This is a genomic window from Marinobacter daepoensis DSM 16072 (genome assembly GCF_000421165.1).
Lineage (GTDB): Bacteria > Pseudomonadota > Gammaproteobacteria > Pseudomonadales > Oleiphilaceae > Marinobacter > Marinobacter daepoensis.
The window spans coordinates 747727-804396 of sequence record NZ_ATWI01000008.1; the positions used below are offsets into that span (position 1 = coordinate 747727).

At 57.1% G+C, this 56670-nt stretch carries 54 protein-coding genes and 2 tRNA genes (2 of these 56 cut by a window edge); 33 read left to right on the plus strand and 23 right to left on the minus strand.

Translation table 11 applies throughout. The features are described 5' to 3' along the window. Positions 1 to 158: the start of a dihydroxy-acid dehydratase gene (ilvD, locus tag K325_RS0104055; RefSeq protein ID WP_029652982.1), read on the minus strand. Its footprint begins 1678 nt before the window's first position; only the first 158 of its 1836 coding nucleotides appear in the window; it begins with the start codon at positions 156 to 158; its stop codon lies beyond the left edge, outside the window. 154 nt (positions 159 to 312) lie between these two features. Here ilvD and K325_RS0104060 point away from each other — a divergent pair, with 154 nt between their 5' ends. Continuing rightward, positions 313 to 1566, plus strand: a complete 1254-nt coding sequence (locus K325_RS0104060; RefSeq protein ID WP_029652983.1) for an HDOD domain-containing protein — start codon at positions 313 to 315, stop codon at positions 1564 to 1566. 44 nt (positions 1567 to 1610) lie between these two features. Then, positions 1611 to 2192 carry an LON peptidase substrate-binding domain-containing protein gene (locus K325_RS0104065; protein ID WP_029652984.1) on the plus strand — a complete coding sequence of 194 codons (582 nt, stop codon included), beginning with the start codon at positions 1611 to 1613 and terminating at the stop codon, positions 2190 to 2192. Between the two features lie 2 nt (positions 2193 to 2194). On the opposite strand, the gene K325_RS0104070 is transcribed toward K325_RS0104065, so the two are convergent. From K325_RS0104070 to K325_RS0104080, 3 genes are read right to left on the minus strand one after another with little or no spacing between them, the layout of a single operon-like run. After that, on the minus strand, positions 2195 to 3646 hold the full coding sequence (locus tag K325_RS0104070; RefSeq protein WP_029652985.1) for a bifunctional DedA family/phosphatase PAP2 family protein: 1452 nt from the start codon (positions 3644 to 3646) through the stop codon (positions 2195 to 2197). Further along, positions 3643 to 4641, minus strand: a complete 999-nt coding sequence (locus tag K325_RS0104075; protein ID WP_029652986.1) for a GGDEF domain-containing protein — start codon at positions 4639 to 4641, stop codon at positions 3643 to 3645. Before K325_RS0104075 ends, K325_RS0104070 begins: the two co-directional genes overlap by 4 nt. Beyond that, complete coding sequence (locus K325_RS0104080) at positions 4638 to 5660, minus strand: GGDEF domain-containing protein (protein ID WP_036192920.1); 1023 nt, start codon at positions 5658 to 5660, stop codon at positions 4638 to 4640. Before K325_RS0104080 ends, K325_RS0104075 begins: the two co-directional genes overlap by 4 nt. A 136-nt stretch (positions 5661 to 5796) precedes the next feature. On the opposite strand from K325_RS0104080, the gene K325_RS0104085 reads away from it, so the two are divergent. The 11 genes from K325_RS0104085 to K325_RS0104135 all read left to right on the plus strand — a co-directional run bounded on the left by K325_RS0104085 (position 5797) and on the right by K325_RS0104135 (position 16560). Next, entirely contained in the window at positions 5797 to 7053 is a 1257-nt protein-coding gene (locus tag K325_RS0104085) for a glutamate-5-semialdehyde dehydrogenase (RefSeq protein ID WP_029652988.1), read from the plus strand. Between the two features lie 4 nt (positions 7054 to 7057). After that, on the plus strand, positions 7058 to 7705 hold the full coding sequence (gene nadD, locus K325_RS0104090) for a nicotinate-nucleotide adenylyltransferase (protein ID WP_029652989.1): 648 nt from the start codon (positions 7058 to 7060) through the stop codon (positions 7703 to 7705). Between the two features lie 96 nt (positions 7706 to 7801). After that, a complete protein-coding gene (rsfS, locus tag K325_RS0104095) occupies positions 7802 to 8152 on the plus strand; it encodes a ribosome silencing factor (protein ID WP_029652990.1) in 351 nt (116 codons plus the stop codon). 2 nt (positions 8153 to 8154) lie between these two features. Then, positions 8155 to 8625: a 23S rRNA (pseudouridine(1915)-N(3))-methyltransferase RlmH gene (gene rlmH, locus K325_RS0104100; RefSeq protein ID WP_029652991.1), complete on the plus strand. Its 471-nt coding sequence runs from the start codon at positions 8155 to 8157 to the stop codon at positions 8623 to 8625. Between the two features lie 8 nt (positions 8626 to 8633). Then, a complete protein-coding gene (mrdA, locus tag K325_RS0104105; protein WP_029652992.1) occupies positions 8634 to 10532 on the plus strand; it encodes a penicillin-binding protein 2 in 1899 nt (632 codons plus the stop codon). Further along, complete coding sequence (gene rodA, locus K325_RS0104110; protein WP_029652993.1) at positions 10532 to 11674, plus strand: rod shape-determining protein RodA; 1143 nt, start codon at positions 10532 to 10534, stop codon at positions 11672 to 11674. Before mrdA ends, rodA begins: the two co-directional genes overlap by 1 nt. A 113-nt stretch (positions 11675 to 11787) precedes the next feature. Next, complete coding sequence (locus tag K325_RS0104115) at positions 11788 to 12681, plus strand: septal ring lytic transglycosylase RlpA family protein (RefSeq protein ID WP_029652994.1); 894 nt, start codon at positions 11788 to 11790, stop codon at positions 12679 to 12681. A gap of 45 nt (positions 12682 to 12726) precedes the next feature. Beyond that, complete coding sequence (locus K325_RS0104120) at positions 12727 to 13902, plus strand: D-alanyl-D-alanine carboxypeptidase family protein (protein ID WP_029652995.1); 1176 nt, start codon at positions 12727 to 12729, stop codon at positions 13900 to 13902. 29 nt (positions 13903 to 13931) lie between these two features. Beyond that, entirely contained in the window at positions 13932 to 14210 is a 279-nt protein-coding gene (locus K325_RS0104125) for an HP0495 family protein (RefSeq protein WP_420835442.1), read from the plus strand. Positions 14211 to 14212: 2 nt separating this feature from the next. Further along, the gene (lipB, locus tag K325_RS0104130) at positions 14213 to 14851 is read left to right on the plus strand and encodes a lipoyl(octanoyl) transferase LipB (RefSeq protein WP_029652997.1); all 639 of its coding nucleotides are present in this window, start codon (positions 14213 to 14215) and stop codon (positions 14849 to 14851) included. A gap of 302 nt (positions 14852 to 15153) precedes the next feature. Beyond that, entirely contained in the window at positions 15154 to 16560 is a 1407-nt protein-coding gene (locus tag K325_RS0104135; RefSeq protein ID WP_029652998.1) for an ABC1 kinase family protein, read from the plus strand. On the opposite strand, the gene K325_RS0104140 is transcribed toward K325_RS0104135, so the two are convergent. Further along, on the minus strand, positions 16557 to 16982 hold the full coding sequence (locus K325_RS0104140; protein WP_029652999.1) for a YqaA family protein: 426 nt from the start codon (positions 16980 to 16982) through the stop codon (positions 16557 to 16559). The genes K325_RS0104135 and K325_RS0104140 overlap by 4 nt on opposite strands. A 58-nt stretch (positions 16983 to 17040) precedes the next feature. On the opposite strand from K325_RS0104140, the gene K325_RS0104145 reads away from it, so the two are divergent. Further along, positions 17041 to 19167: a methyl-accepting chemotaxis protein gene (locus tag K325_RS0104145; RefSeq protein WP_029653000.1), complete on the plus strand. Its 2127-nt coding sequence runs from the start codon at positions 17041 to 17043 to the stop codon at positions 19165 to 19167. 152 nt (positions 19168 to 19319) lie between these two features. Then, positions 19320 to 19574 carry a GrxA family glutaredoxin gene (locus K325_RS0104150; RefSeq protein WP_029653001.1) on the plus strand — a complete coding sequence of 85 codons (255 nt, stop codon included), beginning with the start codon at positions 19320 to 19322 and terminating at the stop codon, positions 19572 to 19574. Positions 19575 to 19647: 73 nt separating this feature from the next. Here the strand turns inward: K325_RS0104150 and K325_RS0104155 are convergent, their stop codons facing one another. Continuing rightward, entirely contained in the window at positions 19648 to 20910 is a 1263-nt protein-coding gene (locus K325_RS0104155; RefSeq protein ID WP_029653002.1) for a 6-phosphofructokinase, read from the minus strand. A gap of 144 nt (positions 20911 to 21054) precedes the next feature. On the opposite strand from K325_RS0104155, the gene mpl reads away from it, so the two are divergent. The 4 genes from mpl to K325_RS0104175 all read left to right on the plus strand — a co-directional run bounded on the left by mpl (position 21055) and on the right by K325_RS0104175 (position 26420). Continuing rightward, complete coding sequence (mpl, locus tag K325_RS0104160) at positions 21055 to 22449, plus strand: UDP-N-acetylmuramate:L-alanyl-gamma-D-glutamyl-meso-diaminopimelate ligase (protein WP_029653003.1); 1395 nt, start codon at positions 21055 to 21057, stop codon at positions 22447 to 22449. Beyond that, entirely contained in the window at positions 22442 to 23062 is a 621-nt protein-coding gene (locus K325_RS0104165; RefSeq protein ID WP_029653004.1) for a flavin prenyltransferase UbiX, read from the plus strand. The genes mpl and K325_RS0104165 overlap by 8 nt, the downstream gene beginning before the upstream one ends. A 138-nt stretch (positions 23063 to 23200) precedes the next feature. Further along, positions 23201 to 24340 (plus strand): acyl-CoA dehydrogenase family protein, encoded by a 1140-nt coding sequence (locus K325_RS0104170; protein WP_029653005.1) that lies wholly within the window; start codon positions 23201 to 23203, stop codon positions 24338 to 24340. A 145-nt stretch (positions 24341 to 24485) separates the two neighbouring features. Then, positions 24486 to 26420, plus strand: a complete 1935-nt coding sequence (locus K325_RS0104175; protein WP_029653006.1) for a hypothetical protein — start codon at positions 24486 to 24488, stop codon at positions 26418 to 26420. Between the two features lie 143 nt (positions 26421 to 26563). On the opposite strand, the gene K325_RS0104180 is transcribed toward K325_RS0104175, so the two are convergent. Then, a tRNA-Leu gene (locus K325_RS0104180) sits at positions 26564 to 26650 on the minus strand. Positions 26651 to 26915: 265 nt separating this feature from the next. Here K325_RS0104180 and rnr point away from each other — a divergent pair. The 8 genes from rnr (at position 26916) to alr (ending at position 35032) form a co-directional block, all read left to right on the plus strand. Beyond that, positions 26916 to 29363 (plus strand): ribonuclease R, encoded by a 2448-nt coding sequence (gene rnr / locus K325_RS0104185; protein WP_029653007.1) that lies wholly within the window; start codon positions 26916 to 26918, stop codon positions 29361 to 29363. Positions 29364 to 29388: 25 nt separating this feature from the next. Beyond that, on the plus strand, positions 29389 to 30126 hold the full coding sequence (gene rlmB, locus K325_RS0104190; protein ID WP_029653008.1) for a 23S rRNA (guanosine(2251)-2'-O)-methyltransferase RlmB: 738 nt from the start codon (positions 29389 to 29391) through the stop codon (positions 30124 to 30126). A 243-nt stretch (positions 30127 to 30369) separates the two neighbouring features. Beyond that, positions 30370 to 30783, plus strand: a complete 414-nt coding sequence (gene rpsF, locus K325_RS0104195) for a 30S ribosomal protein S6 (protein ID WP_029653009.1) — start codon at positions 30370 to 30372, stop codon at positions 30781 to 30783. 24 nt (positions 30784 to 30807) lie between these two features. Then, positions 30808 to 31038, plus strand: a complete 231-nt coding sequence (rpsR, locus tag K325_RS0104200; protein ID WP_011785848.1) for a 30S ribosomal protein S18 — start codon at positions 30808 to 30810, stop codon at positions 31036 to 31038. A gap of 25 nt (positions 31039 to 31063) precedes the next feature. Further along, positions 31064 to 31930 (plus strand): hypothetical protein, encoded by an 867-nt coding sequence (locus K325_RS0104205; RefSeq protein ID WP_029653010.1) that lies wholly within the window; start codon positions 31064 to 31066, stop codon positions 31928 to 31930. A gap of 20 nt (positions 31931 to 31950) precedes the next feature. Then, the gene (gene rplI, locus K325_RS0104210; protein ID WP_029653011.1) at positions 31951 to 32397 is read left to right on the plus strand and encodes a 50S ribosomal protein L9; all 447 of its coding nucleotides are present in this window, start codon (positions 31951 to 31953) and stop codon (positions 32395 to 32397) included. A 149-nt stretch (positions 32398 to 32546) separates the two neighbouring features. Next, positions 32547 to 33959 carry a replicative DNA helicase gene (gene dnaB / locus K325_RS0104215; RefSeq protein WP_029653012.1) on the plus strand — a complete coding sequence of 471 codons (1413 nt, stop codon included), beginning with the start codon at positions 32547 to 32549 and terminating at the stop codon, positions 33957 to 33959. Next, the gene (gene alr / locus K325_RS0104220) at positions 33959 to 35032 is read left to right on the plus strand and encodes an alanine racemase (protein ID WP_029653013.1); all 1074 of its coding nucleotides are present in this window, start codon (positions 33959 to 33961) and stop codon (positions 35030 to 35032) included. The genes dnaB and alr overlap by 1 nt, the downstream gene beginning before the upstream one ends. On the opposite strand, the gene K325_RS0104225 is transcribed toward alr, so the two are convergent. Further along, entirely contained in the window at positions 35001 to 35363 is a 363-nt protein-coding gene (locus K325_RS0104225) for a hypothetical protein (RefSeq protein WP_029653014.1), read from the minus strand. The genes alr and K325_RS0104225 overlap by 32 nt on opposite strands. 166 nt (positions 35364 to 35529) lie before the next feature. Between K325_RS0104225 and K325_RS0104230 the strand changes: the two genes are divergently transcribed. Further along, on the plus strand, positions 35530 to 36402 hold the full coding sequence (locus K325_RS0104230; protein ID WP_029653015.1) for an SDR family oxidoreductase: 873 nt from the start codon (positions 35530 to 35532) through the stop codon (positions 36400 to 36402). A 36-nt stretch (positions 36403 to 36438) separates the two neighbouring features. Here K325_RS0104230 and fnr read toward each other — a convergent pair whose 3' ends face one another. Further along, complete coding sequence (gene fnr / locus K325_RS0104235) at positions 36439 to 37185, minus strand: fumarate/nitrate reduction transcriptional regulator Fnr (RefSeq protein WP_029653016.1); 747 nt, start codon at positions 37183 to 37185, stop codon at positions 36439 to 36441. Between the two features lie 268 nt (positions 37186 to 37453). Continuing rightward, positions 37454 to 38377: a ribosome biogenesis GTPase YlqF gene (gene ylqF / locus K325_RS0104240; protein WP_029653017.1), complete on the minus strand. Its 924-nt coding sequence runs from the start codon at positions 38375 to 38377 to the stop codon at positions 37454 to 37456. A gap of 235 nt (positions 38378 to 38612) precedes the next feature. On the opposite strand from ylqF, the gene K325_RS0104250 reads away from it, so the two are divergent. Next, on the plus strand, positions 38613 to 39059 hold the full coding sequence (locus tag K325_RS0104250; protein WP_029653018.1) for a Spy/CpxP family protein refolding chaperone: 447 nt from the start codon (positions 38613 to 38615) through the stop codon (positions 39057 to 39059). Between the two features lie 65 nt (positions 39060 to 39124). Here the strand turns inward: K325_RS0104250 and K325_RS0104255 are convergent, their stop codons facing one another. From K325_RS0104255 to K325_RS0104270, 4 genes are all read right to left on the minus strand, one after another. Then, positions 39125 to 41587, minus strand: a complete 2463-nt coding sequence (locus tag K325_RS0104255; RefSeq protein WP_029653019.1) for an efflux RND transporter permease subunit — start codon at positions 41585 to 41587, stop codon at positions 39125 to 39127. 156 nt (positions 41588 to 41743) lie between these two features. Next, complete coding sequence (gene lipA / locus K325_RS0104260) at positions 41744 to 42790, minus strand: lipoyl synthase (RefSeq protein WP_029653020.1); 1047 nt, start codon at positions 42788 to 42790, stop codon at positions 41744 to 41746. 129 nt (positions 42791 to 42919) lie between these two features. After that, positions 42920 to 44197: an O-acetylhomoserine aminocarboxypropyltransferase/cysteine synthase family protein gene (locus K325_RS0104265; RefSeq protein ID WP_029653021.1), complete on the minus strand. Its 1278-nt coding sequence runs from the start codon at positions 44195 to 44197 to the stop codon at positions 42920 to 42922. Positions 44198 to 44317: 120 nt separating this feature from the next. Further along, on the minus strand, positions 44318 to 45529 hold the full coding sequence (locus tag K325_RS0104270) for a serine hydrolase domain-containing protein (protein WP_029653022.1): 1212 nt from the start codon (positions 45527 to 45529) through the stop codon (positions 44318 to 44320). 103 nt (positions 45530 to 45632) lie between these two features. Between K325_RS0104270 and K325_RS0104275 the strand changes: the two genes are divergently transcribed. Both K325_RS0104275 and K325_RS0104280 read left to right on the plus strand, forming a co-directional pair. Next, complete coding sequence (locus K325_RS0104275) at positions 45633 to 46334, plus strand: type 2 periplasmic-binding domain-containing protein (RefSeq protein WP_029653023.1); 702 nt, start codon at positions 45633 to 45635, stop codon at positions 46332 to 46334. Positions 46335 to 46451: 117 nt separating this feature from the next. After that, positions 46452 to 47252 (plus strand): transporter substrate-binding domain-containing protein, encoded by an 801-nt coding sequence (locus K325_RS0104280; protein ID WP_228128391.1) that lies wholly within the window; start codon positions 46452 to 46454, stop codon positions 47250 to 47252. On the opposite strand, the gene K325_RS0104285 is transcribed toward K325_RS0104280, so the two are convergent. Then, complete coding sequence (locus tag K325_RS0104285) at positions 47203 to 47697, minus strand: PACE efflux transporter (protein ID WP_084694154.1); 495 nt, start codon at positions 47695 to 47697, stop codon at positions 47203 to 47205. The genes K325_RS0104280 and K325_RS0104285 overlap by 50 nt on opposite strands. Positions 47698 to 47930: 233 nt before the next feature. On the opposite strand from K325_RS0104285, the gene K325_RS0104290 reads away from it, so the two are divergent. After that, positions 47931 to 49571, plus strand: a complete 1641-nt coding sequence (locus tag K325_RS0104290) for a methyl-accepting chemotaxis protein (protein WP_029653027.1) — start codon at positions 47931 to 47933, stop codon at positions 49569 to 49571. Positions 49572 to 49783: 212 nt separating this feature from the next. On the opposite strand, the gene K325_RS0104295 is transcribed toward K325_RS0104290, so the two are convergent. After that, positions 49784 to 49860: transfer RNA gene (locus K325_RS0104295), tRNA-Met, on the minus strand. A gap of 247 nt (positions 49861 to 50107) precedes the next feature. Between K325_RS0104295 and K325_RS0104300 the strand changes: the two genes are divergently transcribed. Further along, positions 50108 to 51688 carry a metallophosphoesterase family protein gene (locus K325_RS0104300; RefSeq protein ID WP_029653028.1) on the plus strand — a complete coding sequence of 527 codons (1581 nt, stop codon included), beginning with the start codon at positions 50108 to 50110 and terminating at the stop codon, positions 51686 to 51688. Positions 51689 to 51745: 57 nt separating this feature from the next. Here the strand turns inward: K325_RS0104300 and K325_RS0104305 are convergent, their stop codons facing one another. From K325_RS0104305 to K325_RS0104335, 7 genes are all read right to left on the minus strand, one after another. Then, positions 51746 to 52153: a hypothetical protein gene (locus tag K325_RS0104305; protein WP_029653029.1), complete on the minus strand. Its 408-nt coding sequence runs from the start codon at positions 52151 to 52153 to the stop codon at positions 51746 to 51748. Positions 52154 to 52180: 27 nt separating this feature from the next. Beyond that, positions 52181 to 52570 carry a roadblock/LC7 domain-containing protein gene (locus tag K325_RS0104310; RefSeq protein WP_051146551.1) on the minus strand — a complete coding sequence of 130 codons (390 nt, stop codon included), beginning with the start codon at positions 52568 to 52570 and terminating at the stop codon, positions 52181 to 52183. 16 nt (positions 52571 to 52586) lie between these two features. Continuing rightward, positions 52587 to 53117 carry a GTP-binding protein gene (locus K325_RS0104315; protein WP_029653031.1) on the minus strand — a complete coding sequence of 177 codons (531 nt, stop codon included), beginning with the start codon at positions 53115 to 53117 and terminating at the stop codon, positions 52587 to 52589. Between the two features lie 9 nt (positions 53118 to 53126). Continuing rightward, complete coding sequence (locus K325_RS0104320; RefSeq protein ID WP_156836562.1) at positions 53127 to 54092, minus strand: hypothetical protein; 966 nt, start codon at positions 54090 to 54092, stop codon at positions 53127 to 53129. A 456-nt stretch (positions 54093 to 54548) separates the two neighbouring features. Then, positions 54549 to 55640, minus strand: coding sequence for a redox-regulated ATPase YchF (gene ychF, locus K325_RS0104325; protein WP_029653033.1), 1092 nt, complete (start codon positions 55638 to 55640; stop codon positions 54549 to 54551). Between the two features lie 82 nt (positions 55641 to 55722). Continuing rightward, entirely contained in the window at positions 55723 to 56313 is a 591-nt protein-coding gene (gene pth, locus K325_RS0104330; protein ID WP_029653034.1) for an aminoacyl-tRNA hydrolase, read from the minus strand. Between the two features lie 21 nt (positions 56314 to 56334). Beyond that, a protein-coding gene (locus K325_RS0104335; RefSeq protein ID WP_029653035.1) for a 50S ribosomal protein L25/general stress protein Ctc crosses the window boundary here: on the minus strand, positions 56335 to 56670 show its 3' portion. It continues 303 nt past the right edge of the window; the window shows 336 of its 639 coding nt (coding positions 304-639); the start codon falls outside the window, past its right edge; it ends in the stop codon at positions 56335 to 56337.

The window sequence follows — 56670 nt, forward strand, 5'->3', positions numbered from 1 at the left end:
AGGTGTACGTGGCCAGGTACAAATTGGGTGAAGGAATTGGCCACGGCAATGATGGGCTTGCCGAAGTCCTCATTCTTCATGCCGGTGGCACGCCAAAGGGCTCTGGCGCCAGCCATGTTACGGCCAGCGGTGGAAGTGTGGGAACGATACTGGGGCATGGTAGGCGGCTCTCTCCCTGTGTTATCGGATTAAGTGGTTATTGCAGAGGATAACAGATTCCGTGCGTCTCGCATGGCTGTTTTCCGTCGGTGTGATTACAATACTTCACATGTGATGCCTGTTTTTTATCCAGCCGTTCAGGGGAGTTTGCCTATGGGAGGCCAGGAAAGCCTGCCTTTACGTCGTCTGAAAAGTTTCCAGCCACTGGGGCGTTTGACGGATGATCAGCTCGTCTTGCTAGCCAGTCGGGCGGAGCGCCGGACCCATAGTCCCGGCCAGAGAGTCATGGAGCGCGGAGTACGGGATGGTCTGGACTACTTCCTGGTCTCTGGTGTGGTGGAGCTGGAGTCGGTTGATGGCCGAAAATCGACCATTGAGGCTGAGACCGACAAAGCTCTGAATCCGGTGGCGCGACTCCAGCCCCGAATGTATGACGTTACCGCCGTGAGGCCCTGTGAGTTTCTGGTGATTGAACAGGAGGTGTTGAACCAGATGTTGCGGGCGGCGCCGATTACTCAGGTTGAGATGGATTCAGGCCACGATGACGGTGAGGAGAGTGAAGAGCATCATTTGCTGATGGAGTTTTACTCTGAGTTGCGCTCTAACCAGGTTCGGCTGCCGAGTGTTCCGGACGTTGCCTGGAAGGTCCGCCGGGTGGTTGACCGTGAGGATTCCTCAGCCACAGAGGTGGCCTCGGCGGTTGCGGCAGACCCCTCCATGGCAGCCAAGCTGGTACGCTCCTGTAATAGCCCGTTGTATCGTGGTTTCAGCGACGTCCGCAATGTGCGTGAGGCGGTCGTGAGGCTTGGGATGCGCACCACGCGGCAACTGGTGACAGTGTTTGCCATGCGTGAAGTGTTCAAGACCAAACGCGCTGCCCTCCAGCATGAGATGGAGCAATTGTGGCGGCATTCCCGTGAGGTTGCGGCTTTGTGCTGGGTTCTGGCTGATCACGCGACGCGGATTGACCCGGAGGAAGCGCTGCTGGCGGGGTTGCTGCACGACATAGGAGTGGTGCCGGTGCTGGTTCAGGCGGAACACCACGTTAACCTGTTCGCCGACGACAAGAACTTGCGCCATGCGATGGCCGAGTTGCGAGCCGATGTGGGATGTGCGGTTTTGGAGAACTGGTCATTTCCCAAAGCATTTGTAGAGGCGGTGCGCCACGCGGAAGACTGGCACTATGAGTGTCGGGAGAGTACGCCTCAACTCGTGGATGTGGTGATTGTCGCCCAGCTGCACTCCATGATTGGCTCAAGCCAGAATGAGGGGCTTCCGTCTTTTGATCAGGTGCCGGCCTGGCGCCGCCTTGGAGAGTTGGAACTGAACGCTTCCCGGAGCCTGCAGTTGCTGAGTGAAGCCCGGGAGAGGGTCGACGAGGTGCAAAAGCTTCTTTCGATTCGCTAGTACACGCCCCTGCAGGAGCTTTGCCGGTAGTGACTGACAAACTTATGAATGTACCCTTGTTTCCTCTGAACTCAATTGTCCTGCCCGGGGGGCGCATCCCCTTGCAACTGTTTGAGCCTCGGTACATCGATATGCTTTCCCGATGTCTTAAGGATGACCGGGGGTTTGTGGTGGTGTTGCTGAGGGAAGGCGGCGAAACAGAGGCGCAGGCCTCTTTTTATGACATTGGTACCTACGTCCGGATCATTGATTTCCAGCAATTGGATAACGGCCTGCTGGGGATTACAGTCGAGGGCGATTGCAAAGTCTCTGTTGTTCGAAGCTGGCAGCAGGATGACGGTCTGAATGTGGGGGACGTGGAATGTTTGCTGGCCGAAGCCCAGAGCGACGTTCCAGAGCGGTACAGTGAATTACCGTCGGTGCTGAAGGCATTGTCCCGGCATCCGGTGGTCAAGGATCTGGAGATGGCTGTCGATTATAGCGATGCCCGCCATATTGGCTGGCGGTTGACTGAGCTGTTGCCGCTGGACAAACAGGAAAAACAGCGATTGGTGGAATTGCAGGACCCTCTGGAGCGACTGGACCGCCTTCAGCAGTTGCTTGAAGCGCTTGAGGGCGGTGGCTGAGGTCAGGGTTGCGGGGTGTACGCCAGTATGGCGGCTTCCCAGTTGCCGGTCAGGTAGGCAGCCACGAATAGCAACCACCCCAGCCCCGCAGCCCAGGTGAAAATGTCAGGGCTCAGGGCTACCCGATCATATCGGCTGTAGCTGGCCCGTGTGGCGCCGGTAATTGCCAGCCCAAGAAACAGACCCCCGAGCACGTCGGTAAACCAGTGGACCCCGAGGTAGAGACGGCTCAAGGCAACCGGTAGCAAGGGTAAGGAAAGGATCAGGTAATGTTGCCAGCGTTGCCGGTTGCGGTTTTCACCGGCAATGAAGCTGGCTGCAAGCGTCACCAGTACTGTCATGCCTGCGGTGTGTCCGCTGGGGTAAGCGCCGGATTCCGGTGCCGACATAACCAGGTCTGGCCGGCCGATTCCCAGGCCTGCTTTCAGCCACCACACGCTCAGGCCGGTCACGAGCGCTGCGACACCGATATGCAGCGCGGCCGCGTAGTAGCCGCGAAATGCCAGGAGCAAGACTGCAACGACGGCCGCACCTACCAGCACCGCGGGGTCGCCCAGAAGGGTAACCGCAACCATTGGAAGGTCTAGCAGGGGTTGGCGTAACGCCGAAAACCATTGCAGGACCTGAGTGTTCAGTTGCTGGATCTGGTCGCTCACGCTGACCAGTTGCGCCAGCCCTGCAAACAGCGCCAGGCTGGCGAGGGTAAGCAGCAGTGACGGCAGAGGAAACTCGCCCTGTTGGGAAGGGCGCTCGTTACTGTAGAGGCGCCAGAACCGGTGGGTAGTGTCGTACTGGCTCATCCGTGCCTCTAAGCGTTGGTAAATCCAGCTCCCCTCTCCCACCCCGAGACGAAGCCGTAACACAATCAGGTAAACGAGGATGAGGGCTGCGCCACTGATGGCCAGCACTGGGTAGAAGTGGGGAGGCGGCTTGATGTCGCTGGCCAGTGCAGAGCCCACAACGTACCCGGGAAGAATATAGACCAGCGCCCAGCCGACGGCTGATAGCAGGTTAAATGTGAGAAAGCGCTGCCAGGGCATGGTCAGTGCGCCGGCGATCAAAGGGATGATCGGGCGAATGGGGCCAACGAATCGGCCAATCACCACGCTTTTACCGCCATGAGTGTTAAAGAAGGACTCGCCCCGGGCAATCAGGCCCGGATATCGAGAGAAGGGCCAGACCGAGTTGAGTCGACCCTGCAACAGTCGACCCACCCCGAAACTGATAACGTCGCCCGCGACCGCTCCGAGGCCGGCCCAGAGCAAAGCCTCTGGCAGGGCAAGGCCGGTTTTGCCCGCGAGAGCGGCAAACGCAAACAGCAGCGCTACCCCCGGAACGATGATTCCGGCAATGGCCAGAGACTCAATCAATGCGGTGGCAAACAGGGCGGCAAGCAGCCATCCCGGGTTGGTTGCCACCCATGTGGTGACGTCGTTGAGCCAGGTTGCGGTCATGCCTTGATGGATTCTCCCGGGCTGAACCAGGCCGCGTCCGCGCCGCGTTTCTGGGCTTCGTACATGGCGGTCATGGCGCGTTCGCGCAGTGAAGCCGTGCTGGTGTCACCGTTGCCCCGGGTGGTGCAGCCAAGGCTGGCCGAGATTTGTCCAACGTCCTGCCAGTCGTGTTCGGTAATCGTTCGCCGTATGCGTTCGGCAATCACTCGGACGCCTTCCTCGGGCGTAAACGGCAACACCAGAAAAAACTGCGAGCCGTTAACGCTGTAGAGTGAATCCCCGGCCCGGATAATCTCAAACAGGGTAGCGGTCATCTCCTGAAGCAGGTTTTGCATGCCGGCTTTTCCATACAGATCGTGAATCTCTTCAGCATGATCAATGTTCAGGCTGACGACGGAAAGAGGGTGGCCGGTGGCAATGGCGCGGCTGATCTCTTTCTGCAGTGTGTCGTCCAGGAAGCGGGCATTGTGGGCGCCCGTTACGGGGTCAGTAATGGCCAGGTCCTGCGCGGACTGTGTCATGTGGTCATAATGCCAGATGTACAGGGAAGTGATCGCCAGTATCGCCAGCAATCCGATGCTGGTCAGCAAAGCTGCCCCTGGCAGGCCGGACAACCAGGTGACAATCAGCACGGGGATGAGCAGCAGGGTGGAGAGCGCCAGCCCATGACGCAACGGGAGGATCAGCAGGTTCAGCAGAATCAGTGGCATGGCCCAGTGACTGATACCCGGAGCATTCGTGGTGATCACTGCGGCAACCAGCCCGCTGTTCAGTGCCGTCAGAATGACAAGGTGTCCGGGCGCTGAAAGCTGTTGGCGCCGACAAAGGCAGGTGTAGATCAGCCCGGCCATCATCAAAGCAGACATGGCCAGCGCGGTATAGAACAGCTGGTAGAAGCCATAGCGAAGATTCTGCAGTGCCAGTGCGGCGGTAAACAGAGCGGCCAAAGTGTAGCCACTGGCGTGGGTCCAGGTTCTTAGCCGGGTTTCTGTCATTGTGATGCCTCCTGGCCAGGTTTTGCAGCGGCGACATCGGCGTCGGTGGGAACGGGGTTGCTGTAAGTCTGAGTGCGGTTTCCGCCCTGTTGCTGGGCACGACGAAGAGCATTGGCGACACTCTGCTGCAGGCTGTCGGCATCGTCCCCGATGTTCAGGCCGGTGACACCCGTGCTGACGGTCAGTTTCAGTCCATGGGCATCCAGAAGGGTGCTGAGTCCCTGGCGAATCTGTTCCGCGGTGCGGGCCGCCTCAGCGGTGTTGGCTCCTGGCAGGATGACCAGAAACTGAAGGTCAGCAACCCGATAATAGGTGTCGAAGTCACGCAACTGAGAGTGGAGGTAGCGCCCAATGCGCGGGAGAATGGCGCGGATGTCCTCGTCGGGGTCGGTATCGCTCAGATGGGTGTCCAGGCCGATCATCATGACGGACATGTGTGTACCCTCACGTTCGCTGCGCTGAATCTCTTTGTGCAGGTCTGCGGACAGGTATTCCCGGCTGGCGGCCTGGGTGAGTTCGTCGGTGCGGCGCAGAGGGGCGAGTTGCCGCGATTTGTATTCCCTCATAAAGACCAGAATGGCACTGAGCAGGGTTGTCAGTACCAGGGCCGTCATCATCTGGTGACGGTCGGGGAGAGTGACCGCCCACTGCGTGCCCGCGAGTACAAGAAAAAGCAGGAGTGCGGTTGTGGTAGCCGCGAGGTAGGTTGGCAGCATGGCAAAGAACACCAGCGGAAGGGCATAGAGCCAGTGGCTCAAAGACCAGGGGCCGAGCCAGAGGGCGGCGATGAGTGTCAGGGTCAGAGCGATCAGGAAAAATGCCCTTAACTGGGGCCAGGGCCGCGACTGGCGGTCCTGGCGGAGGTTGGTGCCGGCGAGGCAAAGGCCGGCAGCAGCAGCGGCAGCCACGGCCGCGAGCATTTCGCCAAGAAACAGACACACCCCTGTGGTCAGGCCGAAGGCAATAAATCCACTCCGGGAAAATTTGCCGGGGAGAAACTTTTCGGCGGTGTCGGGCATTGAATCTGTCCTTTGCTGAGGCATCTGTTAAAACCTGTGCAGCGCTATAATAGTCGTTTGGGGTGCGGACTTGAAACGGGAAAGGTAAAGTAACCACCCTGTTTTGGAATCAGCTTGCAGAATGAAGGGTAAATCAATGGATGTAGCAGCCTACATGGCGGAACTTGGCCAGCAGGCCAGGGCCGCTTCACGAGAAGTCGCCCGGTCTTCCACCGCCGTGCGGAACCGGGCGCTTCTGGCCACCGCCGATGCCCTGGATGCCGCCCGTTCAGAGCTTGCCTCAGCCAATCGCAAGGACCTGGAGTGTGGCCGGGACAATGGCCTGGACAGCGCCATGCTGGACCGGCTGGAACTGACCCCTCAGCGTATCGATACCATGATTGAAGGGCTTCGCCAGGTTGCGGCATTGCCGGACCCGGTGGGGGTTATTACCGATATGACGTATCGCCCGTCGGGCATTCAGGTGGGCAAGATGCGGGTGCCTCTGGGGGTGATCGGCATCATTTATGAATCCCGGCCAAACGTCACGGTTGAGGCGGCCAGCCTGTGTCTGAAATCAGGCAACGCGACGATTCTGCGCGGCGGCTCGGAAGCAATACACTCCAATCAGGCCATTGCCCGCTGTCTCGGGTTGGGGCTCAGAGCGGCCGGGCTGCCCGAATCCGCAGTTCAGGTGGTTAATACGACCGACCGGGCCGCTGTTGGCGAGCTGATAACCATGCCTCAATACGTTGATGTCATCGTTCCTCGCGGAGGAAAGGGGTTGATTGAGCGTATCAGCCGGGATGCCCGCGTGCCGGTTATCAAGCATCTGGATGGCGTCTGCCACGTATACATTGACAGTCACGCCGACCCGGAGAAGGCGCTGAACGTAGCGGTCAATGCCAAGACCCATCGTTATGGCACCTGTAATACCATGGAAACTCTGCTGGTTGATCAGGAAGTCGCTGAGGGTCTGTTGCCCCTGCTGGCTCAGCGGTTCCGGGAAAAGTCGGTTGAGCTGAGGGGGTGTCAGCGTACCTGCTCGCTCATTGAGGGGGTTGTGCCAGCAACACAGGAAGACTGGCAGGCCGAATACCTTGCGCCGATCCTGGCAGTGAAGGTGGTTGATGGTTTGGATGGGGCTATTGAACACATTAACCAATACAGCTCTCAGCATACGGACAGCATCATTACAGAAAACTACACCCGGGCCCGGCGCTTTCTGACAGAAGTGGATTCCAGTTCGGTGATGGTGAATGCTTCCACGCGGTTTGCTGATGGGTTTGAATACGGTCTTGGCGCGGAAATCGGGATCTCGACGGACAAAATTCACGCCCGCGGACCGGTGGGTCTGGAGGGGCTGACGTCCCAGAAGTACGTGGTCTTTGGTGACGGGCACATCCGGGCCTGATGTCATGCATGTGATTTACGGCGGCACCTTTGACCCGATTCATCACGGGCACCTTCGGTTGGCGCTGGAGGTATCGGAAGCACTGTCGGTGAGCCGTGTGCATCTGGTGCCCAGCCATATTCCTCCTCATAAAGGGGTGACCGGGGCCAGCTCGGAACAGCGTCTGGAAATGATCCGCCAGGCAATCGCTGGTGATTCCGTCTTGACTCTGGATGATCGGGAGGTGCGCCGGGCGGGGGCTTCCTACACCGCCGAGACACTTCGGCAGCTCCGGGCAGAGCTTGGTCCTGAGCGTCCGCTGGTGATGGTGGTTGGCACCGATGCCTTTTCGTCGTTCGACCTCTGGCGTGAGTGGCAGGCCATACCCGGGCTTGCGCACATTGTTGTTGTCCGAAGGCCGGGGGCAGATCTGGCGGTTGGCAGTGAAGCGGCGCGTCTGATGGCGGCGCGCCGGACGGAGTCGGTATCCGACCTGCAGGTACAGCCGTCAGGCCGGGTGCTGGAACTGGAGCCGCCGTTGCTTGATATCTCCGCGACAGGCATCCGGCAGCGGGTGGCTGAGGGCCGTTCAACGCGTTATCTGACGCCTGATACCGTGTGCCAGTACATCGAGGCCGGGGGCCTGTATGGCGCCCGGTCCGCTCGTGAATAATTGGAGTTATTCACAGGCGTCTTTGATGCTACAATCGCGTCTGAATATCATTAATCGGGTGGCCACATTGGCCAGCGCCCGTACAACAGGGTAATTATGCAGGCTGAACAACTGAAAGATCTGGTCGTAAACGCACTGGAAAACGTCAAGGCTCAGGACATCAGTGTGATTGATGTTCGGGACCGCACGAGTGTGACCGATTTTATGGTTCTGGCATCCGGTACCTCCAACCGACACGTAAAATCCCTCGCGGATTCGGTGGTGATCGAAGCCAAAGAACAGGGGGTCAGGGCTTCCAATGTGGAAGGCGAAGGCGGCAGCGACTGGATTCTGGTGGATCTGGGCGATGTTGTGGTCCACGTGATGATGCCCGCCACCCGAGAATTCTATGATCTGGAGCGTTTCTGGCGTGATGCTCCGGATCTCGGTGCTGCAGGCAGCGAGTAGTTATGCGCCTGCGTCTGATCTGTGTCGGGCAGAAAATGCCCGACTGGGTCAGTGCGGGGTACAACGACTATGCCCGCCGGATGCCTCCGGAGTTGCCCCTCGAGCTGACTGAGATTCCCATGGCCCACCGGGGTAAGAACCCGGATATTCCAAGGCTGATGAAACGTGAGAGTGATGCCATCCTCTCTGCGGTGGGTGCCCGTGATCGGGTCGTTGCTCTGGAAGTGGGTGGGCGCCCCTGGTCAACGGAAAAGCTGGCCACCCAGCTGGAAAGCTGGCAACAGGATGGCCGGGATGTCACGTTCCTGGTCGGAGGCCCGGACGGGCTGGCGGACGCCTGTCGGCAGCGTGCAGATCAGCAATGGTCACTTTCTCCTCTTACTTTGCCCCACCCTCTGGTGAGAATCCTGCTTGCCGAACAGCTCTACAGAGCCTGGACCATCACCCGTAATCATCCCTACCACAGAGCCTAGGAACAGACATGGCCTGGGGCGAATTCAAGAATACTGCAGCTGAACGCCGGCTTTTCCAGCGACGGGCCATGGTGGTGCTGGTCTTTGTGGTGATCCTGATGGCTGGGTTGCTGGCCAGGATGTATCAGCTTCAGATCGTCGAACACGATATCTACACCACCTTGTCAGATAAGAATCGGGTGCAGGTGCAGTCTGTGCCACCTCCAAGGGGGTTGGTGTACGACCGCAATAACGTGTTGCTGGCGGAGAACCGGCCGGTCTTCAGCCTGACCGTGGTGCCCGAGCGGGTGGGAGATATGGAGGAAATGCTGGCTCGTTTGAGCGAGATTCTCGATATCGCCGACGAAGATCTGGAACGTTTTGAACGACGGTTGCGAGAACCCCGGCGTCCATATCAGGCTATTCCGCTGAATTATGATCTCGATGAGGGTGAAATTGCGCGCATGGCGGTTCACCGGCACCAGTTCCCGGGGGTGGAAGTGGAGGCTGAGCTGGTCCGCTATTATCCGCACAGTGAACTGACAGCTCACGCTCTTGGCTTCGTGGGACGAATCAACCGGGAAGAGCTTCAGCGGATTGACCCGGTTAACTATGCCGGTACCAACTACATTGGGAAATCCGGTATTGAGCGTTTTTATGAAGAAGCGCTGCATGGTCAGGTCGGCTACCAGCACGTTGAGACCAATGCGCGAGGCAGAATCCTGCGCGTACTTGAGCGAGTCAATCCCGTGCCGGGTGAAGACCTCCAGCTTCACCTGGATCTTCGGCTGCAACGTCGGGCTCACGAGCTGCTGGAAGGTCGAAGAGGAGCCATTATTGCCATTGAACCGGCCACGGGCGGGATCCTGGCTCTGGCAAGCGTGCCCGGGTTCGACGCCAATAAGTTTGTGACCGGCATCAGCGTCAAAGATTATCGGGAGCTCAGCCAGAGTATCGATAAGCCCTTGTTCAACCGAGCCCTCCGAGGCCAGTATCCTCCGGCCTCTACCATTAAGCCCATGATGGCTGTTGCGGCTCTGGACAGCGGAGTGACCGACAGAGAACGGCGAATCTGGGACCCGGGCTATTTTCAGCTGCGAGAGGGCGGCCGGCGTTTCCGGAACTGGAACCGGTCAGGTGATGGCTGGGTGGATCTCAAGTATTCCATGGCCAGGTCGAACGACGTTTACTTCTATGAAGTTGGCGTGGAGATGGGCGTGGATGTCATGTCGGAGTATCTGGCGCGCTTTGGTTTCGGCGAAGATGCGACTCTGGACGTTTCCGGGGCTCTGGACGGCTTGTTGCCGACGGCAGACTGGAAACGGGCTGTGAAGAGCGAACCATGGTACCCGGGGGACTCGGTGAACATGAGTATTGGTCAGGGGTTTTTGCTGTCCACACCGATGCAATTGGCGACGGCCACAGCCCTGATCGCTAATCGGGGCGTTTGGGCTGAGCCCAGGTTGCTGAAAGACGTGCGTGGTGATCGTCCGGTCGAAACGTTCCTTCCCGAACCGAGTCGCGAGCCGTTGATACTGAAAGATCCGGACGACTGGGAATACGTGGTCGAAACGATGGAAGAAGTGATGCATGGGGCTCGCGGGACCGCTCGCCGTGCGGCGCGGGGAGCGAGTTACCGAATGGCTGGGAAAACCGGGACCGCTCAGGTGTTCAGCCTGGGTGAGGGGGAAGAATACGATGCGGAGCAGATACGTGAGCGGCTCCGCGACCACGCATTATATGTCGGGTTCGCTCCGGCGGATAAGCCGGAAATAGCGGTGGCAATCATTATTGAGAATGGCGGCGGCGGCAGTGGGGTGGCCGCACCGGTTGCCAGGGCGTTGTTTGATGCCTGGCTTGAGGAATTTCCGGCTGCTGAGGCTGAGTCGGTGGTGACCCAGGCAAGCGATCCGGGAGCAGTACACTGATGGCGGGCGGCAGACTCTGGAGCAGCCAGGGTACCAGTGATCTGGGGCGGGCCCGGAGTATCTGGTCTGTCTTGCATCTTGACCCTGTTCTGCTGGGGTTGCTGTTGCTTTTAATCAGTGGCGGTCTTTTTGTTTTGTTCAGTGGTGCCGATCGCAACATTGATGTCGTTAAAGCCCAGGGAATGCGACTGGGGGTTGGGTTCATTGTCATGTTTGTCTTCGCGCAACTGGACCCGGCGGTGTTTCGCCGATGGGCGCCGTGGTTATACGCACTGGGCCTTGTGGGGCTGGTGGCGGTGTTGCTGGTCGGCGTGGGGGCCAAGGGAGCTCAGCGTTGGCTGGCGCTCCCGGGGCTGCCGAGGTTTCAGCCTTCGGAGTTCATGAAACTGGTGGTGCCCATGATGGCGGCCTGGTATCTGTCCCGCTATTACCTGCCGCCCTCCTTTGGGCGGGTAATGGCGGGCCTGGTCATCGTTCTGTTACCCATGTTCCTGATCATTCAGCAGCCCGATCTGGGAACTTCGCTGTTGGTGGGGATGGCCGGCATCTTTGTTGTGTTTTTTGCAGGCATCAGCTGGAAGCTGATTACGGCGTTTCTGGCGATGGTCTCGGTCTCAGCGCCGCTGATGTGGTTTTTCGTTATGCGCGAGTATCAGAAACAGCGAGTGCTGACTCTGCTGGACCCTCAAAGTGATCCTCTGGGCGCTGGCTGGAACATTATCCAGTCCAAAACCGCCATTGGTTCCGGCGGCATGGATGGAAAGGGCTGGCTTCAGGGAACCCAGTCTCACCTGGAATTCCTGCCGGAGAGTCACACGGATTTCATTGTGGCCGTTCTGGCGGAAGAGTTCGGTTTCATTGGCATGGTGTTGCTCCTTGCCGTTTACTTTCTGATTATTCTTCGTTGTCTCTACATTGCTGTGACCGCACAGGACTCTTTTTGCCGACTGGTGGCGGGCGCCCTGACGATGACCTTTTTTATCTATGTCTTTGTCAATATCGGGATGGTTAGCGGATTGCTGCCGGTCGTTGGCGTGCCATTGCCACTGATCAGCTACGGGGGCACTTCCAGCGTTACCCTGATGGCGGCCTTTGGGGTGCTGATGTCGATTCATACCCATCGGCGGATGATCACGGCCTGAGACCATGTTAATGATGGCTTGCCGGTAATGGTGTATACGCAAGGGAACCCGTTACAATGTTGCTGGTCAGTAATGGCAGCATCAATACACTGGTTTTAGGGTGGCAAACGGACATGGTCAAGGTTTCTGACAAGCGGATTGGCGCACTGGCGCTGGTTGTCCTGCTGGCCGGTTGTGCCAGCACCCCGGAAGTTGATCACTCCTCGCGCTATACCCTGAAGCAGGATCGGGCGCCATCAGGCAGCTTTGATGTCAGTGGTCTGGCGGATGCCGAGCCACGATATGAGAAACCCAGAACCGCGGGTAACAAGTCGCCCTATACGGTCTGGGGTAAGCGTTATCACGTGCTGGATAACAACGAGGGCTATGTTCAGAAAGGCGTTGCCAGCTGGTATGGTGAGAAATTTCACGGTCATAAAACCTCCAACGGTGAGGTTTTTGATATGTACACCATGTCTGCGGCGCACAAATCTCTGCGCATTCCCAGCTATGCCCGGGTAACCAATCTTGATAACGGTCGCTCGGTGATTGTCCGGGTGAATGACCGTGGGCCGTTCCATGGTGACCGGCTTATTGACCTCTCTTATGCGGCTGCCAAGAAACTGGGCTACCAGTCCCGTGGCACTGCGAAAGTGGAGGTGGAATCTATAACGGTGCATCCGGATGGCGACATGTTTCTGGCGGGCAAGCCGTTTAACCTGGTGGGTCAGCCAGCGGTTGAGGTCGCTGACGAAGCCCCGGTAGCCGTGCCTGAGCCCAATGCGGGTGAAGGCCTGTTTGTGCAGCTCGGAGCCTTCAGCCAGCGTGATCCTGCTGAAGCCATGCGCGTACGTTTACTCGGGCTGTTGGACAACCCTGTCAGAGTACGGGAGATCACCACAGACAACGGGCGCTACCACAGGGTCCAGGTAGGACCGTTTGCCAGTGAAGGCGATGCACGTTACGCCCAGAACCTTCTGGAAGCCAGAGGGTTCCGGCAATCCATTGTACTGACCGACTCGCACTGAATCGATTGAGTTCAGAACCCACATAAGACAAGTATCTGACGACGAATGAAATTAACCATGGCTTTCAAGACAGTAACTCGAACCCTGATTCTGGTTTTCTCACTGGCGCTGATGATCGGGCAGGCGTCCGCCCAGTCCGTACTGATTCCGTCGCCGCCTCAGATTGCTGGCAGCTCCTGGGTGTTGATGGACCCGCTCAGTGGTCGTGTCATCATGGAACACAACAGTCGGGAGCGCCTGCCCCCGGCCAGCCTGACCAAAATGATGACGGCCTACATTGTTGAGCGTGAGCTGGATGAAGGGCGCATTGCCATGAATGACATGGCGCCGATCAGCGTGAAAGCCTGGCGTACCGAGGGCTCCCGGACTTTTGTTCAGGAAGGCACTACGGTTTCTGTGGAGGACCTGCTGAAAGGTGTGATCATCCAGTCTGGTAACGATGCCTCGGTGGCTCTGGCTGAATTCATCGCCGGTAGTGAAGGCGCGTTTGTGGATATCATGAATCAGCAGGCTCAGTTGCTGGGGATGAACGACACTCATTTCGAGAACGCCACGGGGTTGCCATCCGGGAATCATTACTCGACGGCATACGATCTGGCGATTCTGGCCCAGGCGATCATTCAGGATTACCCGGAAAACTATCCGCTGTACGCCCAGAAGCATTTCACCTACAACAACATCCGGCAACCTAACCGGAACAGCCTGCTGTGGCGGGATGACAGTGTCGATGGTCTGAAAACCGGGCATACCGACGAGGCCGGATACTGCCTGGTGGCGTCCGCTCAGAGAGGCGAAACCCGTTTGATTGCAACGGTTATGGGAACCACCAACTCAGAATCCCGGGCGCAGGAAGTGCAGAAAATGCTGAACTACGGTTTCCGTTATTACGAAACCGAGCGTTTGTTCCGGGCTGGCCAGGAGCTGATGACCTCAAAAGTCTGGGGTGGGCAGGCCGATTCGATTTCGGTGGGGATGCCCGAGGATATTTACGTGACCATACCGCGTGGCGCCCGTGACAAGCTGGAATCTGTGATTGACCTTGATTCTGTGATCAAGGCACCCATTAAGGTTGGGGATGAGCTTGGTCGTGTCCGTGTGGTGATGGATGGACAGACTCTGGTTGATGAACCGGTTCTGGCACTTACCGATGTACAAGAAGGCGGCGTGTTCAAGCGTATCTGGGACGCCATCAAGCTGTTCTTCGTTCAACTGTTTAACTGAGATTCTGGGGGAACCCCGGATCGGGAGTGATGTGTGGCATGACAGAGCCCAAAGCACCAAAAATCGAGTTCCCCTGTGACTACGTCATCAAGGTGATCGGCAATGCTGCACCGGATTTCACTGAGTTTGTGGTCTCGGTGGTGGAACAGCATGCCCCCGGAATCCGGGATGAGCACGTCACGGTTAACGACAGCAGCAAGGGCAGGTTTTCCTCTGTTCAGCTCCAGATTGTGGCGACCGGCGAGGATCAGTTGAGAGCGTTATTTGAAGAGCTCAAGGCCAGTGGTCGCGTGCATATGGTGCTGTAACCATGGCTGACCTGATCGTCCGTTCTCTGGGCCAGCAACCTTACATGGACGTCTGGGAGGCGATGAAGTCTTTCACCGCCAACCGGGACGAAACGACCGTGGACGAGCTCTGGTGCCTTGAACACCCCCGGGTATTTACTCAAGGGCAGGCCGGTAAAGCGGAACACATTCTGCTGCCCGGAGATATTCCGGTCATTCAGGTGGATCGGGGAGGCCAGGTGACGTATCACGGGCCAGGGCAGTTGGTGATTTACCTGTTGATCGACCTGACCCGTCGCAGCTTCGGGGTGCGGGCGCTGGTCACTGCTATCGAGCAGGCCATTGTCCGCACGCTGGCCCAGTCAAAGATTGAGGCGGCGCCCCGAGCCGATGCGCCCGGCGTGTATGTGAACGGAGCCAAGATTGCCTCACTTGGGTTGCGGGTTCGCCGGGGGTGTTCGTTCCACGGCTTGGCTCTGAATGTAAACATGGATATGGAGCCGTTCTCCCGCATCAACCCTTGTGGCTATGCGGGTATGTCCATGTGTCAGGTGAGTGACTTTGAACCAGGCGCCTCAGTCTATGCACTGGAGCGTCGACTGGTCAAAGAACTCATTACGGGGCTGGGGCATGAGCAGGTCGAGCAGCGTCAGGGCTGGTGATCGGGCGGCGGGTTCCGTTAGCCGCACAAGAAATTCCTTTCTGCCCCATCGGGCAATCGTATCCACTTTTCGACGTTGACAGGTTGCCGAGCGCGCGACGCGGATCATCCGGTCATTGCCGTAGGTGATCCTGTCGCCACATAACCTGCCGCGCAGACGTTTTAGATGGGGTAAGGTTTGTTCACATTGGCTGCAGGGGCAGTGTTTCAGCGACGAATCGGTTAGGTTGTCATGCGCCCAGATCCGTATAATGAAAAGTTGTAAAGCAGGTACTCACATTTCCTGACAGATACAGGTCTTTCATGTCTTCCAAGCGCCCCGGAAAATCCGTCTCCCGTATCAAGACAGGCAGCTTTGAGCGGAGGTTGTCTCTGACCAGAGCCGGGCTGTTCGCAGGTACCCGAATGGCGTCTCATATGGCGACGAACTGGTTCAGCAATAAGGAGACCCGTGAGCAGCGCCACCGGGCGATGCTGTCCAGTCAGGCTCGTTTTCTGGTGGACGAACTGGGGAAGCTGAAGGGCAGTGTGGTCAAGATCGGCCAGGTGATGGCCCTCTATGGTGAACACTTTCTGCCAGAGGAAGTTACGGAGGCGCTGCATACTCTGGAAGATCAGACGACCTCGTTGGAATGGTCGGCCATTGAGCGTGTACTCAAGGCTGAACTCGGGCCGGCACGGCTGGCCGAGCTCGATGTTGATCCTGAACCTATCGGGGCTGCCTCGCTTGGTCAGGTGCATCGGGCCGTGCGACGCCGTGATGGCCTGGAGATCGTGCTCAAGGTTCAGTACCCCGGCGTTGCCGATGCCGTTGACAGCGACCTGAATGCGGTGGCTCATCTGTTAAAGGTGGCGCGGCTGGTCAGTTTCGGGCCAGAGTTCAATGATTGGCTGGAAGAGGTCCGCGAGATGATGCACCGGGAGGTGGACTACCGGCTTGAAGCCAGGACCACTGAAAAGTTCCGGGACATGTTAAGTCACGATCCTCGTTTTGTGGTGCCGCGGGTGTTGCCGGAATACTCGACGGAACACATCATCGCCTCCACCTTCGAACATGGACACTCCGTCGGCTCAACAGCGGTGAAAGAGCTGCCTCTGGCACGGCGAAGCGCGTTGGGACAGGCTGCTCTGGAACTGTTCTTTCGGGAGCTGTTTGAATGGGGCGAAATCCAGACAGACCCTAACTTTGGCAATTATCGCATCCGGCTTGCAGGGGAGAACGGGCAGGGGCCTGAAAACGATTGCATCGTGTTGCTGGATTTCGGGGCGGTGCAGAGCTACTCAAACGCCTTTCTGGCGCCGGTGATTAAGATGATCCGGGCCTCCTATGAAGAGAACCTTGAGCAGGTGATTGAAGGGGGAGTGGAACTGAGGTTTATGAGCCGGGACTGGCCCCCCGAAGTTCTGGAAAAGTTTGGCAGAGTCTGTATGTCGGTGCTGGAGCCCCTGGCCCGGGATCGCACCCGGTGGCCGGATGACGCCGTTAACAGCAAGGGGGAATACCGCTGGAAGCAGAGCGATCTGCCTTCGCGGGTCGCGAAGCAGGCCGCCAGGTCTGCGATCAGTCGGTATTTTCGGGTACCGCCCAAGGAATTTGTGTTTCTGAACCGGAAACTGATCGGGGTCTACACCTTCATTGCGGTTCTGCATTCTGAGTTCAATGGGGAAGCTCTGTTACAGAAATACCTGTGCCGGGACGGAGATCTCTAGCCGGATGCGGTCAGCACCACCCAGATAACAAAGGCATAGCGCAGGCCTTTGCCGATCCCGACGAGTACCACGAAATTCAGCCAGGGTACCCGCATAATGCCCCCCACAAGGGTCAGCGCATCGCCACCGATGGGCAGCCATCCCAGTAACAAAGACCACTGGCCATAGCGGTTGAAGCGATTGCGAGCCTTGTGTAACTGCAGTTCGCTGACAGGAAACCAGCGTTTATGCTTAAAGCGATCTACTTGCCGGCCGATAAGCCCATTAACCACTGACCCGAGCGTGTTCCCCAGAGTTGCCCAGAACCAGAGCCAGAACAGGGGATGACCCTGGCTGACCAGGGTGCCGAGAAGAATCTCTGAGTAGGCCGGTAGCAGCGTTGCTGCGGCAAACGATGTCAGAAACAGGGTCAGGTAGGCCAAGCATGCCTCCATGCTCTAGGATGTTGGTTAAGCCTCACAGAAAAAGGTTTCGATGTACATGAAGCAGCTGTCACTCCGCATCAAGCTCTATACTCTGGTTATTGCTCTGCTGCTCACCATGGGCGTCAGTATCGTGATCACCGCTCAGTTGTCTCTGGGCGCCATGGAGCAACGGTTGGCCCGGGAAGCCCGTAGTACGGTTCAGGCGATTGTGATGGATCAGCTCAGCGCCACTGCCGGCCAATACGGCGAATTGGTGACGGGCATGTTCGATGCGGCTTACCAGACGCCCGAAGTCGTCCGGAGCATGATCTCCCACAATATCCAGGCCGGCAACTCAGGCCGGATCAGCCGGCGCGATCTGCAGGAAAATATTGGCGCCATTTTGCAGGAGCAGCCCCGCCTCAGTTCGATTTACGCCCAGTTTGAGCCGGATGCATACGATGGTCAGGATATCTATTTTACCGGTGGGGTAGAAGAGCACAGCAGTGATGAGGGAAGCCTGGAAATCTACTATTTCCGGGACCCGTCCGGCAATGTGGTGTTCAGCCGCACCGAAGACCCTGCGACCAAGTACCTGAATACCCGGAATGAGTTTGGTGTTCGTGAAGCCGAATGGTATCTGTGCTCCCGTGATTCACTGAAGCCTTGTCTGATGGAACCCTACAATTACGAAATAGAGGAGGGCTACTCAGAATTGATGACCAGCCTCGTGGTGCCACTGATGGATGAGGGGGCCTTTGCCGGAGTGGTTGGGGTGGACATTAACCTGTCTACCCTGCAAAAAACGATCGCCGGCGTCAGCCGGGCGTTGTTTGACGGGCAGTCCAGAGTAACGCTGCTGAGTGAAAAGGGGCTGATTGCAGCTTCCAGTCATTATCAGAAAAAACTGGGGCGCCCTCTCCATGAGGCAGTACCGGATCTGGCGGAGGAATTCACGGCATTGCACCGCTCTGGGGGGAGTTTTGACAACGGGGAAACGCTGGCCGTGTCCTACCCGGTGAATATCGAGTTGCCTGGCACCCAATGGGCGTTGCTGATCGAGCTTCCTCGTTCGACGGCGTTGGCTGGGGTTGATGACATTACCAGCTTGTTGTCGGAAGAAGTGGCGAGTACCGCTACCCGCCAGACCGTGGTTGGTATTCTGGTGGTGGCTCTGGCCATTGCAATCCTGGTGTTGCTGGTGCGTTCCGTGACCCGCCCCCTCGATGAAATTCGTGAGCGCATGCGTAATCTGGCCAGTGCTGAGGGTGACCTGACCCGTGAATTGACCATTGATACCCATGCAGAACTGATTGACCTGGCCGGTGGCTTCAATGCTTTTCTGGCTCGTCTCAGAGAGATGATCAACGATCTCAAAGAGGTGAATGGTCAGGTCCGGGCGCAGGCGACGGATGTGGGCACAATTGCCCGTGACACAGATGATCAGACGGCCCGTCAACATCAGGACATCGACAGCGTGGTGACGGCCATGAACGAGATGTCTGCTGCGGCGGGTGAAGTGGCGGGGTTTGCGGGTGAGGCGGCGGATAACGCCCGGGCCGCCCGCGATGGTATCCGCTTTACGCAGGATACGCTGGGAACCGCGCTCAAAGGGGTGGACGCACTGGCCGGGGATATGGATCAGGCCAGCTCTGCGATTGGTCATGTGGCCCAGCGGAGTGAGGAAATTAACCGCATTCTGGATGTGATTCGCGGGATTGCTGAGCAAACAAATCTGTTGGCTCTGAACGCAGCGATTGAGGCGGCCCGGGCCGGAGAGCAAGGCCGGGGGTTTGCGGTTGTGGCCGATGAAGTGCGCACGCTCGCGTCCCGCACCCGGGAATCGACGGATGAAATCAGTGGCATGATTGAACGTTTGAAAGGCGATGTCGATGGTGCCGTGACGGTCATCGGCACCGGGGTTGACCGGGCAACCAGCGCTGTGGAAGGCACCCGGGAAGCGAATCACTCTCTGGCAACCGTGGTTGACCGGATTGCCACTATTGTTGAGCATGTCACACAGGTGGCCACGGCCGCTGAAGAGCAGAGTTCGGTGAGCGAGGAGATAAACCGAAACCTGACCCAGATTGGAGACGCCGCCAACGATTTGCGGGAACTTGCCCAGCGGGTGCGCCAGAGTGGTGGTGCACTGGATGAGCAGGTCCAGGTACTGGAGCGTGAACTGGGTCGCCTGAAAACCTGAGGGTGAGCCGGGTCAGGAGAGGGTTAGTATCATCGGCTACTATGACGATCATCGTGAGGATCAATTTTTCAATCGGTGGCTGACGTGTCATCATTTGTGGCATCGTTCATCCGGCGAGTACGCATGCTCGTCACGTTACCCTGGAGGATTGTATGGAGCAGGTCACCATTTATGGCCGTTCAAGCTGTGGTTTTTGTGTTCGGGCGAGAGATCTGTGTGAATCCAGGAACATTCCGTACGTCTGGATTGATATGGTCGAGAAAGGAATGAGCAAGCAGGACATTGCCGACCGCATTGGCCACCCCGTCTACACCGTGCCTCAGATTCTGGTGGGCACTGAATATGTGGGTGGGTGCGATGACTTTTTTGCCTACGTCCGTAGGCAGGAAGCAGAAACGGCCAGTTGACCCGCAGATTCTGCCCCCAACAAAAAAGCCCGGTCCATTCATTGGAGCCGGGCTTTTTTACAGGACGAGAAGATCAGAGTTCGAATTCGGTCCGTAGCTTCTTCTCCGCCAGTTGATTCTTCAGTTTGGCCACTCTGGGCAAGCCATCGTCAAACGGAGGGAAGTTTTCACCGGCAATCAGAGGCTGCAGATAATCACGGCAGTCTTGTGTGATGCCAAAGCCGTTGTCGGTAATGTAGTGAATGGGCATTTTCTTTTCCTGATTGGCCACTTCGCTCAGGTTTGCCTCGCCAATGGACCAGCGATAGGGTTTAGCCTGATCGCGAACGATGGTGGGCATCAGAGCCTGCTTGCCCGCCAGTGCCATTTCCACAGCGGCCTTACCGACAGCGTAGGCCTGCTCCACATCGGTTGCGGAGGCGATGTGCCTGGCTGCGCGCTGCAGATAGTCTGCCACGGCCCAGTGGTACTTGTGGCCAAGCGCCTGTTTCACCATGTTGGCCAGCGCCGGGGCAACGCCGCCTAGCTGAGTATGGCCGAACGCATCCTTGGCTCCGGCATCAGCGACAAAGCGGCCATCTTCATACTGCGCTCCTTCGGAGGCCACCACGACACAGTAGCCATAGTCCTTAACGCACTGGTCCACCCGCTCCAGGAATTTATCCCGGTTGAACGGAATTTCCGGGAACAGAATGATGTGAGGGGGCTCGCCTTCGGCCTGGCCAGCCAGTCCCCCGGCGGCAGCAATCCATCCGGCGTGACGGCCCATGACTTCCAGAATGAAGACCTTGGTGGAGGTTTCACACATGGACTTGATGTCCAGGCTTGCCTCCAGCGTGGAGGTGGCAATGTATTTGGCCACAGAGCCGAACCCCGGGCAGCAGTCGGTGAAAGGCAGATCGTTGTCGACGGTCTTGGGCACACCGATACAGGTGATGGGGTAGCCCATGCGATCCGCCAGTTGTGAGACTTTGTAGGCTGTGTCCTGGGAGTCTCCGCCGCCGTTATAGAAGAAATACCCGATATCGTGAGCCCGGAAGACTTCGATCAGGCGTTCATATTCGCGTTGGTTTTCGGAAAAGTTTTTGAGCTTGTAGCGGCACGATCCAAAAGCCCCGCCAGGTGTGTGGATCAGGGCCTGGATGGCATCGTCAGATTCCAGGCTGGTGTCGATCAGCTCCTCTTTCAGGGCACCAATGATACCGTTGCGGCCGGCGTACACTTTTCCGATCTGATCCGGGTATTTGCGTGCGGTTTGGATAACACCGCATGCACTGGCATTGATAACGGCGGTGACCCCGCCAGACTGGGCATAAAACGCGTTCTTGATCGCCATCTCGGGCTGAAGCCTCCTGCTGGTTCAATGATGGCGCAAATGATACGCCAAACACACGGGTTTTTCATGAGCACATACCTGCTCTTGACCCGGTGGAGAGTATGGTAGAGGCTTGGCAGGTTTCAAACCGGAGGCCTTACTTTAATGCACGTACATATTCTGGGAATCTGCGGCACCTTCATGGGGAGCCTGGCGGTGATCGCCCGGGAGCTGGGACACACGGTGACTGGCTCTGATCAGGGGGTGTATCCACCCATGAGCACTCAACTGGAGGCCCAGGGTATTGCCTTGATGGAAGGCTACCGGCCCGAAAACCTTGATCCCAGGCCGGATCTGGTGCTGATTGGCAATGCCATGTCCCGTGGCAACCCGGAAGTGGAAGCGGTCCTCAATCGTCGGATTGACTATATGTCGGGGCCGGAATGGCTGGCGCGGGAAGTTCTTCGCGATCGTTGGGTCATGGCCGTTGCAGGCACCCATGGCAAAACCACCACGACGGCCATGCTGTTATGGATTCTCGACCAGGCCGGTTTTGATGCGGGCTACCTGGTGGGAGGGGTACCCCAGGATTTTCCGGTTTCCGCGCGACTGGGTAGCAGCGACTTCTTTGTCATTGAAGCGGATGAGTATGACAGTGCCTTCTTCGACAAACGCTCCAAGTTTATCCATTACCGGCCCAACACGCTGATTCTCAATAATCTGGAATTTGACCACGCCGATATTTTTGAAAACGTTGAGGCGATTGAGCGCCAGTTCCATCACCTGGTGCGAACGGTCCCATCTCAGGGGCTGATCGTTCGCCCGGCGCTGGACCCGCATCTGGATAAGGCGCTGGACATGGGGTGCTGGAGCCCGGTACAGGACACCGCCATCGGCAGTGAAATCAGCCGCACTGCAGACTGGCGGGCCGAGTTGCTGGCGGAGGACGGAAGCCGCTTTATGGTGATCCATCATGAGCAGCCGGTGGCGACTCTCAAGTGGGGGCTGACTGGTCTGCACAATGTGCGGAACGCCTTGTCTGCAATCGCTGCAGCCCGCCATGTGGGCGTAACGCCCGATCATGCGGTTGCAGCGCTGTGTCGCTTCTCTGGCGTCAAGCGGCGAATGGAGTTGGTGGGCGAGATTGGTGGCGTGCGCGTGTACGATGATTTTGCGCACCATCCCACCGCGATTGCCTCCACATTGGAGGGGTTAAGGCACCAGGTTGGGGAAGAGCCGATTCTGGCGATTATCGAGCCGCGTTCCAACACCATGAAGCAGGGGGTGCATAAGCAAACCCTGATACCGAGTGCCCGTCTGGCCGATCGTGTTCTCTGGGGTAATCTCAGTGATATGAACTGGCTTCCTGAATTGGTGGACGGCTGGCGTGCCGACCATGGCGAGCTGGATCACCACGGGGTGGCGTCCTCGGTAGACGATCTGATTCGGGAGGCTCTGGAGGAACTGCCAGACACCTGCCATATTGTCATCATGAGCAACGGGGGCTTTGGTGGTATTCACCAAAAGCTGGTGGCCGAGCTGGAGAAGCGTCGTGGCTGAGACTGTGCCGGTAATCAATCTGGCCTTTACCGGAGCATCGGGAGCGCCCTATGGTTTGAGGCTTCTGCAATGCCTGGTGGCGCAGGGGTGTCGGGTCAATGTGATGGTCAGCAAGGCTGCTCAGGTGGTGATTGCCACAGAGACAGAGTTCCGGCTTCCCGGTTCCACCTCCGCCATGGCAGAGGCATTTTCGGATTATGCCGGAGCAAACCCTGGCCAGGTCCAGGTGTTTGGCCGGGAAGCGTGGTTTTCCCCTCCGGCGTCCGGGTCTGGTGAGAAGGCTCCGCTGGTTATCTGCCCATGCAGCACCGGTACGTTATCGGCACTGGCCACCGGCGCCAGCAACAACCTGATTGAGCGGGCGGGAGATGTGGCGTTGAAAGAGCGAAGAAAGCTTATCCTCGTGCTGCGTGAGACCCCGTACTCTGAAGTACACCTCGACAACATGCTGCGGCTTACCCGAATGGGGGCCGTGATCATGCCAGCCAGCCCCGGCTTTTATCACCAGCCTCAGTCTGTGAATGATGTGGTGGATTTCATGGTCGCTCGGATACTGGATCACTTGGATTTGCCGCAAACACTGGTACCCCGATGGGGGGAAGGGGTGGGCTGAATGGCCTGGCCTGCTTTTCCCCGTTTCGCGTTGGTTTTGGTCAAACCGATTGATGGTTTTCACCATTGAGCAAAGGGCCTCCCCGCCACAGACTTGCTGAACACAACGACAAATCAACTCGTTCACCGAGGTTCAGCAATGATTCCACGTACTCTGTTTGATGCCGATCTTGAAGGCTTCCGGGATTCCGTTCGTAAGTTTCTCGAGCAGGAGGCTGCGCCATACCACGAACAGTGGGAAAAAGATGGCCAGGTAAGCCGCGAGCTATGGCGCAAGGCCGGTGAGTTGGGCTTTCTCTGCCCCACGATGCCGGAGGAGTATGGCGGGGTCGGTGCAGATTTCCGCTACTCAGCGGTGATCATGGAGGAAATCTCCAAAGCCGGGCTGTCGGGCATTGGCTGGGGTCTGCATTCCGACATTGTGGCGCCCTACATCCTGAATTACGGCTCGGAAGAGCAGAAACGGCACTATTTGCCAAAGCTGGCCTCAGGCGAAATGATCGGCGCGATTGCCATGACAGAGCCCGGGGCAGGGTCCGACTTGCAGGGTGTGAAAACCACGGCCGTCCGCGAGGGTGATCATTACCTTCTGAATGGCTCCAAGACCTTTATCACCAACGGACAGTTGGCGGATCTGGTGGTCGTGGTCGCCAAGACAGACCCGAAAGAAGGCGCCAAGGGGACCAGTCTGCTGCTGGTCGAGACCACCTGGGATGGGTTTGAAAAAGGCCAGAATCTCAACAAGGTTGGCATGAAGGCCCAGGACACATCCGAGTTGTTCTTCCAGGATGTGAAGATACCCGTGGGCAACCTGCTGGGCAGCATGGAAGGCCAGGGATTCTTCCAGTTGATGCAGGAGTTGCCAGCGGAACGCCTGCAGGTGGCCCTGACCGCGGTTGCGGCTGCAGAGGCCGCCTGGCAGTGGACGCTGGACTATGTCAAAGAGCGCAAGGCCTTCGGCAAACCGGTCATTGCGTTCCAGAACACGCGCTTCAAGCTGGCGGAGTTGAAGGCAGAGATTACCGCGGCCAGGGTGTTCACGGACCGGTGCCTTGAGCTCCACCTCGACAAAAAACTGGATATTCCGACGGCCGCCATGCTCAAGCAACATACCACTGATCTGCAGTGCAAAGTCATGGATGAGTGTGTGCAGTTGCACGGAGGTTATGGCTATATGTGGGAATACCCCATTGCCCGGGCGTGGGCGGATTCCCGGGTACAGCGCATCTACGCAGGCACCAACGAAATCATGAAAGAGATTGTGGCCCGCTCGTTCTGACCTTTTGCCTCAGGACCCGGCCCCCGGTTATTCCGGGGGCTGTCCGTTACCAAACTTTACAATTTGCCAAGCCCGTCAAGGTCTCCTGGCGGCACATCTCCTAAAGTAGCGGCACAACCTCTAACAAGGATAAATGGTTGCCGCGATGAAGCACCTTCTCAGTCTTTCCGTTCCCTTGCTGTCTCTGGCCCTTGCCGGGTGTGGTGATGAATCCGATGATCTTCCGGTGGATGGCCGGGAATTCGACGGTGTCAGTTACAGTGAGAGAGCGCCTTATCAGGGGCGTGTTATTGATGGCTACCTGAAGGAGGCCAGGGTCTGGCTGGATATTGACGGCAACGGACAGTACACGTCCGGGCCGGTCACGGTTGACCTCGGTAATGGAAACGCTCATGTGCTGGAGAATGGGGAGCCCACGGTATTCAGTGTGTCCGGAGGTCGGTTTTCTCTGGATGTTTCTCCATTGGACGTGGATTCGTCGAAAGGTGCCGACCTTGAGCCCCGGGACTATCCGCTTTATGCGCTTGCCATTCCGGGGCAGACTCTGGAAGAGCGCGTCTACGGCGATGAGCCGGTATCACGGGCTTACGTGATGTCGGCCAGTCCGGGGGTGACGAACATCACGCCGTTGACCACGCTTGCGCGTTTCCGGAGTCTCGCGGGGCAGTGGAATGTGAGCAATCCGGTTCCGGATAGCCGCTTTGCCGATCTGGATGGCATCAACCTCTGGAAAGACTACATTCTTGCCAGCGATGACCGTGCCCACGCATATGCCCGGGCGCTGGCCAGGTTCATGGCCAGCCAGATCCCGGATGACTATAACGACCACCTTGTCGATTATGGAAGCGATGGGCGAGAGGCCGGATTTCTTCCGCAGGACGGCGTGTATCTGCTGGGGTATTCTCTGGTTCAGAATGCGGACAAAGTGATCGCAACGGTTGATGCGGCTGCGTCCGGAGGTCATTACGGTAACGTCGACACAGACGCACTGGTGTTGCCCGAGGTTGATGTTGAAGTCTCTAATCCCCGCCTTCTGGTTCGACAAAAAATCTCTGCACGTTCAACCAATTCCGGGACGCTGCCAACCTCAACGTCGAACCTTGGCGCCTCGGCAGAGCTGTCATTTGAATACAGTGAAAATGGTCAGCTCCTGGCTGTTGCCAGCCGGGGGTGCCTTGGAATCTCTCTGCCAGAGCTTGCCCGGCTGTTTGAGGTTCAGGGGTATCTCGCAAACCTGAAAACCCAGTGGCTGCCTTCGGCTTCGTTGTCGCCGCAAAGCGCAATCTGGTACGACGAAGGGGGGGTGCACGAGCGTCTGGAGTTTTCCTGGAGCAGTGGAGAGGCCCGCCTGGATACCGTTACGACGTGCCATCAAAAGACGCTGGGGGTGACGCCCGGAGGGTCAGAGCTTGATGGCGTCAGCGACATGGTCTGGGCCTGGGATGGGCAGGGGAAAACGCTGGTTGAGTCGGTTCCCGGCCGGACAGATGATCGGGTGCTGACCGTACAGGGCGAACAGGCTCCGTCCTCGATTCTGGACGGAAGTGAGGGGCCGTTTGATCTGGTCATGGGGTATCGTTACATGGAGGCGGGTCGTCTCGAAGCCAGCGTCGTCTTCTCAAATGGCGGCGTTTCCTGTGAGCCGGCAGGGAGTGCCCCCAACGATACGGAGCGCCATGGCCAGTACGTCACCCGCCTGTTCCCTTTCTCCTTTGCCAGCGATACGGCTGCGTCGGATCTTTTTGGCGCAGGGGCCTATGAATACGACCTGGATGAACGAAATGGTATTTCCTTCGCCCGTTTGCTCAAGTTTCCCTTACTTGACCGGCCCAGTGCAGCGTTGCCGGAAGTGTCCTCCCCGGATGGCGCGTTCCAGTGGCAGTTATACTATCCTGGCTTGAACGAAGAAGGCCTGGAGGCGCTTTCTCCAGAAAGGCTCCAGGCGGCGTATCTGACCGATTTTGTGGCGACGTCCGCGTGCGGCGACGGCCCGGTAGACCGGCCAGCCAGGGCTTACGCGACGGTAGAGTATGAATACCAGACGTTGTCGGAGTATCTTCTGAATGCGTTAGCGGAGTAAAAAAGGGGGGGCAGGGCGATGGGCCGTGCGTCTGTCGTCGCCATATGGTCCGAAAGTAGTGCTTTTCTATGGATGACGAGTCATCTGGGAGTGCGAGCTGAATTCAGTTTGGGATTTTCAAGGCCACTTTCTGAGGAAGAAAGTGGTGCCGAGGAGAGGACTTGAACCTCCACGGGGTTGCCCCCACTAGCACCTGAAGCTAGCGTGTCTACCAATTTCACCACCTCGGCAGGTGATTTGCAGGTCTGCTCAGGTTTCTTGAAAACCTTGGCTTTTCTGCCAGTGTTGAGGAGTTGCCCCTCAACCGATGGCGCGTACTTTAATGACTCGTTCGTGAGCTGTCAAACGTTTTTTTCAAAAAAGTTTCAAAGGCCCGTTTCGGGTAATTGTGCCTATATTTGGGCCCTTGTAAGGCAGGTTTCTTATCCCAACGTTATACTGCAGCAAATACGAATGATGCCGCACGGTTTGCGGCGAGGTAAATAAAGGATCCGAATGGTTTCCAGGAAGAACAAACAAAGTGATCCTCACGCGCAGCGTGAGGCCCAGAAATATGAAAACCCCATTCAGAGCCGGGAGTACATCCTTGGCCACCTGAAAGAGCGGGGCGCGCCGGCCACGCACGAGACGTTGTGTCAGGAGCTCGGGCAAACGACGCCTGAAGGCATCGAGGCGTTGCGGCGCCGTCTGATTGCCATGTGCCGGGATGGCCAGTTGATCTGTAATCGCCGGGATGCATTTTTGCCTATAGAAGAGGCAGATCTGGTGACCGGGCGTGTTACAGGTCACCGAGACGGTTTTGGTTTTCTGGTCCCCGATGATGGTAGTTCCGATCTGTTCCTGACGGCCAGGCAGATGCGGCAGGTGTTCCACGGAGACCGGGTGGCCGCCCGGGTGGATCAGGTGGATGACCGGGGGCGTCGGGAAGGCAAAATTGTGGAAGTGCTTGAGCATGGCACCTCCCAGATTGTGGGTCGCTTCTTTAAAGAGAGTGGTATTGCCTTTGTGGTACCGGAGAACGCCCGGATCAGCCAGGAGATCCTGGTGCCGGACGGCCAGGAAGGTAAGGCCTTCCATGGCCAGTATGTGGTGGTCGAGATTATCCGCCAGCCGACGATCCGGACTCAGCCAACCGGGCGGGTAATCGAAATTCTGGGTGAGCACATGGCGCCTGGAATGGAAATTGATGTGGCGATCCGGTCGTATGAAATTCCGCACAGCTGGCCACCTGCGGTCGGCGAGCAGGCGGCGGCAATCCCCGCAGAAGTGGCTGAAGGCGATAAGGTGAACCGGGTGGATATTCGCAATATGCGCCTGGTGACCATTGATGATGAAACCGCTCGCGACTTCGATGATGCCATCTACTGTGAACCGCGTCCCCGGGGTGGGTACCGGCTGGTGGTGGCCATCGCGGATGTATCGCACTACGTTCGTCCGGGATCTCCGTTGGATGAAGAAGCGATCCGGCGCGGCAACTCAGTGTATTTCCCGGATCATGTGGTCCCCATGTTGCCGGAAAAGCTCTCGAATGGATTATGCTCGCTGAATCCTGATGTTGACCGCCTGTGTATGGTGGCGGATATGACCATCAGTGCGGCGGGTAATATCAGCGGTTATACGTTCTATCAGGCTGTAATGCGCAGCCATGCCCGTCTGACTTATAACAAGGTCAGTGCGATGCTTGAGCACCCGGACACAGAGCAGGGGTACAAGCTCAGCGCGCAGTATGCGGATTTGTTGCCGCACCTGCATAACCTGTACAGCCTCTATAAGTTATTGCGTAAAGCCCGTACCGAGCGTGGCGCGATAGATTTCGAGACCACGGAAACCAGAATTGTTTTCGACGCTCAGCGCAAGATTGAGGAGATCGTTCCGGTTCATCGAAACGATGCTCACAAGATTGTGGAAGAGTGCATGCTGTGCGCCAACGTGGCAACGGCCCGCTTTCTCAAGAAGCACAAGATTCCGGCGCTTTACCGGGTGCATGATGGCCCGTCAGAAGAGCGCTTGAGTAATCTGCGCCTGTTTCTGGGTGAGCTGGGTCTTCAGCTGGGCGGCGGTGATAAACCGTCATCGGCAGATTATCAGGCGTTGCTGGGGCAGGTGGCGGAGCGCCCGGATGCGAACGTGATCCAGATGGTGATGTTGCGATCACTGAGCCAGGCGGTCTACAGCCCGGAGGAGGCAGGCCACTTTGGTCTTGGTTTTGCGAGCTACACTCACTTTACCTCGCCGATTCGTCGTTACCCTGATCTGATCGTTCATCGGGCTATCAAGTCAAAGATCCACAATCCCGAGTTTACCAAGGATGTGGTGTCGCCGAAGGTCGCAGACCCGGCATTGGCCGATTACCCCTACGACCATGCCCGCATGGAGCAGTTGGGGGAGCATTGCTCCATGACAGAGCGCCGTGCCGATGATGCAACCCGGGATGTGATGGCCTGGCTTAAGTGTGAGTTTCTGAAGGATCATGTAGGCGAGGAGTATGACGGCATTATTGGTGCTGTGGTGCCGTTTGGTTTCTTTGTGGAGCTGGCTGATATTTATATTGAAGGCCTGGTGCACGTTTCGACTCTGAGTGGCGACTATTTTCATCATGATGCGGTGAAGCATCGCCTGATTGGCGAGCGCACAGCGGTGAGCTTCCGGCTGGGGGATGAGGTCCGGGTGCGTGTGGTTCGTGTGGGTCTTGAAGATCGGAAAATTGATCTGGAGCTGGTCAGCACGCCCAAACGCCGGAAAGCCGATCGCGATGCGCTGGAAATCTCCAAGCGTGAGCAGAAAGGGCGGGGTAAAGGCGAGCGTTCTGGTAAGGGAAAAAAATCTGGTAAGCCGGCCAGCGCGAAGGAAAAGCTGGTAGCGGAAGCGGCGCGAGAAGCCAGCTCCAGATCGGCCAAAGGAAAAACGTCGGGCTCCGGGCGCAAGCGTAAGAGCCGAAAGTAACACGCTAAACAGGAATGAATGGTCAGTGTCTCAGGAATATGTGTTCGGTTGGCACGCCGTAGACGCGGTATTGAAGAAAGAACCCGAGCGGCTGCAGAGAGTCTGGATTCAGACCGGGCGGCAAGACAAGCGGGTAAAGTCGGTGACGGAAGCTCTCGATAGCCTGGGTGTGCCTTGGAAAGTGGTCCATCGGCGGGAGTTGGATGAGCGGGTCTCCGGGGTCCATCAGGGGGTGGTTGCGGCGGTATCCGAAAGCCGGGAGTGGGCGGAAGATGATCTCCTTGCCCAGATGGCAGCAAGCGACAAGCCTCCATTCCTGTTGGTGCTGGATGGTGTGACGGACCCTCACAACCTGGGGGCCTGTATGCGAACCGCTGATGCGGTGGGTGTTCAGGCTGTTATTGTGCCGAAAGACAAGTCTGCAACGCTGACGCCTGTCGCCCGGAAGGTGGCTTGCGGCGCGGCTGAGACAGTGCCCTTTGTGAGGGTGACCAATCTGGCTCGTTTTCTGAGGGAGCTGAAGGAGCAGGGTGTCTGGTTGATTGGTACCGCCGGCGAGGCTGATGCCACCTTGTATCAGGCTGATTTCAAGGGGCCCGTTGCGCTCGTAATGGGGGCAGAAGGTAAGGGGATGCGCCGGCTTACCCGGGAGCACTGCGACCAGTTGATCAATATCCCCATGCTTGGGCACGTGGACAGCCTTAATGTCTCTGTGGCGACTGGCGTCTGTCTGTACGAGGCGTTGCGTCAGCGCATCGGTTAAGTCTTGCACAAAGGGGCCCGCGGGCCTAGAATACGTGACCCCTTTTTCAAGGGGTGGTTTGCTATTGTCTGTTGATCAGCAGTAGTGGGCTCCGCTTTTGATCGAGTCTTATCAGTAAGGTCTTGTTGATAAAGCAGAAAAAACCGGCAGCTTCGGCTGTCACCTCCTTGCTTTCACGTTCTGGTCACAACCACAGGTAGGGTCAGAAAGAGGCGAAAGCTGTTTAAACCGTAGGGAGAACTCATGCGTCACTACGAAATCGTTTTTATGGTACATCCGGATCAGAGCGAGCAGGTGCCCGCGATGATCGAGCGTTATACCAGCGTCATCACTGAAGATGGCGGTAAGGTACATCGCCTGGAAGATTGGGGCCGTCGTCACCTGGCATACCCGATCAACAAGATTCACAAGGCTCACTACGTGCTGATGAACGTTGAATGTTCACAGGCCGCGATGGACGAGCTGACTCACAACTTCCGGTTCAACGACGCCATCATCCGCGACCTGATTCTGCGTCGCGACGAGGCTGTTACTGAGCTGTCTCCGATGAAAGCCGCTGAGTCCCGTGAGGACCGTCGTTCCGGCGGAGACGATCGTCCGCGTCGTTCAGCTGACTCTGAAGAGCGTCAGAGCGCATCCCAGGACGAAGAAGAGTAATTAACCGGAGTTAGGAGTTACGTTATGGCTCGTTTTTTCAGACGTCGTAAGTTCTGCCGCTTCACGGCAGAAGGTGTTAAAGAGATTGATTACAAAGATCTGGACACCCTGAAAGGCTACATCACTGAAACCGGCAAAATCGTGCCAAGCCGCATCACCGGCACCAAAGCACGTTATCAGCGTCAGCTGGCTACCGCTATCAAGCGTGCCCGCTACCTGGCACTGCTGCCGTATACGGATGGTCACGACCACTAAGTTTTAACAGACAGGACCCGGGACCATGCGTGCACTCGCACAGTATGTAATGCGCGGTCCCCTGCAGGCTGGCGGGGTTGCAGCGGCTACGACCGCAGTACCCTTACTGTTCTGGATTGGCGCAGCAGTTGTTGGCCTGGTCATTCTCCGACTGGGCGTTCGCCAGGGGCTGAATACAGGGCTCTGGGCTGTAGTGCCTGCCGTTGGGTGGGCAACGTATGGTCAGGACCCGACGGCTCTGGCGGTGCTGCTGCAAGTGATGCTGATGGCATCTGTTATCCGGGCGACGCTGTCCTGGGAAAGAGCACTCTTTTCTGGTGCCTTTCTGGCGATACTGACCGGGCTGATGTTGCCCGTTATGTATCCGGCACTGCTGAACGATCTGGTTCAGGCGGGTGTCGAATTTTACGAGCAGTACAACGCCGAAATGGCCCGTGCGCTGGGTGGTGGTCTGGAGCAGGTTATCCGGGACACCATGAATGCCAGCATGGCCGGGACGTACTTTGCCACTGCCATCGGTATGACGATGCTGGCAAGGGGGTGGCAGGCCGGCTTGTATAACCCTGGCGGGTTCCGCAAGGAATTCCATGCCCTCAGGTTATCACCGGCGGTTGCCGTGGTTTGTGCCATCACTATGGTGGTTGGCCCGGTTCTGGGGCTGAATGCCATTTTGCTGGCCTGGGTCGCGGGTACACCGCTGGTAGTTGCCGGGCTTGCCTTGGTGCATGGTGTATTTGCTCGTAAACAGTGGAGCGGAAACTGGTTGGCAATGTTCTATGTCGCCCTGATTCTGCTGGGTCCCAATCTGTTGATGCTGTTGTTGGTTCTGGCTTTTGTGGATAGCTGGCTGGATGTCCGGGGGCGTATATCACCCGTTGGTCCGGCTGAATAAAGCACGAAGAGGTTAACGAGATGGAAGTTATTCTGCTCGAGAAAGTCGCAAACCTTGGCTCCCTGGGTGACAAGGTAAAGGTTAAGGCCGGTTACGGTCGTAATTTCCTGCTGCCGTACGGCAAGGCTGTTCCTGCCACGGAAGCAAACGTGAAGGCGTTCGAAGAGCGTCGCGCTGAGCTGGAAAAGTCTGCTGCTGAAAAGCTGGCCGCTGCCCAGGCCCGTGCCGAAGCTCTGGAAGGCGCTTCTTTCACCATCACCTCCAAGGCTGGTGAAGAAGGTAAACTGTTTGGCTCTATCGGTGTTCGTGATATTGCTGAAGCAGTTTCTGCCGGTGGCACTGAAGTTGAGAAGAGCGAAGTACGTCTGCCTGAAGGCCCGCTGCGGTCGACTGGCGAGTACGACATCGAGCTTCAGCTTCACACTGACGTAGAATTGACCATCAAGCTGGCGGTTGTTGCCGAGTAATCGGTTACCCCGTGGCAGGTTGATTCCATCAGCGCAAATGCCTCAGGTCTTTGCGTTGTAAAACGGGCCCGAGCCGGAGACGGTTTCGGGCCCGTTTCTTTCTGGTATTCTTGTCGTTTCGTTTACTCATTTCTCTGATGTCGGTGTCTATGGCCAATCCCACTCCTACTCTGAAACCCGCGTCTATTGATCCGGAAACCAGTCGTATCAAGGTTCCGCCGCATTCGATCGAGGCTGAGCAGGCGGTGCTCGGTGGTATGATGCTCGACAACAGCCGGTTTGATGAAGTGGCCGAAATGATATCGGCGGTAGATTTCTATCGGCAGGATCACCGCCTGATCTTCGGGGCAGTTGAACGCCTCGCCAGTGAGAGCGAGCCTCTGGACGTTGTGACGCTGGCGGAGTTTCTGGAGCGTTCCGGGGATATTGAAGACGCCGGCGGCTTGTCTTATCTCGCGGAGCTTGCCGAGAAAACGCCAGGTGCCGCCAACATTCTTGCCTATGCCGATATTGTCCGGGAGCGCTCAATTCTGCGGCAGTTGGTGGAAGTGTCCGGAAAAATTTCGGACTCCGCCTTCAATCCCCAGGGGCGAAAAAGCAACGACATTCTCGACGAGGCTGAGCGCAATGTCTTCCAGATTGCTGAGGCTCGAAGCAAAGAAGGGTCTGGTCCCAAAGCGATCAACCCGATTCTGGCGACAACGTTAAGCCGCATTGAAGAGCTGTTTGAATCCGGTGAGCAGACAACGGGCCTGACTACCGGCTTCCGCGATCTTGATGAACAGACGTCTGGTATGCAGCCGGCGGACCTGATTATTGTGGCGGGGCGCCCCTCCATGGGTAAGACGACCTTTGCCATGAATATCGTTGAGAATGCCCTGATCAGCTCAGGGACACCGATTCTGGTCTTCAGTATGGAGATGCCCGCCGACTCGCTGGCGATGCGTATGCTGTCTTCCCTCGGTCGTATCGATCAAACCAAGGTCCGTGGGGGCAAGCTGGAGGAGGATGATTGGCCTAGGCTGACGTCTGCGGTTAGCTTGTTGAAAGACAAGCCGCTCTATATCGATGACACGCCTGGGCTCAGCCCAACGGAAATGCGTTCCAGGGCTCGTCGGATTGCCCGTGAAAACGGCGGTAAAATGGGGCTGATCATGGTCGATTACCTGCAGTTGATGCGGGTTCCGGGCAATACTGAAGGGCGTACGGCCGAAATTTCCGAAATCTCCCGATCTCTCAAGGGGATTGCGAAGGAGCTAAACTGTCCGGTGGTTGCGCTCTCGCAGCTGAACCGGAGCCTGGAGCAGCGCCCCAACAAGCGGCCAGTCAACTCTGACCTGCGGGAGTCCGGGGCGATCGAGCAGGACGCCGACGTCATCATGTTTGTGTATCGGGATGAGGTCTATAACGAAGATACACCGGACAAAGGGATTGCCGAGATCATTATCGGTAAGCAACGGAACGGTCCAATTGGTACCATACGGCTGGCCTTCATTGGTAAATACACCAAGTTTGAGGATCTGGCCCATGGCGATTACGCCGATTACGGTGGAGATTATTAATGCCACGCCCGACCGTCGCCCGCATTGATCTTGATGCCTTCAGGCATAATTTCCGGCGTGCCCGGGAGCTGGCAGGAGATGCCCAGTCCATGGCTGTCGTAAAAGCGGACGGTTATGGGCACGGGATTGAGGCCGTCACGAGTGCGCTGTCGCCAGACACCACCCGTTTTGCCGTTGCCTGCATTGAGGAGGCACTGGCCATTCGCCAGGCAGGGCATCAACAACCTGTGGCCTTGTTGCAGGGCACCCATGCCCGGGATGACCTGGCAGACTGCGAGCGCCTGGGCTTTGAGCCGGTATTGCACAATCAGGAGCAGTTGTCCTGGCTTGGCAGCGGGCGGTCACCGGACTTCTGGGTCAAAGTGAATACCGGGATGAACCGGCTTGGCTTCCGGCCCGAAGAACTGCCTGAGGTCATGTCGAAACTTCAGGCCGCTGGCCGGCAGCATCAGGTGATCGGGTTTGTGACCCACTTTGCCCGTGCCGATGACTTCGACAGTGAGATGACGACAAGGCAAACGCGGGTATTTGAAGAGGCGGTTGCGCCCTGGCCGGGCTTGTTGCGCAGTGTTGGGAACTCGGCGGCGCATTTTCGTCCGGGGCAACCGCTGTATGAGTGGAGCCGTCCCGGCATCATGCTGTATGGGGCGTCGCCCATGGAAAACCGGACGGGACCGGAGCTGGGGTTGCGCCCGGCCATGTCCCTTGAAGCGCCTCTGATCACCACTCGGATTGTCCGGGCCGGGGAGTCGGTTGGTTATGGGGCGTCCTGGACCGCCGAACAGGATACCCTGATGGGGATGGTGGCCATCGGTTACGCAGATGGTTACCCGCGTCATGCGGGCACGGATACCCCGGCAGCGGTGAATGGCCAGCGTATCCGGCTGATTGGGCGAGTCTCCATGGATATGCTGGCAGTTGATCTGAGTGCGGCCCCCGACGCCCGTGAGGGTGATATGGTGGAACTCTGGGGTAAAACGGTCAGCGTTGATGAGGTTGCCAGACACGCGGGGACCATCGGCTACGAGTTGCTGACAGGTGTTACGTCGAGGGTGCCTCGGGTTCGTGAATGATTTCCTCGATGAAGTCGAGAATAGCGGACAGGCTTCGGTCATCCAGTTTTTTCAGTACCTTGTGAATAACCATTTTACTGCCTTTGAGCATGCTGCCGATGCCCACTCTGGCCATTCCCATCATCATGCTGCCTGCCTTCAGGCGCCTTAGGGGTTCAAGGAAGAAAAAGTCCAGCCCGGCTTCGGTCAGCTCGACGATGAGTTCGTAAAGCTGGTCAATGGCCTGCTTGTCTGCCTTTCCGCGGCTTCTGAGCTCCGCCACAGTGTACAGGGCCCGGGTTCGGAGCTCATCGGGAATGGGGGCGACAATATGGCTTTGTTGTTTCAGCATAGGGGGTCCTGTTGTTGTATGCTTGTCGATCCGGGAGTCGTCGGGCTCCCTGTGATACCGGCGTTTCAGGCTGCCTGATACTGCAGTAAAGTAGGGCGCGAGGCCATTGGCCTGAGTGTTTCCTGACGACCGTCACATCAGTGATATTCCGGAGGCTTTGTTTCACGTGCATGTACTTGTTGTTCACGACTATGGCCCGCTGGGTAAGGTGCTTCTGGAACGTTTGCGGAGAACCCATCTCCGGATCAGTCCCCTGCTGGTCAGTGACCCTGCCCACGTTGACCTTCATGCGCTGGACAACTGGATCCCGGATGACACCGCCCTGATTATCAATGCTCTGTGGCTGGCTGATCCGGAACAGGCTGAGCGGGATCATGAGGCAACGCATGAGGCCGCTTTTTCTCTTCCCATGGCCTTGGCGGAGCATGCCCGGGAGCGGGATATGGCCTTGTTGCAGCTGTCGTCCGGCTATGTTTTTGATGGCCGGAAGCAAGGTGCTTATATTGCCTCCAATCCAGGTCAGCCGGTCAATGAACTGGGGCGCTGGCAGTGGGAGTGTGAGCAGGCCCTGAGGGCTCAGTTGCCGCGCCACATCGTGTTGCGCACTGGCTGGAGTCTTGCCCGGTTTATTCGCAAGGTGCAGCTGAGTACTGCTCAGGGTGGTTTATCCTTGCCTGGCCGTTGTCACGGACAGCCGGTGGCGGTTAAAGATCTGGCGCGGGTGATTACGGCTGTGGCGCTGCAGATTGACTGCGGGGCTGAAGTCTGGGGAACCTATCAGTATGCGGGGGCTGAGGAGATAAACCTGTATGAGCTTGGGTTGGCGATTGCGGGTATGCCCGGCATTCCTGAAGACATCAATGTGGTGGACGAAGTGCCCGAGTGGGGGCACATTGAGCCGGTAAACACCACAATGGTTTGCACGAAAATCCGGAACACCTTCGGAATCAAGCAAATGCCCTGGCGGACCTGGTTGTCAGAAGAAGTGGCGATGATCAAGGAATCAAACGAAACCGGGCGAACGTCAGCCAGCCTCTGAAGGCTGGTTCACTGGCTGAATTCGCCCGCCTGATACTCACCGCCCCTGGCGAGCGAAATCCCGCGTTACCATTTGCAGTGCTTCGACGTCCAGAAGCTCTACCTCGCGGCCACGAGCCCGGATAATGCCCTGATTCTGGAAGCGGGTGAACACCCGGCTCACGGTTTCCACGGCCAGCCCGAGGAAGTTCGCAATGTCGTTTCTCGCCATCGGCAGGCTGAAGTTTGTGGCCGACATGCGACGGCGGCGGAACCGGCTGGACAGTGACAGCAAAAGGGCCGCAATGCGTTCTTCGGCCGTGTTCTTGCTTAACAGCATCGCCAGCTGGTGGCTGTTCTGGATTTCCTGGCTCATCAGGTGGTACATGTGGTGCTGGAGTTCCGGAAGTTTGCCTGTAAGCTCTTCCAGTCGGTCAACCGGGAACTCGCACACGCTGGTGCGTTCCAGAGCCTTGGCGGTACAGGCATAGCTTTCGCTGCTCATACTGTCCAGGCCTACCAGTTCACCTGGCATGAAGAATCCGGTTACCTGCTCTTCTCCACCTTCGGTGATGATCGATGTTTTAATCGAGCCGCTCTTGACGGCAAAACACGAGCGGACCGGAGTGCTCTGATCGAAAATGTGCTCGCCTCGATTGTAGATCTTGCCTTGCTGGACGATGTCCTCCAGGCGATCAAGATCGTTTTCTTCGATGGCAAGTGGCAGACACAGGTTGCTCAGGCTGCACTGATGACAGGACGCCTTGAGGGGAGATACTTGGTGAAGTCGAATTGCCTGGGCCATAGTTGACGAACCATCCGGGTTGATCCATTCAATACCGCACCGAAGGATGTGCGGTGCGTCCGCAGCCCCCGGCAGGTATTGCTCGGGCCTGCATTTGGGGCGGACACCTTGGGCAATCCGGATAGCTGGGCATACAGCGGACTCCCATGGGTGCCAATGCTGAAACATCTGGTTTCAGTCACCTTGATTAAAATCAAGTATAGCAAAAAACACTAGGCTTATGACCAAACTTTAGTGGCCGCTATCCCGCCTTTTGCCTGGCAGGATATCAGGTTTTCCGGCGTTTGCGGTGCTCGTCTTTTCTGGCTTTTTCTTCCGCCTCGGCCTGCTCCCGGGCGCGGGCCTCAATCAGTTCTTTTTCGATCATGGCGGGCGCTTCCAGAGAGATCCTGCCCAGGGTGCCGGCCCGGAACTCGTTGAGCAGAACTTCGGACACCTTGTGCAGGTCTGGCACGCCTCCCCGGCCGAGAAAGCGGCGTTTGACCGCGACGGCATCCATCAGCGCCAGTCCGTCGACGGGCGTCTTTTCCAGCCCATAACGGGTGGTAACCTGTTCCGGGTAGTGGGCAACCAGATAGTCGGCCTCGAACAAAGCAATGTCCTCAAAGTCCAGAACGGCGCTTCGGATGGCACCGGTGACCGCAAGCCGGTACCCGCACTGCTCTGGTGAGAGCTTGGGCCACAGAAACCCCGGTGTGTCGTAAAGCAGTACGTTGTCTGGCAGTTTGATGGCTTGTTGGGCTCGGGTCACGGCGGGCTCGTTACCGGTTTTTGCGGCAGGCCGACCGGCCAGGGTGTTGATCAGGGTGGATTTTCCAACATTGGGAATCCCCAGAATCATTACCCTGAGCGCGCTCTTCTGGCGGTCGTGCCCCGGCGTCATTTCTTCCGCCAGTTTCAGGATGCCAAGCGCTTCCTGGCGCTGGTTATGGGTCAGAGTGACGGCCCGGACCCCTCGTTCCTGTTCGAACCAGGCCTGCCATTGTTCGGTAATGTCGGGATCGGCGAGATCACGCTTATTCAGCACCTTGATCAGCGGAGTGTCTCCCCGGAGAGATGGTACCAGTGGATTCTCGCTGCTGAACGGAATCCGGGCATCGACGACTTCGATGATCAGGTCCATCTGGGGCATGACTTTCTTGATCTCCTTTCGGGCCTTGTGCATGTGCCCTGGAAACCAGTTAATGGCCATGGTTTGTACTCCGCTGTGTGGGTAGAGGCGCCATTATGCAGGGGAATGACCAAATTTTCACATTCATCAAAACCCGCCAGTATCATGCTCTGGCGGTAAGTGAAACTGAGAACCTGTACAAAATGAAGGGATATCGGGGTGAAATGGAGCGGGGGAATGCTTTAGGGTGTGAATCCGAATGATCAAAGCCAATCCGTGGTGGCCGCGACAAGCCGCCTAAAGTATGGAGAACAGTATGAAGCTCGCAAAATTCATCGGTTCCGCACTCGTTGCTCTGAGCCTGTCTGCTCCGACGTTCGCTCAGCAGTCTCCGGGTGGCCAGCCCGACCAGGTATCGCAACTGGCGCAGATGGTGGACTTGTCTGAGGAGCAGCAAACTGAAATTCGCGGCATCCTCGAAGAGATGCAGGAGTCCATTGTTGAGCTGCGTCAGGATGCCCGGTCTCTTCAGGAAGATCTCCAGTCACAGATCAAGCCGGGATACGACGAGTCTGCCATCCGGGATCAGGCGGCCAGACTCGGTGAGGTAACCGGTGAGATTGCAGCGCTGTCAGCCCTGATGCAGGCTAAGGTTGATGCGGTGTTCACTCAGGAACAGCGCGACGAGTTGGACCGTCGTATGAAGGAAATGCAGCAGCAGATGCAGCAACAACGGCAGATGATGCAGCCTCAGGGTCAGTAACCCCCCCCGTTTGACTGCAAACGGTGAACAAAAACCCCGCCTGAGCTTTGCTCTGGCGGGGTTTTTTATGGTGTGGAGAAAGGCCGTACCATAATGATCAGTCTGGGCAGCAGCGTCAGAGCGCCCAACAAGGCCATGAACATGGCAAAGCCGGTAAACAGTCCGAAGTAGATGGTCGGGATGAAATTCGAGAGCACCAGAATGGAAAACCCGGCAATGATGGTCAGTGAGGTATAGAACATGGCCTTGCCGATGCTCCGATGGCAGCGATGCATGGTGGCAATGTAGTCTCCGTCTTTCTGGAATTCGGTCTGGAACCGGTGAATGTAGTGAATGGTGTCATCCACTGCGATCCCGACGGTGATGGCTGCTACCGTGATGGTCATCATATCCAGCGGAATGCCCAGCCAGCCCATCAGCCCCAATACCGAGCCGGCGGCAATCAGGTTCGGGGCCATACCGACCAGAGCCAGTTTCAGCGAGCGGAACAGGAGCAGGAACATCGCCAGGATGGCGGCAAACACTACCCCAATGGTCTTGATCTGTGAATCGAAGAGGCTCTGCAGCATGTTGTTGTACATCACGGTCATGCCGGAGAGCTGGATGCGGTCCGGATCGTACCCGAGTTCGGTACTCAGGTGGTGACGGATTTTGTCCAGAAGCTCCTGCCGCCGGAGATCCGGCAGAGTCTCCAGAATGCGGATGCTGAAACGGGCTTTGTCGTGTTCTTCGGAGATGTAAGGCGTCAGCAGGATGCCTTTCAGATTCTCAGGTACGGCGGCCGGTACAAAGGCCAGTTCCAGAGCATCCAGAGGCTTACCTCCGTTGACCTGTGCGAGCAGGGCCAGTGTGGTCTGGATCGACAGAACCTTACCGGTTTCGGGCAGGCTGTGCAGGTAGTCATGAACTGCTCCGAGCTGGCGCATCTTCTGGTAGGTGTACCAGGTATCCCGGTAGTCGTCGCAGTCGTCCAGAAACGGGTCGCAATCACTGGCAAAAGGGTCCTGGAGCTGGGTGACCGGGGCTGGCAGGTCGGTAATCACAACATCCAGAGGCGTGGTGCCCCCCAGGCGGTCGTCGATGGTGATCATGCCCTGGTGAATTTCGGTGGAAGCCTTGAAGTAGTCAATGAAACTGTTTTCGACGGTTAGCCGGTTGAGCCCGATGATGCAGAGTGTGGCAATGATGGCGGCGCTGATCAGAACGGTGGCACGGAAGCGCTCGGTAAAGCGCGCGAATGCATCGGTGAAGGGAACGCTGTCAGAGCTTACGCGCCGGTCAATCGGTGGTGGTAGCAGGCTGAGCAGGGCCGGAAAGATCAGGAAGGTGATCAGGAAAGCCGCACTCAGCCCCAGGGTCATCATCCAGCCGAAATCGATCACCGGGCGGATGCCGCTGAACGTGAGGGACCCAAAAGCGACGATGGTGGTGATGGCCATGTAAAAGCAGGGCCGGATCATGGTCAGCAGGGTGTTTCGTAGCGTGGTTCTTGGGGCCGCATCGGGTTCGTCGTGCTGAAACTCCCGGTAGCGCACGATCAGATGAATGGTCAGCGAGAGCGTCATGATCAGCAGCAGGGAAATGAAGTTGGAGGAGATCACCGTTACGGGCCATTGGGCCCACCCCAGAACTCCGATCATGATCCACACCGTAAATCCACAGCACAGCAGTGGTACCAGCACCCAGCGCCACTGCCGGAAAATGAGGGCCAGGGTCAGCAGAAGAAAGGCGAGCACGCCCAGTCCGAACGTGGAAAGATCGCTTTCGATAAAGCGAATCATGTCGGCCACAATCATGGGAACACCGCCGAGGTGAATGCTGGCGCTATCCCGGTACCGATCCAGAATGGCACGGGCCTGCTCAATCGTTGCGTCGCGCTCCTGCCCCAGTTGTGCGGAATAGCGGATGAACTCGGCATTGATGGTGTTGAACTCGTCTTCGGTGGCTTCACCCTGGTCTGCCTGGGTGCGGAGTTCATCACGCTGATTCAGCAGGTCGAAATAGCGGGCGGGGGTTGGCAGGTTAACCTGAATGGCGGTGGTCTGGCCGTCCTCGCTGATCAGCAGATTCGGGTACATTGGGCTATCCAGCAGTGCCTGACGGCTGATTTCCGGTGCCACGTTGTGTTCATCCAGCGTTCTGATTTCCGTGTCGACCGTCTCAAGAGTCAGGTCTGGGCTGTGGAGCAGGGGCACGTTCAGGATGCTGTTGGTAGAACTGACCGATTCAAGGCTCTGCAACTCATCTCGCAGTTGTCTGAGTCGCTCCAGGCCTTCTGCGGTGAATAGTGGGTCGTGCGGTGTGTAGGTAACCACCAGAAAGTCGTCCGAGGTCGTGAACGTGCGATTCACCTGGCGGTACTGCTCCAGCGATTGATCATTTTCCAGCACCAGGGATTCGGCAGAGGCATCCAGCCGGAACTGATCAAAACGGAACGCTGTCAGGGCCAGCAAGACCGAAAATAGGAAGAGGGTAAGCCATGGGTGGGGCAGGATAAAGCGGTCGTAGAAGGCGCCAAGGCGGTTCATTGGTTGCAGCTCTGCAGTCAAAAACGAGAGCAGAGTGTGCCACAAACTTCAGTGAACGTTGACCTTTTGGGAAGTGTTCTCCTGCGAATGGACCCGGTACCGCAGGCGCTGGGGCACGCCAGCGCTTGCAGAAAGCCACAATACCATCCGAGGATCTCAGTCGACCGCTTTCACCGGAATCTGCATGGCCTGGTCGGGCTTGGGCACATCAGGAACCGCAAGGCCCAGGTTGTTCTTGTCGAATACCCGGTCTGCCCGGTAGCTGGAGCGCACCATGGGGCCGGAAGGCACTTCCATGAATCCCTTTTCCAGGCCGATGTCCCGATAACGGTTAAACTCTTCCGGTGTGACGTATCGCTCAACCGGCAGATGGTTTGGGGTGGGGCGCAGGTACTGGCCCAACGTCAGGATATCGACGCCGACGGCACGGAGATCATCCATCGTTTCCAGAATCTCGTCTTCGGTTTCGCCCAGGCCCAGCATCAGGCTGGTCTTGGTCAGCACGTCGGGGCGGTGCTTTTTGGCGTGCTCCAGAACGCTCAGGGTCTTTTCGTAGCCAGCCCGTGGGTCGCGCACGCGATGGGTCAGGCGTTTCACGGTTTCCACGTTCTGGGCAAACACATCCAGGCCGGAATCCACGACTTTTTCCACATCACTCATCACGGCGTCGAAGTCCGGGGTCAGGGCTTCCACCGCCACTTCCGGAGTGCGGTTTTTGATGGCTGAAACGCAGGCCGCGTAGTGGGCGGCGCCACCGTCGGGCAGGTCGTCCCGGTCTACCGACGTAAGGACAATGTAGCGCAGGCCCATGAGTTCGACCGATTTGGCTGTGTTCTCCGGTTCTTCATGATCAAGCCAGCCTTTCGGGTTGCCGGTATCGACAGCGCAGAACTTGCAGGCCCGCGTGCATACAGCGCCCATAACCATGATGGTGGCGGTACCGTTGGTCCAGCATTCGCCGATGTTGGGGCAGTGAGATTCCTGGCAAACGGTGCTCAGGCGGTGTTCGGTTACATTACGACGAACATCATCGTAGCGTTCACCTCCGGGCATCCTCGCCCTCAGCCACTTTGGTTTGCGCTCCAGAGGTTTTTCTTCCGTGTTGGAGGCCGATCGCTTCACGCCGTCCTTGATGGCGGAAAAGCCGTGTTCGTTACGGAATTTGGAACCACTGGAAATGCGGGGCTTTGCGCTTTCACTCATTGGCCAGGAACTCTCGGATCAGGGGGGATTATCCTTTAAGAGTAATCGGCAGGCTGTGCAGTTACAAGGCAGGTACGGGCAATCACGGGGGCACCAGGCACGACTTTGGTCGTACCCGGTTGCGGTAGATCAAGCCTGGGATTTATCCAGCGCCTGGGTAATGTCGGCGATGATGTCGTCGGCGTCTTCAATGCCGATGGACAGCCGCACTAGGTCTTCGCTCACGCCAGCACTCTTAAGCTCGTCAGCATTGAGCTGGCGGTGGGTGGTGGTGGCCGGATGGCAGGCCAGTGACTTGGCATCGCCGATGTTCACCAGGCGCAGGATCAGGTCGAGCGCATCAATGAATCTGGCGCCAGCGTCGCGGCCGCCCTTGATGCCAAAGCTCAGAATGCCAGAGGCTTTGCCTCCGCATATCTTGTCGCAGGTGGCCTTGTAAGGGCTGTTGCTCAGGCCAGCGTAATTCACCCACTCGACGGCGGGATGGTCCTGCAGGAACTGGGCAACTTTCTGGGCGTTGTCGCAATGCCTTTCCATACGCAAAGCCAGGGTTTCCATACCTTGCATGATCAGGAAGGAGTTGAAGGGTGACAGCGCGGCACCGGTATTGCGCAGCGGGACAACACGGCACCGGCCGATAAACGCTGCTTCGCCCAGCGCTTCGGTGTAAACCACACCGTGATAGGACGGGTCTGGCTGGTTCAGCATCGGGAATTTGTCGGCACTGGCTTTCCAGTCGAACTTGCCGGAATCCACGACAACACCGGCGACGGTGGTGCCGTGGCCGCCAATGTACTTGGTGAGGGAGTGGATGACGATGTCGGCGCCGTGGTCAAACGGGCGACAGAGGAACGGCGTGGCCACGGTGTTGTCGACGATCAGCGGAATGCCATGCTTGTGGGCAATCTCAGCCCACTTCTGAATATCCACCACGTTGCCCGCTGGATTGCCGATGGATTCGCAGAAAAGGGCCCGGGTCTGGTCATCAATGGCGTTCTCGATGGCCTCAAAGTCGTCGTGGCGAACCATTTTGCATTCGATGCCCTGATTCGGCAGGGAGTGGGCAAACAGGTTGTATGTGCCCCCGTACAGCTGGCTGGTGCTGATAATATTGTTGCCCACCTTGCAGATGGTTTGCAGGGCGTAGGTGATTGCAGCCATGCCGGACGCTACGGCCAGAGCGCCGATGCCGCCTTCCAGTGCCGCCATGCGCTCTTCAAGAACCGCATTTGTCGGGTTCATGATGCGGGTGTAGATGTTTCCTGCGACTTTCAGGTCAAACAGATCGGCACCGTGTTGGGTGTCGTCAAAGGTGTAGGACGTGGTCTGGTAAATCGGTGTGGTTGCGGCCCTGGTGGTCGGGTCGCTCTTGAAGCCGGCATGCAGCGCGAGAGTTGCTGGTTTCATCACAACATTCCTTACGAGTGGATTATTCGTTGTTGGTTTAAGGCCCCGAGTATGCCACAGGCGATGGCGCTACGGCACAGTCCTCTGTTATACCCGTTACCGTGGGATGCCGGGGCTTAATCAGTTCAGGGCACCGTACACCAGAGTTCGGAGCTGTTGCCGGATCGGATACGAAGAGGAGGGCATCAACTGGGTCATAAAAATCACGACCAGGTCTTCCCGGGGATCAACAAAAAAGCTGGTGCTGGCCAATCCGCCCCAGCCAAATTCGCCTTCTGAGCCGATGGTGGCTGATTTGGCGACGTCGGTTTTGACGGAGAATCCCAGCCCGAAGCCGCTGCCGGCATAAGGGGTTTCGGTGAAGCCTCCGACGGACAGGGCGGGAAGATCCGTGCCGCCGGGCAGATGATTCAGGCGCATGAATTCCAGTGTTTTTCGCCCGATAATCCGCTGGCCCTCATAGGCCCCGCCCTGACACAGTGCCTGGGCGAACCGGAAGTAGTCATCAGCGGTAGAAACCAGTCCCCCCCCGCCAGACAGAAAGCGCCGGGGTTTCAGATACTGGGATCGCTCGGGATCATCCTGAAGTTTCATGGTATCGCCGGGCTGATACAGATAGCAGGATGCGAAGCGATCCGTCTGGTCCGGGCGCACATGGAATCCGGTGTCGACCATGCCCAGGGGTTCGAAGATGTGGTCCCGGAAATAATCATCCAGCGGTTTGCCCGACAGCTGCTCAACCAGATACCCGAGGACATCGGTTGACACCGAATAATTCCAGGCGGTTCCGGGGGAGAACTCCAGTGGCAACTCTGCCAACCGGTTGACCAGTTTTTCCAGAGTAAGGATAGAACTCCCATCCAGTTTCAGCTGGCGATAGGCCGCGTCTACTTCGGTTCTTTCCGTAAAACCATAAGTCAGCCCCGAGGTGTGAGTCAGAAGATCGCGAATGGTCATGGTGGTCGTTGCGGGCTGAGTTTCGAAGTTGGGGTAACGGCCACTTTTATACACCCGTAGATTTTTCCAGGACGGCAGGTATTTGTGCACCGGGTCGTTCAGAAGAAACCGGCCCTGTTCGTACAGCTGCATCATGGCGATGGAGGTGATGGGTTTGGTCATCGAATAGATGCGAAACACAGTATCCGGGCGCATCGGCTGCCTGCGCTCTATATCCTGAAATCCCTGAGCATTCCGCCATATCGGCCTGCCCTTGTGGGCGACCAGTGTGACGGCCCCCGGGATTTTTCCGGGGCGAAGGTAATTTTCGTCAAGAAACTGGGAGATACGTTCCAGTTTACGTGTATCGAGGTGTGGCGTTGGTGTTTGGGGCATGGGGTGTAATCTGGTCGGTCTGAAGGTGGCCTGGCGGCAGCCTGACGGATCGTGTACTAAGCTGAAGATGCCGTTCGGGTTGCACGGTCCGGGAGCAGCTGAGATGGACAGGATTCCGCACTGGCTTCGGCCAGCTGTATGGGCTCTATTCACTATACCTCTATTGTGGAGTGCAGCAAGCACCTGTGCGCCATACCCTGTCGGTGTGTTTGAGGGCATTCCACGGGAAATCGGGGTTGAAGACGGTAAACTGAAGGGGCGTTTTGCCAGTCTGTATCAGTGCGTGTTTGATCGTGTGGACGGCGATTTCCGTTTTTTTGAAATGCCACTGGCCCGTATTCTGTTTGAGCTGGAAAAAGGCGACCTGGCGGTTGGTTTACCGCTTGTTCAGACCTCCGAGCGTGATCAGTACGCAGACTTCGGAGGCCGCCTGTTTCAGACCGAGTATGTCTACCTGTTTCTTGAGAATTACCCGTTGCTCAGGCAGGTGCCTGGGTTACGGTTTGCGTTTGTCCGCCGTTTCATCGGTGACCATTTCCTCCAGGGCGAGGGGGCCCGTGTGGTGACGGTGTCGGAGTGGAAGCAGGCGGTTGAGATGGTCAAGCTTGGCAGGGCGGATGTGGTGGTGTTGCCTGGGGTGCTTGTTGATCAGCTGATGGCCGGTTACCTTGAGCCCTACTACGTGAGAACGGCGGCCTGGGTCGATCTGTCCCTGTACGTTTCCCATCGCTACGGTTCAGGACAATTAACTGCGGATCTTCGCCGGGCGATTGCACAATGCTCCGGGCTCAGTGACGTTGAGTAACGGTTTAAGGTGTGTGGTAAACAGGCTAACGGTTTGTATCTTTTTCTGGAGTGATCATTCAAATAAGGTTAATGTGAGAGCATATTCAATCGTGTGTCGGGGGGGCTGTTGAATTCTGTGCGACAGCGACACTTTGTCTTTATCCTCATTGTTGCCATGACGTTTATGGCCGAAAGGGCGCTGTCTGATACGGCGTCAGAGTCTCGGTTATTGTTGCTGGCCCCGGACATTCCCGGGATGTCTGAGCCTGGAGGACATGGGCGGGATGTTGAAACCGTCGTGGCAACCCTCCGGGAGTGTGGTTGGGAGGCTGACTTTGTCTATCAGCCGTTTGGCCGGCATCTGAGAACCTATCAGGATCTTCCTTCCACCGCTGGCGTTCTGACCGTTCCACTTTCTTCTGTTGTCGATGGATACTCAACAGCCGCGTATGTCTGGTACCAGAATGGGGCGTTCTATAATGCGTCAAGGGTTGCGCCCATTGAAACGGTTGAAGACCTGAAAGGGCTGAAGCTGGTTACTTTTCAGGACGGCATCGAGATTCTCAGGCTCACCGAGCGGAAGGATGAGTTTGAGTTGCTCCTGGAGATTTCCAACCAGACCATTCACACCCGTATGCTGCTGATGGGGAGGGTCGATGTCATTTTGTCGGATGGTGGTGTGGTTGCTGCTGTGGCAGAGCGAATTCGAGGGGAAAGGCGTAACGGTGAAGCCTGGCCTTTGGAGAACGATGAGTTTGTGTTTTCCCCGATCTTCACGCCAACACCCTATAAAATGGTGTTCCGGGACCCGGGCATGGCAAAGGCGTTTGACGCATGCTTTGACCGAATCCGGGCCCGGGGTGGCATTGCCGGAATCAACGCGAAGTTTATCGACCGGTACCAGTCGGTGCTGAAATTTCGGTATCTTGGGTATTAGAACCGGGGTTGCTTTCCGGTGGGGGTTCCTTCGCGTCGCTGTCTGGAAAGACCGTGTCGTAGCACCAGGTAAAGATAAAGGCATACACCAGGTAAAAGACCACAAATGCGATGTCGACGATCAGCGCATCAACCAGGCCAATGCCCATCCACCACGCAATCACGGGCAGAAATGCCAGCATCAGCCCCAGTTCAAAGCTGATGGCGTGAACAAACCGGACCCTGATTGATTTCCGGGTTGACCCGTACCGCCGCTTCAGAAAGTGATCAAAGCCCAGGTTGAATACATAATTCCAGAACGTGGCCATCGTCGCGCCTACGATACCCAGAATGCTCGTTTTCCCCAGGTCAAAGCCAAACGAAATGGCCGCGAGGGGGATTGAGAGTAAAAGGCCTATGCCTTCAAACAGGATGGCCTGACGGACTCTGTCTTTTGGGGTTCTCATGATGGTTCATTATTGAAGGCGGGTCGTCCCGCAGTGACATACCGGGCAGGTGGGGTCGTCCCCAGGGCGTGATTCTCTATGAGGGGCGTTGTGCCGTCAAATTCGGATGTGCCTCCGACACAAGTATATTACAGAGTTTTTAATTGTTTTAACGAATATGTAGCAATCGCCTTTATAATGGCGATCAGGATTCTTCTTAGCGAAATGGAGGTCGAAGTACTTGGAACCATTTAATGAATTCTCTTAGCAACCTGTCGCTCAAATTTCGTTTGGTCACACTGGTCTCTATCCCCCTCCTTGCAATTGCCGGCCTTTCTTTATACGCACTTCTGGTATTTTCAGACATCAATCGTGGCGTGAGCAGTATCTACAGTGATCGGGTTGTTCCTCTTAAGGATCTTAAGATCATCTCGGATGACTATGCGGTGTTGGTGGTTGATACCATTAACAAAGCGAATGCTGGCCGAATGACACCTGAAGAGGCGCTTCGCCAAATTGAAATAGCTGAATCTGAAATCAGAGCGAATTGGGTGGAGTATACGCAAACTCTGCTTACGGCTCGTGAACAGCAACTTGTCCGCGAGACTGAACGCCTGTTATCAGAGGCAAATAAAGGCATCGCCGAGGCGAAGAAGATCCTCCGGAATGCGCCCTCGAATGCGCAAGGGCAATTGGATCAGATTGACGGGCCGTTGTACGACGTTATTGACCCGGTGACTGAAAAGATCGGGGAACTGATTCATCTCCAGCTGGAGGTGGCTGCCAGTGAAAGGGAGTCGGTCGGCGAAATCTATTCAAAAAGCCTGATGCTTTATCCGACAACGGCTGTCGTCGCTGCGGTTTTATCCATTGGTGCCAGTGTTCTCATCATTCTGTCCATTACCGGCCCGATTCAGTCTATGAAAACATTGATGGGAGCCGTGGCTGAGCAGTCGGATCTTTCCCGGCGTATTGACGTGAAGGGGAAGGATGAATTAGCGCAGTTGGGGCATTCCCTGAACCACATGCTGAATGAGTTTGATCAGGTTATCAGCAGGCTTTCACTGGTCTCTGATGAGGTGGCAACGGCGTCAGAAGAGCTTTCTTCCATTAACGCCAGTGTGGAGCGGAACATCGAGTCTCAGTCTGGCCAGACCGATCAGGTTGCCACGGCCATGAACCAGATGAGTGCGGCATCTAACGATGTGGCCCGAAGTGCGGAAGAGGCGCAGTCTGCGGCTCGATCAGCAAAGGAGCAGGGCATTGAGGGGCGAGTAAGAGGAGAGAAAGGTCGTGAAGCGCTGCACCGGCTTTCAGAAGATATTCGACGGGTGGCAAGCCAGATCAACTCTCTTGAGAGTAAAAGCCTTGAAATCCAGAAAGTCACTCAGGTTATCAATGAGATTGCAGACCAGACCAACCTGCTGGCACTGAATGCGGCAATCGAAGCCGCCAGAGCCGGAGAGCATGGCCGGGGGTTTTCTGTTGTGGCAGATGAAGTGCGCTCCCTGGCAAAAAGAACCCAGACATCCACTGCAGAAATTGCAGACGTGATCCAGGGGCTGACCGAGGAAAGTAAAGCAACGGTGGCGGTGATGCAGTCAGGCCTGGAGCAGGTGGAAGAGAACCGAATGTTGATTGATGACGTTGCCGAAACCCTCAATGCCATTGGCGACGCCATTGATCACATCGTTCAGATGGGAGAACAGATTGCGAGTGCTGCCGAAGAGCAGTCTGTCGCAGCAGAGCAGGTTAGTGGGAATCTGACTCACATTGTGGATTTATCCAGCCAGAATCTGGATGGCGCGAAACAGTCTTCAGAGGCCAGTCATGAGTTGGCCAGGCTGGCTGCGGAAATGAAAGACCGGGTATCGTCTTTTCGAACCAGTTCGTAGTTACTTCAAATAAACCCCAAAAGCTGATGGGGTTTCACCGGATGTCTTTCGGTTCTGTTTTGCTCTGGATCTGGTGCCTCGGTTCTGGAGCAAAATGGACGAGAGAATTGTGAGGCTGAAGATTAGCGAGGGCGTTGCTGTTGCAGTGCCTCTGAACGTTGTAGTCAACCAACAAAAAAGGGCTACAACGTGAGTTGTAACCCTTTGAATTCTGGTAGCAAGGGGCGGAGTCGAACCGCCGACCCCAGCATTATGAGTGCTGTGCTCTAACCAACTGAGCTACCTTGCCATCGCTTCATCAATGGAAGCGGCGCGTATGATATGGGTGGGGTGGAACTGTGTCAAGACTTGCAGGCCGGAATCTTCGGGAAAAATTCGCAGCTTTTGGGGTAGGTGATTTTTTGTTGTCTTAAAACAAGAGGTTGTTATTGCTCCAATGGCTTGTTCGGAAGGCTCTGATTTGGCAATTTGTCCCTCGACAGGGTGTGGGCGGGCGGGCATGATGAGCCGCTTTCGCTGGCACAGTTGGGGTAGATATGTTCACAGGCAGGCAGGCGGCAGAGATCTCGTTGGTGGGCGACGGCCCGGACAGGGCGGCCCTTGAAAAACGCATTCAAGCCGCTCTTTGTCAGGATGCCAAGCAGCTGGAGCATGGGAAGAAGTTTACCGGCAAGCCGGGAACCCTGATCTTCGAGCGGCAGGGCGATATTGTCAAAATCCATGCCGGCGTTGAGATGGCGGCGCAGCAGGCGGGTGAGCGGGCCGCGTTTAACCTCCGTCAGGAAAAGACGTTGGGTATTTATCATCCCCGCAAGGCTTGGTTTGTAGCGAAGCAGGGCGATGTGTGCTGGCTCGGAAACATTATGCCTGTTCTCCAGCCTCTGCACGTTCTGATCTCGCCCTCGGCCCCCAGCGAGGCACTGAAGCTTCTGGATCAGTATTTCGCCATCTATATCCGTTTCATGAAAGAACAGGAACGAGTCCTGGACCCGGGGTTGTCCAACTTTGCGGCCGACAGCGAAGGTCGGGTGTTCTATCTGGACGACGATATCTATGGCTGGGATGGATTCTCAAGCCTGACTCAGGCAATCGGTGTGTGGTTCCGGCAGATGAGTGGTTTCCCGGAAGACTTCTTTGGTTTGCTTGGCGAGAGGGTCGGGCGGTGTCTGGAGCAGCAGTTTGCCGGCTCGGCCTGGGGGGATATTGTCTCGGAGCAGATTCGCGGCGTGTTTGTGGCGAATGACGAGCAGGCTAGCAGGCGGGATCGCTTTCTGGCCGGGTTGGCGGGTGTCAAATACGGTAATGCTCGCGAGCCCGCAGAAGAGCTGTCGTTTCGTTATGCCGTGCCAGCGAGCTCGTCTGAGTTGTTTGAAAGCACCTCTGGGAAGGTGGCGATTCTGGCCGATATCCATGCCAATTTGCCGGCGTTGGAACGGGTGCTGGAGGAACTGGAGAGTCGTTCGGTGTCTCAGGTTCTGGTGTTGGGGGATCTGGTTGGTTATGGCCCCCATCCATCAGAGTGCATCGAACTGTTAAGGTCGAGGGACTTTCATATTATCCGGGGTAATCATGACCATGCTGCGGCCTCTGGCGAGGCGGGTAAGGGGTTTTCGGCGATGGCTCGCTGGGTGATTGACTGGACCGTCGGGCAGCTTTCCCGGGCGGAGAGGGGCTGGCTCGGGAGTCTGCCTTTGTATATGGATGGCCCGGGGTGGCTGGCGGTCCATGGTGCACCGCAGGACAGAACCTTCATGAATGGGTATGTCTACCGGATGACTTATGAGGATAACCTGCAGAATCTCAGGGATAGGGAGATTCGTTTCTGTTTTCATGGTCATACCCATGTGGCGGGGGTGTATTACGATAAAGGGAAGCTGAACGGCCACTCAGTTCAGCCGCGATTTAATCTTGGGAGTGTGGATCGAAGTCTGATTTGCCCGGGCTCGATTGGCCAGCCGAGAGGGGGGAAAGCCGGGCTTGAGTTTGCGATTCTGGACAGGGCATCACTGGAGATGGAGTTTCTGAACCTTGATTACGATGTATCCCGGGTCATTGGAGATATGAGCCGGGCGGGGTTTCCGTCTCAGTTGAGTGACCGGCTGCGGGTTGGGAAATAGCCAGACCGGCTCAATGCCGGGGCCAGAAAACACCTGGTCCCGGCATTGAGGTGGTCGTCAGGGGCAGAGCGGCGCGATTTTGGGCAGGGCGCTACGCAGGGATGCCCATCCCATGCCGAGGTTGGCTTTGCGGCCGGTAATCAGGACCAGCAGGGCATTTGGCTTCCCTGGTACGATGGACATGAAGTGGTAGGTCTTCTCCGTGGTCATCTGCACTTCCTGAATCATGCGTTTGACGTCGGCACCACGCTGTGAAGCAATGAGGTTTTCAACGGTACCAACCGTTTTCCCCCGGAACATGTCAACCGCTGCCGCCGCTACGGCATCGAGGTAACTCTGGGTAAAGTAGGGGACGTTGTGGGCAACGGAAAGCAGTAGGCCGGATTCCAGGTCTACAACGGCAGCGCCCAGCGCGTCGCCGACTTCATTTACCATGTTTTCACAGATATCGTTCAGGTTTGCCATTTGGTACTTTCTCTCTGATTCTGGTTATTAACGCAATTGTGCAGCCAGTTTTTCGGCTGCATTTCTACTGACACTGTGCAGCATGCCCAGGTTGGCCTGGGTGGTTGCGATCACGCTCAGAATGAGTTTGTCCTTGATCTTCAGGGTCAGGATGTAACCATCGCTGTTCTCAACGATGACGTAGCGGCATTGCTGTTGTTCTGCCTCGACAGCAATGGTTTCTCCAAGCGCCAGGATGGCGCTCATCATGGCGGAGAGCTTGGCGGCCGGCATGTCACGACTGAAGCTTTTTGAAACGTCGTGGCCATCGACCGTTGATATCAGAATTCCGTAGATCGCATCGCTGGTATCGAACATGTTCTGGAACAGGTCCTGGCAGAATGCTTCGCTTCTTTCCGAAAACTTGTACTGGCTCATGGCGCTCAATTTTCTCTCACCGGGAAAACTCAAGAGTTGAAACAAGGGCATTGATCAGAAGCGCGACGTCTTCCCGCTCCCGGATATCCACCTCCAGAATCGGGAGTACCCGGCCAGAGGATTCAATGCTGCTGTAAAACTCGGCAACGGCTGGCGCGTCCGGGTGGTCTGTTCTGGTCAGGCCCACTACCACGCTGGTTTGTCTTATAAAGTCGGCAAAGTTGTCCAGATACATATGCAGGTCAGCCAGCGGGTCCGGTCTGGAACAATCCACGAGGATGATCAGGCCAAGCCCGCCTTCCACCAGGATCTTCCACATGAACTCGAAGCGGCGCTGCCCCGGCGTGCCATAGAGGAAAACCTTTTGGCCGTCATCCAGAGTCAGTTCCCCGAAGTCCATGGCGACGGTTGTCTGTTCCTTTACTGCGGCCAGGTCATCGGTGGTGTGGGTGTCGGTCTTGACCGGTGCGGTTTCGCTGATGGCAGCAATGGCGGTGGTCTTGCCGGCACCGGGTGGTCCCGTGATAATCAGTTTGATTTCAGACACAAATAAACCTCATCTCGCTTTTCTCATCAGTCGGTCGCGGATCTTGCCGAACAGGCCTCGGGGTTTACTGGGGGCGCTGGTGTCGGCTTCCGTGGCGACTGGTGCGCCTGTTGGCTTGGTTGCCGCCGGTGTGGTTATCGCCCGGGCCAGGTAGGCGCCGTTGATAAACCCGATAATGTCTGCCCGAGCAACGCCGGATTGCGCCCCTGCCTCTTCGATGGAGGCTCCGGCTTCACGGCTCAGCAGGGCACAGAGAGACAACGTATAGGGGGCTGCTCTGGGCACCTCAGCGGGCGGCCAGTGGTGGAGCTTGAACTGGCCGTTCGGATTGATGCCTCGAAGCAGTTCGCCATTCGACAGGCTGGTACCCAGCAGCCAGCGGAGGGCCGGATATGGGCGCCATTCTCCGGTAGTGGCCAGGTTTTCCACCTGTGGTGTTGTTGAGACGGTTCTGTCGCTTGCTCCCAGCACAGCGGGAAGTGTCAGATCGCCCCGGCAGGTGTAACGGTTGCCGGGCAGGTCGATGAAGCAGGTGGTGTCGCCGGCGGAGATGCTCAGGTATTTGGCCTGCCCTTCATCCAGCGCAGTGAGGATCTCCGGTGTGGGCTCCTGGCTCGCGAGTGGCTGAAGGGTATCATGAGTATGGCTTTCGTCGGCCTCGGCATTTGCGATCCGGGCCTCCACGGAATTGAATACCGAGATCAGATTGGCGGCGCGGAGGGGCTTCTGAAGCCTCAGTCGTGACGAGGCCGTCGTGTCGGAGGTGTATTCGATGGCGACGGTGTGACGGGATTCAAGGTGCCGGAAGACGGCATCGTGATCGTCAAGATTGTCTGTATCGATAATAACAACATCGCTGTCGTCTCCGTCGGAGTATGTCCAGGTGTCGCTGGTACGGGCGATGATGAGGTCGATCAACGACTTCAGGACAAGCTGATCTTTCGATGAAAATCCTTTGCAGGAGAGAGTCTTCAAGGTTTTACTCCTGAATGAAGACACACGGTGGGCAGTGCCAGGCTGGCTGGCGGCTTCTGCCATGTTCAGAAAGACGTAAGGATGAGGTAGTGTTCCGCATTCCTGGCGGTCAAGAAGGCTCTGTCAGAATGTCCTTTGGCCTTGTCCGGGATAATGTGCGGGAGATTTGTGTCGTTTTTGTGACAGGGGTTGTTCTGGGAACCGGGAACCTGTCTCAAACCGGATGTGACCTTCATCTCTTGCTCCGCTCAGTTTTAAGAAGCAGCGTTGGGGCTGCCTTGTAAAAAAGCGTTAAATTAAGAGCGAAGGTGATCCGTATCAAACGTTAGGTCGTAAAGATTTGTTGGCGCTAATGTAAGCGAATGTTCTTGAAGATATATGTGGGATGATTTTATGCGGAAGGGTGCTGAGGTGGCCTCAGCCCCATAGGTGGGGTGAGGCCTTGAAAAATAAGGGTTATACGTTGAATCGGAAGTGAATTACATCGCCGTCCTGAACAATGTATTCCTTGCCCTCCAGACGCCACTTTCCGGCTTCTTTGGCACCGGCTTCGCCGTTACAGCCAACGAAATCCTCGTAGCCAACGACCTCGGCGCGGATGAACCCCCGTTCAAAATCGGTATGGATCACTGCAGCTGCCTGAGGAGCGGTGGCGCCGATCTTGACCGTCCAGGCGCGAACCTCCTTCACGCCAGCAGTGAAATAGGTTTGCAGTCCCAGCAGGCTGTAACCGGCTCGGATAACCCGGTCCAGGCCGGGTTCTTCCATGCCCATCTCATCCAGAAACATGGATTTCTCTTCGTCTTCCAGTTCAGAGATTTCCGCTTCAAGTTTGTTGCAGATCGGGACGACGACCGCGTTCTCGGCGGCAGCGATTTCACGAACGGTATCCAGGTGTGGGTTGTTCTCGAAGCCATCTTCATTCACGTTGGCAATGTACATGGTGGGCTTGACGGTTAGCAGGCAGAGTTCGCGGATCAGGCCCATCTGATCTTTGTCCAGCCCCATGCTGCGCACCGGTTTGCCTTCGTTCAGCACCGGGAGTAGTTTTTCAAACATATCCAGTTGGGCTTTGGCTTCCTTGTCTCCGCTTTTGGCCACGCGTTGTACTCGCTTGATGGCCTTCTCTACGGTATCCAGGTCTGCCAGGGCCAGCTCGGTGTTGATGACATCGATGTCTGAAGCCGGATCGACCTTATTGGCCACATGGATAACGTTGCCATCTTCAAAGCAACGCACCACGTGGGCGATAGCGTCGGTTTGGCGGATGTTGGCGAGGAACTGGTTGCCCAGGCCTTCGCCCTTGGAGGCACCGGCGACCAGGCCGGCGATGTCCACGAATTCCATGGTGGTGGGCACCACCCGTTCCGGTTTGACGATCTCCGCCAGCTTATTCAGGCGGGGGTCGGGCATAGCCACCACGCCGGCATTGGGTTCGATCGTGCAGAAGGGGAAGTTTTCCGCGCCGATGCCGGCTTTGGTCAGTGCGTTGAACAGGGTGGATTTGCCGACGTTGGGCAGGCCGACGATGCCGCAGTTAAATCCCATGGAATGCCTCTGCTGGAGCTGAAAGTTGGCCGGATTATACCGGGGTATCCGAACCGGTGCGAGTAAGGGGTTGTGCCCCTGCTCAGGGTGCGGGTTTAAAGCTGTGAAGGCGGTTCATGGCGGCTGCCAGTTTGCCGTTGGCGGCGTCGGGCAGTACCCGCATGACTTCGTCAAACACGGCGTTGAGTTGTTCGGTTTCCTGCTTGCCGAGCCGGCCCAGAACAAAGCCGGTAACTTTACGGCTGTCGCCGGGATGGCCAATGCCCAGGCGCAGTCGCTGGAAGTCTTTGGTGCTCAGGTGAGCAATGGTGTCGCGCAGACCGTTATGGCCGCCGTGGCCGCCGCCCTTCTTCAGTTTGGCTGTGCCGGGGGGCAGGTCCAGTTCGTCGTGGGCAACCAGAATCTGTTCGGGGGAGATTTTAAAAAAGTCCGCGAGGGCTTTAATGGCAAGGCCGCTGCGATTCATGAACGTGCTGGGGTTCAGTAGGTGCAGGTCGAGGCCCTGCCACTGAATGCGGGCATAAAGCCCATGGTATTTCCTTTCGGGGCGCAGCGTCTGGCCCGCATCGCGGGCCAGCGCTTCGACGAAAAGAGCGCCGGCGTTGTGGCGGGTATTCTCGTAGTCGGGGCCGGGGTTTCCCAGCCCAACCACCATGACAATATCCTGTGCCATGTGCCTTTGCTCCCGGAGTAATTACTCCTCGCCGCCTTCCTCGCCTTCAGCTTCCTCGGCGTTGTCCGCCTTGGCGCCTTTAGGCTTCTGCATGGAAACAACCGGAGAGTTGTGGTCTTCGCCATGCTGAAGCGCTGGGATGCGAACACCTTCCGGCAGTTTCAGGTCGCTCAGGTGAACCACCTGATCCATCTCGACGTCAGTCAGGTCGACTTCGATGAATTCCGGCAGGTTCTGTGGCAGACAGGCAACTTCAACCTCGGTCATCAGGCGGAAAGCAACGCCGCCGAAGGTCTTGATGGCCGGTGCAGTTTCTTCATTCACCAGGTGAACCGGAACGTGAACGAGGATTTCGTG

Bases quoted from the DNA above. Each gene is read 5' to 3' on its own strand.
- K325_RS0104275 (WP_029653023.1), top strand. From the start codon at position 45,633: ATGGACAGGATTCCGCACTGGCTTCGGCCAGCTGTATGGGCTCTATTC.
- K325_RS0104290 (WP_029653027.1), top strand. From the start codon at position 47,931: ATGAATTCTCTTAGCAACCTGTCGCTCAAATTTCGTTTGGTCACACTG.
- K325_RS0104270 (WP_029653022.1), bottom strand. From the start codon at position 45,529: ATGCCCCAAACACCAACGCCACACCTCGATACACGTAAACTGGAACGT.
- pth (WP_029653034.1), bottom strand. From the start codon at position 56,313: ATGGCACAGGATATTGTCATGGTGGTTGGGCTGGGAAACCCCGGCCCC.
- K325_RS0104250 (WP_029653018.1), top strand. From the start codon at position 38,613: ATGAAGCTCGCAAAATTCATCGGTTCCGCACTCGTTGCTCTGAGCCTG.
- rlmH (WP_029652991.1), top strand. From the start codon at position 8,155: ATGCGCCTGCGTCTGATCTGTGTCGGGCAGAAAATGCCCGACTGGGTC.
- K325_RS0104085 (WP_029652988.1), top strand. From the start codon at position 5,797: ATGGATGTAGCAGCCTACATGGCGGAACTTGGCCAGCAGGCCAGGGCC.
- lipB (WP_029652997.1), top strand. From the start codon at position 14,213: ATGGCTGACCTGATCGTCCGTTCTCTGGGCCAGCAACCTTACATGGAC.
- K325_RS0104115 (WP_029652994.1), top strand. From the start codon at position 11,788: ATGGTCAAGGTTTCTGACAAGCGGATTGGCGCACTGGCGCTGGTTGTC.
- fnr (WP_029653016.1), bottom strand. From the start codon at position 37,185: ATGGCCCAGGCAATTCGACTTCACCAAGTATCTCCCCTCAAGGCGTCC.
- alr (WP_029653013.1), top strand. From the start codon at position 33,959: ATGCCACGCCCGACCGTCGCCCGCATTGATCTTGATGCCTTCAGGCAT.
- nadD (WP_029652989.1), top strand. From the start codon at position 7,058: ATGCATGTGATTTACGGCGGCACCTTTGACCCGATTCATCACGGGCAC.
- K325_RS0104175 (WP_029653006.1), top strand. From the start codon at position 24,486: ATGAAGCACCTTCTCAGTCTTTCCGTTCCCTTGCTGTCTCTGGCCCTT.
- K325_RS0104125 (WP_420835442.1), top strand. From the start codon at position 13,932: ATGTGTGGCATGACAGAGCCCAAAGCACCAAAAATCGAGTTCCCCTGT.
- K325_RS0104155 (WP_029653002.1), bottom strand. From the start codon at position 20,910: ATGGCGATCAAGAACGCGTTTTATGCCCAGTCTGGCGGGGTCACCGCC.
- K325_RS0104145 (WP_029653000.1), top strand. From the start codon at position 17,041: ATGAAGCAGCTGTCACTCCGCATCAAGCTCTATACTCTGGTTATTGCT.
- K325_RS0104265 (WP_029653021.1), bottom strand. From the start codon at position 44,197: ATGAAACCAGCAACTCTCGCGCTGCATGCCGGCTTCAAGAGCGACCCG.
- rplI (WP_029653011.1), top strand. From the start codon at position 31,951: ATGGAAGTTATTCTGCTCGAGAAAGTCGCAAACCTTGGCTCCCTGGGT.
- ylqF (WP_029653017.1), bottom strand. From the start codon at position 38,377: ATGGCCATTAACTGGTTTCCAGGGCACATGCACAAGGCCCGAAAGGAG.
- K325_RS0104070 (WP_029652985.1), bottom strand. From the start codon at position 3,646: ATGACCGCAACCTGGCTCAACGACGTCACCACATGGGTGGCAACCAAC.
- lipA (WP_029653020.1), bottom strand. From the start codon at position 42,790: ATGAGTGAAAGCGCAAAGCCCCGCATTTCCAGTGGTTCCAAATTCCGT.
- rpsR (WP_011785848.1), top strand. From the start codon at position 30,808: ATGGCTCGTTTTTTCAGACGTCGTAAGTTCTGCCGCTTCACGGCAGAA.
- K325_RS0104305 (WP_029653029.1), bottom strand. From the start codon at position 52,153: ATGGCAAACCTGAACGATATCTGTGAAAACATGGTAAATGAAGTCGGC.
- K325_RS0104075 (WP_029652986.1), bottom strand. From the start codon at position 4,641: ATGACAGAAACCCGGCTAAGAACCTGGACCCACGCCAGTGGCTACACT.
- K325_RS0104065 (WP_029652984.1), top strand. From the start codon at position 1,611: ATGAATGTACCCTTGTTTCCTCTGAACTCAATTGTCCTGCCCGGGGGG.
- K325_RS0104225 (WP_029653014.1), bottom strand. From the start codon at position 35,363: ATGCTGAAACAACAAAGCCATATTGTCGCCCCCATTCCCGATGAGCTC.
- rnr (WP_029653007.1), top strand. From the start codon at position 26,916: ATGGTTTCCAGGAAGAACAAACAAAGTGATCCTCACGCGCAGCGTGAG.
- rpsF (WP_029653009.1), top strand. From the start codon at position 30,370: ATGCGTCACTACGAAATCGTTTTTATGGTACATCCGGATCAGAGCGAG.
- K325_RS0104170 (WP_029653005.1), top strand. From the start codon at position 23,201: ATGATTCCACGTACTCTGTTTGATGCCGATCTTGAAGGCTTCCGGGAT.
- K325_RS0104205 (WP_029653010.1), top strand. From the start codon at position 31,064: ATGCGTGCACTCGCACAGTATGTAATGCGCGGTCCCCTGCAGGCTGGC.
- K325_RS0104310 (WP_051146551.1), bottom strand. From the start codon at position 52,570: ATGAGCCAGTACAAGTTTTCGGAAAGAAGCGAAGCATTCTGCCAGGAC.
- rodA (WP_029652993.1), top strand. From the start codon at position 10,532: ATGGCGGGCGGCAGACTCTGGAGCAGCCAGGGTACCAGTGATCTGGGG.
- K325_RS0104150 (WP_029653001.1), top strand. From the start codon at position 19,320: ATGGAGCAGGTCACCATTTATGGCCGTTCAAGCTGTGGTTTTTGTGTT.
- K325_RS0104255 (WP_029653019.1), bottom strand. From the start codon at position 41,587: ATGAACCGCCTTGGCGCCTTCTACGACCGCTTTATCCTGCCCCACCCA.
- mrdA (WP_029652992.1), top strand. From the start codon at position 8,634: ATGGCCTGGGGCGAATTCAAGAATACTGCAGCTGAACGCCGGCTTTTC.
- K325_RS0104080 (WP_036192920.1), bottom strand. From the start codon at position 5,660: ATGCCCGACACCGCCGAAAAGTTTCTCCCCGGCAAATTTTCCCGGAGT.
- K325_RS0104300 (WP_029653028.1), top strand. From the start codon at position 50,108: ATGTTCACAGGCAGGCAGGCGGCAGAGATCTCGTTGGTGGGCGACGGC.
- K325_RS0104120 (WP_029652995.1), top strand. From the start codon at position 12,727: ATGAAATTAACCATGGCTTTCAAGACAGTAACTCGAACCCTGATTCTG.
- K325_RS0104135 (WP_029652998.1), top strand. From the start codon at position 15,154: ATGTCTTCCAAGCGCCCCGGAAAATCCGTCTCCCGTATCAAGACAGGC.
- rsfS (WP_029652990.1), top strand. From the start codon at position 7,802: ATGCAGGCTGAACAACTGAAAGATCTGGTCGTAAACGCACTGGAAAAC.
- mpl (WP_029653003.1), top strand. From the start codon at position 21,055: ATGCACGTACATATTCTGGGAATCTGCGGCACCTTCATGGGGAGCCTG.
- K325_RS0104285 (WP_084694154.1), bottom strand. From the start codon at position 47,697: ATGAGAACCCCAAAAGACAGAGTCCGTCAGGCCATCCTGTTTGAAGGC.
- K325_RS0104060 (WP_029652983.1), top strand. From the start codon at position 313: ATGGGAGGCCAGGAAAGCCTGCCTTTACGTCGTCTGAAAAGTTTCCAG.
- ychF (WP_029653033.1), bottom strand. From the start codon at position 55,640: ATGGGATTTAACTGCGGCATCGTCGGCCTGCCCAACGTCGGCAAATCC.
- dnaB (WP_029653012.1), top strand. From the start codon at position 32,547: ATGGCCAATCCCACTCCTACTCTGAAACCCGCGTCTATTGATCCGGAA.